This window comes from Streptomyces sp. NRRL WC-3626 (assembly GCF_000718785.1).
GTDB lineage: Bacteria > Actinomycetota > Actinomycetes > Streptomycetales > Streptomycetaceae > Streptomyces > Streptomyces edwardsiae.
Window position 1 is genome coordinate 1 of record NZ_JOCA01000003.1, and the last position, 55,484, is coordinate 55,484.

57 protein-coding genes and 1 tRNA gene (1 of these 58 running past the window's edge) are annotated in these 55,484 nt (G+C 70.6%); 14 read left to right on the forward strand and 44 right to left on the reverse strand.

Translation table 11 applies throughout. The features are described 5' to 3' along the window. Positions 1-317 precede the first annotated feature (317 nt). From IF28_RS0105560 to IF28_RS37505, 12 genes are all read right to left on the reverse strand, one after another. On the reverse strand, positions 318-1,181 hold the full coding sequence (locus IF28_RS0105560) for an alpha/beta hydrolase (RefSeq protein WP_030214780.1): 864 nt from the start codon (positions 1,179-1,181) through the stop codon (positions 318-320). A 166-nt stretch (positions 1,182-1,347) separates the two neighbouring features. Next, positions 1,348-2,541, reverse strand: coding sequence for a kynureninase (kynU, locus tag IF28_RS0105565; protein ID WP_030214782.1), 1,194 nt, complete (start codon positions 2,539-2,541; stop codon positions 1,348-1,350). Continuing rightward, positions 2,534-3,367: a tryptophan 2,3-dioxygenase family protein gene (locus tag IF28_RS0105570; RefSeq protein WP_030214786.1), complete on the reverse strand. Its 834-nt coding sequence runs from the start codon at positions 3,365-3,367 to the stop codon at positions 2,534-2,536. The genes kynU and IF28_RS0105570 overlap by 8 nt, the downstream gene beginning before the upstream one ends. 157 nt (positions 3,368-3,524) lie before the next feature. Next, positions 3,525-3,938 carry a DUF3151 domain-containing protein gene (locus IF28_RS0105575; RefSeq protein ID WP_030214789.1) on the reverse strand — a complete coding sequence of 138 codons (414 nt, stop codon included), beginning with the start codon at positions 3,936-3,938 and terminating at the stop codon, positions 3,525-3,527. A 17-nt stretch (positions 3,939-3,955) separates the two neighbouring features. Next, on the reverse strand, positions 3,956-5,425 hold the full coding sequence (locus IF28_RS0105580; RefSeq protein ID WP_030214793.1) for an MFS transporter: 1,470 nt from the start codon (positions 5,423-5,425) through the stop codon (positions 3,956-3,958). A gap of 62 nt (positions 5,426-5,487) precedes the next feature. Continuing rightward, positions 5,488-6,519 carry a class II fructose-bisphosphate aldolase gene (fbaA, locus tag IF28_RS0105585; protein WP_030214795.1) on the reverse strand — a complete coding sequence of 344 codons (1,032 nt, stop codon included), beginning with the start codon at positions 6,517-6,519 and terminating at the stop codon, positions 5,488-5,490. A 159-nt stretch (positions 6,520-6,678) separates the two neighbouring features. Then, a complete protein-coding gene (pyrE, locus tag IF28_RS0105590; RefSeq protein WP_030214798.1) occupies positions 6,679-7,227 on the reverse strand; it encodes an orotate phosphoribosyltransferase in 549 nt (182 codons plus the stop codon). Positions 7,228-7,237: 10 nt separating this feature from the next. Next, positions 7,238-8,023: an aldose epimerase gene (locus tag IF28_RS0105595; protein WP_030214804.1), complete on the reverse strand. Its 786-nt coding sequence runs from the start codon at positions 8,021-8,023 to the stop codon at positions 7,238-7,240. 193 nt (positions 8,024-8,216) lie between these two features. Further along, on the reverse strand, positions 8,217-9,002 hold the full coding sequence (locus IF28_RS0105600; RefSeq protein WP_030214807.1) for an SRPBCC domain-containing protein: 786 nt from the start codon (positions 9,000-9,002) through the stop codon (positions 8,217-8,219). An 86-nt stretch (positions 9,003-9,088) separates the two neighbouring features. Then, positions 9,089-10,768: a polyamine aminopropyltransferase gene (locus tag IF28_RS0105605; protein WP_030214811.1), complete on the reverse strand. Its 1,680-nt coding sequence runs from the start codon at positions 10,766-10,768 to the stop codon at positions 9,089-9,091. A 91-nt stretch (positions 10,769-10,859) separates the two neighbouring features. Continuing rightward, entirely contained in the window at positions 10,860-11,381 is a 522-nt protein-coding gene (locus IF28_RS0105610; RefSeq protein WP_030214815.1) for a DUF2617 family protein, read from the reverse strand. A gap of 416 nt (positions 11,382-11,797) precedes the next feature. After that, positions 11,798-12,064 (reverse strand): hypothetical protein, encoded by a 267-nt coding sequence (locus IF28_RS37505; protein ID WP_037892649.1) that lies wholly within the window; start codon positions 12,062-12,064, stop codon positions 11,798-11,800. Between the two features lie 139 nt (positions 12,065-12,203). Between IF28_RS37505 and IF28_RS0105615 the strand changes: the two genes are divergently transcribed. Beyond that, complete coding sequence (locus IF28_RS0105615; RefSeq protein ID WP_030214816.1) at positions 12,204-13,397, forward strand: pyridoxal phosphate-dependent aminotransferase; 1,194 nt, start codon at positions 12,204-12,206, stop codon at positions 13,395-13,397. A 50-nt stretch (positions 13,398-13,447) separates the two neighbouring features. On the opposite strand, the gene IF28_RS0105620 is transcribed toward IF28_RS0105615, so the two are convergent. From IF28_RS0105620 to IF28_RS0105640, 6 genes are all read right to left on the reverse strand, one after another. Then, on the reverse strand, positions 13,448-13,834 hold the full coding sequence (locus IF28_RS0105620; RefSeq protein WP_030214817.1) for a toxin PIN: 387 nt from the start codon (positions 13,832-13,834) through the stop codon (positions 13,448-13,450). After that, entirely contained in the window at positions 13,824-14,480 is a 657-nt protein-coding gene (locus tag IF28_RS0105625; protein WP_030214819.1) for a DUF433 domain-containing protein, read from the reverse strand. The genes IF28_RS0105620 and IF28_RS0105625 overlap by 11 nt, the downstream gene beginning before the upstream one ends. Positions 14,481-14,577: 97 nt before the next feature. Beyond that, positions 14,578-15,411, reverse strand: a complete 834-nt coding sequence (locus IF28_RS0105630) for a hypothetical protein (RefSeq protein ID WP_030214821.1) — start codon at positions 15,409-15,411, stop codon at positions 14,578-14,580. Positions 15,412-15,691: 280 nt separating this feature from the next. Then, positions 15,692-15,955: a DUF397 domain-containing protein gene (locus IF28_RS40255; RefSeq protein ID WP_311711161.1), complete on the reverse strand. Its 264-nt coding sequence runs from the start codon at positions 15,953-15,955 to the stop codon at positions 15,692-15,694. Next, positions 15,862-16,389: a DinB family protein gene (locus IF28_RS0105635; RefSeq protein WP_030214824.1), complete on the reverse strand. Its 528-nt coding sequence runs from the start codon at positions 16,387-16,389 to the stop codon at positions 15,862-15,864. The genes IF28_RS40255 and IF28_RS0105635 overlap by 94 nt, the downstream gene beginning before the upstream one ends. A 107-nt stretch (positions 16,390-16,496) precedes the next feature. Beyond that, positions 16,497-17,558: a heme/hemin ABC transporter substrate-binding protein gene (locus IF28_RS0105640; RefSeq protein ID WP_030214826.1), complete on the reverse strand. Its 1,062-nt coding sequence runs from the start codon at positions 17,556-17,558 to the stop codon at positions 16,497-16,499. Between the two features lie 153 nt (positions 17,559-17,711). Between IF28_RS0105640 and IF28_RS36155 the strand changes: the two genes are divergently transcribed. The 4 genes from IF28_RS36155 to IF28_RS0105660 all read left to right on the forward strand — a co-directional run bounded on the left by IF28_RS36155 (position 17,712) and on the right by IF28_RS0105660 (position 22,631). Beyond that, complete coding sequence (locus tag IF28_RS36155; protein ID WP_106981993.1) at positions 17,712-18,383, forward strand: hypothetical protein; 672 nt, start codon at positions 17,712-17,714, stop codon at positions 18,381-18,383. Positions 18,384-18,420: 37 nt separating this feature from the next. Further along, entirely contained in the window at positions 18,421-19,350 is a 930-nt protein-coding gene (locus IF28_RS0105650) for an HtaA domain-containing protein (RefSeq protein ID WP_030214832.1), read from the forward strand. Positions 19,351-19,509: 159 nt separating this feature from the next. Continuing rightward, the gene (locus IF28_RS0105655; protein WP_030214835.1) at positions 19,510-20,034 is read left to right on the forward strand and encodes a hypothetical protein; all 525 of its coding nucleotides are present in this window, start codon (positions 19,510-19,512) and stop codon (positions 20,032-20,034) included. A 65-nt stretch (positions 20,035-20,099) separates the two neighbouring features. After that, entirely contained in the window at positions 20,100-22,631 is a 2,532-nt protein-coding gene (locus tag IF28_RS0105660) for an immunoglobulin I-set domain protein (RefSeq protein WP_030214838.1), read from the forward strand. Positions 22,632-22,701: 70 nt separating this feature from the next. Here the strand turns inward: IF28_RS0105660 and IF28_RS0105665 are convergent, their stop codons facing one another. Next, a complete protein-coding gene (locus IF28_RS0105665; RefSeq protein WP_030214842.1) occupies positions 22,702-23,229 on the reverse strand; it encodes a YbjN domain-containing protein in 528 nt (175 codons plus the stop codon). A 141-nt stretch (positions 23,230-23,370) separates the two neighbouring features. Here IF28_RS0105665 and IF28_RS0105670 point away from each other — a divergent pair, with 141 nt between their 5' ends. Then, positions 23,371-23,871 carry a hypothetical protein gene (locus IF28_RS0105670; protein WP_030214845.1) on the forward strand — a complete coding sequence of 167 codons (501 nt, stop codon included), beginning with the start codon at positions 23,371-23,373 and terminating at the stop codon, positions 23,869-23,871. Positions 23,872-23,919: 48 nt separating this feature from the next. Here the strand turns inward: IF28_RS0105670 and clpB are convergent, their stop codons facing one another. After that, positions 23,920-26,517, reverse strand: a complete 2,598-nt coding sequence (gene clpB / locus IF28_RS0105675; protein ID WP_030214848.1) for an ATP-dependent chaperone ClpB — start codon at positions 26,515-26,517, stop codon at positions 23,920-23,922. A gap of 129 nt (positions 26,518-26,646) precedes the next feature. On the opposite strand from clpB, the gene IF28_RS0105680 reads away from it, so the two are divergent. Continuing rightward, positions 26,647-27,054: a pyridoxamine 5'-phosphate oxidase family protein gene (locus tag IF28_RS0105680; protein WP_030214851.1), complete on the forward strand. Its 408-nt coding sequence runs from the start codon at positions 26,647-26,649 to the stop codon at positions 27,052-27,054. A gap of 158 nt (positions 27,055-27,212) precedes the next feature. Here the strand turns inward: IF28_RS0105680 and IF28_RS0105685 are convergent, their stop codons facing one another. Both IF28_RS0105685 and IF28_RS0105690 read right to left on the reverse strand, forming a co-directional pair. Further along, entirely contained in the window at positions 27,213-27,548 is a 336-nt protein-coding gene (locus IF28_RS0105685; protein ID WP_030214854.1) for a hypothetical protein, read from the reverse strand. Between the two features lies 1 nt (position 27,549). Continuing rightward, a complete protein-coding gene (locus IF28_RS0105690; RefSeq protein WP_037892746.1) occupies positions 27,550-27,741 on the reverse strand; it encodes a hypothetical protein in 192 nt (63 codons plus the stop codon). 117 nt (positions 27,742-27,858) lie between these two features. On the opposite strand from IF28_RS0105690, the gene IF28_RS0105695 reads away from it, so the two are divergent. Both IF28_RS0105695 and IF28_RS0105700 read left to right on the forward strand, forming a co-directional pair. Then, complete coding sequence (locus IF28_RS0105695) at positions 27,859-28,878, forward strand: helix-turn-helix transcriptional regulator (RefSeq protein WP_078620884.1); 1,020 nt, start codon at positions 27,859-27,861, stop codon at positions 28,876-28,878. Continuing rightward, positions 28,875-29,855: a LuxR family transcriptional regulator gene (locus IF28_RS0105700; RefSeq protein ID WP_030214863.1), complete on the forward strand. Its 981-nt coding sequence runs from the start codon at positions 28,875-28,877 to the stop codon at positions 29,853-29,855. Before IF28_RS0105695 ends, IF28_RS0105700 begins: the two co-directional genes overlap by 4 nt. Before the next feature lie 459 nt (positions 29,856-30,314). Here the strand turns inward: IF28_RS0105700 and IF28_RS0105705 are convergent, their stop codons facing one another. The 7 genes from IF28_RS0105705 to IF28_RS0105735 all read right to left on the reverse strand — a co-directional run bounded on the left by IF28_RS0105705 (position 30,315) and on the right by IF28_RS0105735 (position 38,148). Then, the gene (locus tag IF28_RS0105705) at positions 30,315-31,340 is read right to left on the reverse strand and encodes a helix-turn-helix transcriptional regulator (RefSeq protein ID WP_030214866.1); all 1,026 of its coding nucleotides are present in this window, start codon (positions 31,338-31,340) and stop codon (positions 30,315-30,317) included. Between the two features lie 133 nt (positions 31,341-31,473). Continuing rightward, positions 31,474-32,583 (reverse strand): sugar ABC transporter substrate-binding protein, encoded by a 1,110-nt coding sequence (locus IF28_RS0105710; RefSeq protein WP_406710876.1) that lies wholly within the window; start codon positions 32,581-32,583, stop codon positions 31,474-31,476. Between the two features lie 276 nt (positions 32,584-32,859). Next, complete coding sequence (locus IF28_RS0105715) at positions 32,860-33,309, reverse strand: heat shock protein transcriptional repressor HspR (protein ID WP_030214873.1); 450 nt, start codon at positions 33,307-33,309, stop codon at positions 32,860-32,862. A 5-nt stretch (positions 33,310-33,314) separates the two neighbouring features. Next, positions 33,315-34,499: a molecular chaperone DnaJ gene (gene dnaJ / locus IF28_RS0105720; protein ID WP_030214876.1), complete on the reverse strand. Its 1,185-nt coding sequence runs from the start codon at positions 34,497-34,499 to the stop codon at positions 33,315-33,317. A 24-nt stretch (positions 34,500-34,523) separates the two neighbouring features. Then, on the reverse strand, positions 34,524-35,177 hold the full coding sequence (grpE, locus tag IF28_RS0105725) for a nucleotide exchange factor GrpE (RefSeq protein ID WP_030214879.1): 654 nt from the start codon (positions 35,175-35,177) through the stop codon (positions 34,524-34,526). Continuing rightward, positions 35,174-37,018 carry a molecular chaperone DnaK gene (gene dnaK, locus IF28_RS0105730; RefSeq protein WP_030214882.1) on the reverse strand — a complete coding sequence of 615 codons (1,845 nt, stop codon included), beginning with the start codon at positions 37,016-37,018 and terminating at the stop codon, positions 35,174-35,176. Before dnaK ends, grpE begins: the two co-directional genes overlap by 4 nt. Before the next feature lie 92 nt (positions 37,019-37,110). After that, positions 37,111-38,148 (reverse strand): MraY family glycosyltransferase, encoded by a 1,038-nt coding sequence (locus IF28_RS0105735; RefSeq protein WP_030214885.1) that lies wholly within the window; start codon positions 38,146-38,148, stop codon positions 37,111-37,113. Between the two features lie 282 nt (positions 38,149-38,430). Here IF28_RS0105735 and IF28_RS0105740 point away from each other — a divergent pair, with 282 nt between their 5' ends. From IF28_RS0105740 to IF28_RS0105750, 3 genes are all read left to right on the forward strand, one after another. Continuing rightward, a complete protein-coding gene (locus IF28_RS0105740) occupies positions 38,431-40,737 on the forward strand; it encodes a (Fe-S)-binding protein (RefSeq protein WP_030214888.1) in 2,307 nt (768 codons plus the stop codon). A gap of 238 nt (positions 40,738-40,975) precedes the next feature. Further along, on the forward strand, positions 40,976-42,451 hold the full coding sequence (locus tag IF28_RS0105745; protein WP_030214891.1) for a VCBS repeat-containing protein: 1,476 nt from the start codon (positions 40,976-40,978) through the stop codon (positions 42,449-42,451). Positions 42,452-42,539: 88 nt separating this feature from the next. Further along, on the forward strand, positions 42,540-43,565 hold the full coding sequence (locus IF28_RS0105750) for a Yip1 family protein (RefSeq protein ID WP_037892661.1): 1,026 nt from the start codon (positions 42,540-42,542) through the stop codon (positions 43,563-43,565). 62 nt (positions 43,566-43,627) lie between these two features. Here the strand turns inward: IF28_RS0105750 and IF28_RS0105755 are convergent, their stop codons facing one another. Both IF28_RS0105755 and dcd read right to left on the reverse strand, forming a co-directional pair. Then, positions 43,628-44,116: a phosphoribosyltransferase gene (locus IF28_RS0105755; RefSeq protein WP_030214897.1), complete on the reverse strand. Its 489-nt coding sequence runs from the start codon at positions 44,114-44,116 to the stop codon at positions 43,628-43,630. An 8-nt stretch (positions 44,117-44,124) separates the two neighbouring features. Further along, positions 44,125-44,700 carry a dCTP deaminase gene (dcd, locus tag IF28_RS0105760; protein WP_030214900.1) on the reverse strand — a complete coding sequence of 192 codons (576 nt, stop codon included), beginning with the start codon at positions 44,698-44,700 and terminating at the stop codon, positions 44,125-44,127. A gap of 485 nt (positions 44,701-45,185) precedes the next feature. Here dcd and IF28_RS0105770 point away from each other — a divergent pair. Then, positions 45,186-45,259: transfer RNA gene (locus IF28_RS0105770), tRNA-Gly, on the forward strand. Between the two features lie 49 nt (positions 45,260-45,308). Here the strand turns inward: IF28_RS0105770 and IF28_RS0105775 are convergent. From IF28_RS0105775 to IF28_RS0105825, 11 genes are all read right to left on the reverse strand, one after another. After that, on the reverse strand, positions 45,309-46,478 hold the full coding sequence (locus tag IF28_RS0105775; protein ID WP_030214903.1) for a tyrosine-type recombinase/integrase: 1,170 nt from the start codon (positions 46,476-46,478) through the stop codon (positions 45,309-45,311). Next, complete coding sequence (locus tag IF28_RS0105780; RefSeq protein WP_030214906.1) at positions 46,478-46,690, reverse strand: excisionase family DNA-binding protein; 213 nt, start codon at positions 46,688-46,690, stop codon at positions 46,478-46,480. Before IF28_RS0105780 ends, IF28_RS0105775 begins: the two co-directional genes overlap by 1 nt. 2 nt (positions 46,691-46,692) lie before the next feature. After that, complete coding sequence (gene repSA, locus IF28_RS0105785; protein WP_030214909.1) at positions 46,693-48,090, reverse strand: replication initiator protein RepSA; 1,398 nt, start codon at positions 48,088-48,090, stop codon at positions 46,693-46,695. A 90-nt stretch (positions 48,091-48,180) separates the two neighbouring features. Continuing rightward, positions 48,181-48,492: a hypothetical protein gene (locus tag IF28_RS0105790; protein ID WP_030214912.1), complete on the reverse strand. Its 312-nt coding sequence runs from the start codon at positions 48,490-48,492 to the stop codon at positions 48,181-48,183. A 12-nt stretch (positions 48,493-48,504) separates the two neighbouring features. Continuing rightward, positions 48,505-48,660, reverse strand: a complete 156-nt coding sequence (locus tag IF28_RS38505; RefSeq protein WP_106981995.1) for a hypothetical protein — start codon at positions 48,658-48,660, stop codon at positions 48,505-48,507. A gap of 12 nt (positions 48,661-48,672) precedes the next feature. Next, positions 48,673-48,864, reverse strand: a complete 192-nt coding sequence (locus IF28_RS0105800) for a mobile element transfer protein (RefSeq protein ID WP_030214917.1) — start codon at positions 48,862-48,864, stop codon at positions 48,673-48,675. Position 48,865: 1 nt separating this feature from the next. Further along, the gene (locus IF28_RS0105805; protein WP_030214920.1) at positions 48,866-49,060 is read right to left on the reverse strand and encodes a hypothetical protein; all 195 of its coding nucleotides are present in this window, start codon (positions 49,058-49,060) and stop codon (positions 48,866-48,868) included. An 18-nt stretch (positions 49,061-49,078) separates the two neighbouring features. After that, a complete protein-coding gene (locus IF28_RS0105810) occupies positions 49,079-49,744 on the reverse strand; it encodes a DUF2637 domain-containing protein (protein ID WP_030214923.1) in 666 nt (221 codons plus the stop codon). 80 nt (positions 49,745-49,824) lie between these two features. Further along, complete coding sequence (locus tag IF28_RS0105815) at positions 49,825-51,180, reverse strand: FtsK/SpoIIIE domain-containing protein (protein WP_030214926.1); 1,356 nt, start codon at positions 51,178-51,180, stop codon at positions 49,825-49,827. 3 nt (positions 51,181-51,183) lie between these two features. Then, positions 51,184-51,540, reverse strand: a complete 357-nt coding sequence (locus tag IF28_RS0105820; RefSeq protein ID WP_004929398.1) for a hypothetical protein — start codon at positions 51,538-51,540, stop codon at positions 51,184-51,186. 139 nt (positions 51,541-51,679) lie between these two features. Beyond that, positions 51,680-52,459 (reverse strand): GntR family transcriptional regulator, encoded by a 780-nt coding sequence (locus IF28_RS0105825; protein ID WP_030214931.1) that lies wholly within the window; start codon positions 52,457-52,459, stop codon positions 51,680-51,682. 18 nt (positions 52,460-52,477) lie between these two features. On the opposite strand from IF28_RS0105825, the gene IF28_RS0105830 reads away from it, so the two are divergent. Continuing rightward, positions 52,478-52,942 (forward strand): NUDIX hydrolase, encoded by a 465-nt coding sequence (locus tag IF28_RS0105830; protein WP_030214934.1) that lies wholly within the window; start codon positions 52,478-52,480, stop codon positions 52,940-52,942. Positions 52,943-53,738: 796 nt separating this feature from the next. Here IF28_RS0105830 and IF28_RS39125 read toward each other — a convergent pair. Further along, positions 53,739-54,632, reverse strand: coding sequence for a DUF4231 domain-containing protein (locus tag IF28_RS39125; protein WP_158713663.1), 894 nt, complete (start codon positions 54,630-54,632; stop codon positions 53,739-53,741). Positions 54,633-55,241: 609 nt separating this feature from the next. Further along, on the reverse strand, positions 55,242-55,484 hold the 3' end of the coding sequence (locus IF28_RS39130; RefSeq protein ID WP_158713664.1) for a HEPN domain-containing protein. Its footprint extends 1,410 nt past the window's final position; 243 of the gene's 1,653 nt are visible here — the last part of the coding sequence; its start codon lies beyond the right edge, outside the window — the gene reads right to left on this strand; its stop codon occupies positions 55,242-55,244.

The following is a 55,484-nucleotide window of genomic DNA, read 5'->3' on the forward strand; positions in this document are numbered from 1 at the left end:
CACCCCCACTCCCCGCTCCCCCGGGCAGCCGCACCGCCGGAGACGCGATCCCACCCCCGCTCCCCGTTCCCGCGGGCAGTCGTGCCGCTGGGGCGGCACGGGTGGGCGCGACGGCACCCCGCGAGCGCCGGGCCGCGCGGACTCCCCCCGGTACCCCAACCCCCCGGTACCCCCTCGCGCACACGCCCCGCCATCGCCGTACCTCCCCCTCCGCCCGCCCATCGGGCTTACCGGAAAGGGAAGTTACGGAGCACCGCGGGTAACCCGCGTCCCGCCGGAGAACTCACCTGAGCGGTAGCTCTCAAGTACTACGGGTATCACCAGGCAAGCTGCGCGATCTCCTCCGCGACCACCGCACACGCGTCCGCCCCCGGATCGATCAACGGAAAATGCCCGACGTCCTCCAGCAACGTCACCCCCACGACCTCCCCCGCCTTGGCCGCCGCCTCCGCATACGCCTCGGCAACCGCCTGCGGCACCACGTCATCGGCACGCCCCTGCACCAACGTGGTCGCGATCCCGGTCGGCAGCAGCGACGCCGGATCGGCGCACGCCCGCCGCGAGGCGAACCAGTCGTCCCCGCCCAGCAACTGCCGCACCGCACCCCCGCACACATCCAGCTTGTCGGCCACCTCGAAATCCGCGATCGGCGCCAGCGCCACCACCCCCCGCAGCGGCGCGGGCCGGTCCGTACGCCAGGCCGACCCCACCGGCAGCACATGCCGAGCGGCGGCCCACAACGCCAACTGCCCGCCCGCGGAGTGCCCGGTGAGCACCACCCGCCGAGGATCGGCCCCCGGCACCCGCTCCCGTATCAGCCCCGGCAGCGCGTCCATCGCCGCGGCGACGTCGTCGAAGGTGTCGGGCCACCGCCCCGCCACCGGAGCACCGCCCGGCTCCCCCGCCCCACGCCGGTACTCGACACTGGCGACGGCGAACCCCCGCCCGGCCAGAAACGCCGCGAAGGGGCTGACATGCCGCCGGTCGTACGGCGCCCGCCAGGCACCCCCGTGCAGTACGACCACCACGGGCGCGGGCCCGCCCGGCCCCCGCGGCACATGGAAGTCGATCAGCTGGTCCGGGTCGTCGCCGTAAGCGACCGTGACATCGGGGTCGACGGGCGGATGGGAGAACGCCGACTCCTCCTCGGCGGCCCGGGCGGCTGCGACATCGTCCGTCATTGCTCCAACCTTCCAGCGACACAACGCGGGTGACGGTCCGACAGGAACGCGGCCGTTGGGGCGGGACGGTATCAGCCCGCACACCCGCCCCGACATGCGGATGTCACGCTCGGTCAGCGGGGCCGGGGGTGACATCGTACGACCGTCACCCCCCGTCCCCGGGCGACTACGCCAGCACCTCCGCCAGTACCCGCGCCGCCCGCTCCACCTCCGCGAACCCGACGTACAACGGCGTGAATCCGAAGCGGAGGACGTCCGGGTGCCGGAAGTCCCCGACCACCCCCCGCTCGATCAGCCGCTTCATGACGTCCCCGGCGTCCGGGCACCGCAGGGCGACCTGGCTCCCCCGCTCCCCGTGCGCGAGGGGCGTCACGCACGAGACGCGCCCCTCGGGCACGTACGCCGCGACGCACTCCAGGAAGAAGTCCGTCAGCGCGAGGGACTTGGCCCGCACCGCGTCGACCGTCACCCCGTCCCAGACCTCCAGCGCCGCCTCCAGGGCGAGCATGGAGAGGATGTCCGGGGTGCCGACCCGCCCGCGCATCGCGCCGGCCGCCGGTTCGTACGACGGGCGCATGCCGAAGGGCTCGGCGTGCGAGTTCCACCCCGGCAGCGGGGAGTCGAAGCGTTCCTGTACGTCCGCGCGGACGTACAGGAACGCCGGTGAACCGGGCCCGCCGTTCAGATACTTGTAGGTGCAGCCGACCGCGAGGTCGACGCCGTGCTCGTCCAGGCCGACCGGCAGCGCGCCGGCGCTGTGGCACAGGTCCCAGACCGCCACCGCGCCCGCCGCGTGCACGGCGGCGGTCAGCGACGGCAGGTCGTGCAGCCGCCCGCTGCGGTAGTCGACATGGTTGAGCAGCACGGCGGCCGTACGTTCACCGAGCACGTCGGGCAGCGAGGACGGTTCGACCGGACGCACCGTGCACCCGGTCATCCGGGCCGCCGACTCGGCGATGTAGCCGTCCGTGGGGAACGTGGTCGCGTCGACCACGATCTCGTCCCGCTCCGGACCGGTCGGCCGCGCCAGCCGCACCGCGCCCACGACCGCCTTGAACACGTTGACGCTCGTCGAGTCACCGACCACGATCTGCCCGGGAGCGGCGCCGACCAGCGGCGCGATACGGTCGCCGATCCGTTCCGGCGCGGTCCACCAGCCGCCCTCCGTCCAGGACCGGATGCGCAGCTCGCCCCACTGCCGGCGCACCACGTCCTCGACCCGGCCGGGCACGGCGACGGGCAGCGCGCCCAGCGAGTTGCCGTCGAGGTAGACGACGTCGTCGAGGACGAACTCGCCCCGCTTGGAGGCGAGTTCGTCGGCGGCGTCCAGCTTCTCCGCCTTCCGCGTGAGCTCAGACATAGGACCTCGCCGTCCACAGCTCGGGGAACACGCTCTTCTGCGCCCGCTTCTCCAGCCAGGCCACCCCGGCGGAGCCGCCGGTGCCGGCCTTGGCGCCCATCGCGCGGCGGGTGGCCACGAGATGGTCGTTGCGCCAGCGCCACACCAGTTCGGCGACATCGGTCAGGGCCTCGCCGAGACGGGCCACCTCGTCGCGCCCGTCGCCGGAGTAGACGGCCGTCCAGACCGCCTCCACCTCCGCCGACGGCTCGTACTTCCGTGCCACGTCACGCCGCAGCACCTCGTCCGGGACGGCGTGCCCGCGCCGGGCGAGCAGCCGCAGGACCTCGTCGTACAGGCTCGGCTCGTGCAGGGCCTTCTCCAGCTCGGCGTGCACGCGCGGCGCGCCCCGGTGCGGGACCAGCATGGACGCGGACTTGTCGCCGAGGAGGAACTCCAGGCGCCGGTACATCGCCGACTGGAAGCCGGAGCCCTCGCCGAGGGCGCCGCGGTACGCGTTGAACTGTGCCGGGGTGAGTCCGCTCAGCGGCTTCCAGGAGGCGTTCAGCGCCTCCAGCTCCCGTACGGACCGCTTCAGCGCGTCGACCGCGACCGGGATGTCGTCCTGGCGGAGCGCCTTCGCCGCGGTCTCCCACTCGTGGACGATGACGGTGAACCACAGCTCCATGACCTGGGTGGTGACCAGGAAGACCATCTCTCCGGGATCGTCGGAGAGGGTGTGCTGCAGATGGGTGAGGACGTCGGCCTTGACGTAGTCCTCGTAGGGGGTCGTTCCCTGGAAGTCGAGATGCGGGGTCTCGGGCTGCTCGTGAGCCTCGTGGGACATCGCTGTCTCCTGTACATGTACTCCGGGTAGCGGTCCGCCCCTGCCGTTACCGGCACGGGGGCCCCGGTCCCCACGGTGCATCCTGCGTAATCGTGCCCCGAAACCGCAAGGCCCGCCCGCTCACGGGCGGGCCCCGGAGACATCACAGGTCAGCCGGTCAGCCCAGGACCTGGGCCGCCGTCGGCGAGGAGTCCTTCAGGAACTGCGAGCAGCGCTCGTACTCCTCCTGCTCGCCGATCGCCTGCGCGGCGCGGGCGAGGGCGTGCAGGGCGCGCAGGAAGCCGCGGTTGGGCTCGTGCTCCCACGGCACGGGACCGTGGCCCTTCCAGCCGCTGCGGCGCAGCGCGTCCAGTCCGCGGTGGTAGCCCGTACGGGCGTACGCGTAGGACTCCACGACGCTGCCCCGCTCGAAGGCCTCGTCGGCCAGCCGGGCCCAGGCCAGCGAGGAGGTGGGGAACGCGGCGGCGGCGTCGGCGGGCGAGCCGCCGGACGCGAGCAGCTCACGCGGGCCGGGGTCGTCGGGGAGGTGGGTCGGGGGCGGGCCCCCGAGAAGGTTCTCGTGAATGGACATGGGTCCAGTCTCGTACATCAGCGCGCCTCGCTGCCGCGCTCCCTCCCCGCTTCCAGCGGGGGCACCGCCACGCTGCCGTGGGTACGGCATTCGGGGCGGCGGCAGTCCGGTGCCGGGCGGCGTACGGTCGTGAAGGCGAGGGCCGAGCCCACCACCAGGACGCCCGCGCACAGGACCATCGCCCGCCGGAAGGCGTCGTCGAAGGCGTCCGGGAGCCGGTACGCCTCCGGGCCCATCCCGGCGAGCAGCGGCAGCGCGGCCACGGCGACCAGGCCGGCCGCGCGGGCGGCGGCGTTGTTGATACCGCTGGCCAGGCCCGCCCGCTCGGTCTCCACGGAGGCGAGGACGGTCGCGGTGAGCGGCGCCACCAGGGTGACCATGCCGAGGCCGAGCACCAGCAGCGCGGGCAGTACGTCGACGGCGTAGGAGGCGTCCGGCCCGACCCGCAGCATCAGCAGCATCCCGGCGGCGCACAGCAGCGGTCCGACGGTGAGCGGGATGCGGGGGCCGATCCGGTCGCCGAGTTCGCCGGAGCGGGCGGAGAGCAGCAGCATCAGCGCGGTCGTGGGCAGCAGGGCCGTACCGGCGGCGAGCGCGGACCAGCCGACGACGACCTGGAGCTGGAGCGCGGCGAGGAAGAAGAACCCGCCGAACGCCGCGTACACGCACAGCGTGACCATGTTGACGGCGGAGAACTGGCGGGAGGCGAAGATGTCCAGCGGCATCATCGGATGCGGGCGGCGCCTCTCGACGACGACGAAGGCGACCGCGGCGGCCAGTCCGGCGATCGCGGAGGCGGCGACCAGGAGGGTGCCCGACTCGGCCTCGATCAGGGCGTACGTCACCAGGGCGAGGGCGATCGCGCCGAGCGCGGCGCCGAGGACGTCGAACCGGCCCTCGGCCTTCACGCCCGCCGACTCCGGCACGTGCCGTACGGCGATGGGGGCGCACAGCAGGGCGAGGGGCACGTTGAGGAGGAACACCCAGCGCCAGCCGGGCCCGTCCACGAGCCAGCCGCCGACGAACGGTCCGACGGCCGCGCCGATGCCGCCGAAGCCGGACCACAGGCCGACCGCGCGGCCCCGGTCGTCGGGGTGGAAGGACGCCTGGATGAGGGCGAGCGAACCGGGGGTGAGGAGCGCGCCGCCGACACCCTGGAGGGCGCGGGCGGCGATGAGCATCCCCGCGTTCGGGGCGAGCCCGCACAGCAGGGAGGCCGCCGCGAACCACAGCACGCCGACGACGAACACCCTCCGCCGCCCGAACCGGTCGCCGAGCGCCCCGCCGAGCAGGATCAGCCCGGCCAGCGTGACCATGTAGGCGTTGACGGTCCACTGGAGTGCGCCGAGGTCGGCGTCGAGGTCGCGGCCGATGCGCGGAAGGGCCACGTTGACCACGGTGGAGTCCAGCAGGGCCATGCTGGAGCCCAGTACCGTGGTGAGCAGGATCCACTTGCCCTGCGGTGAGGACAGCCGGACGTCGGGCATACGGCGAGCATACGGAAGAGCCCGGCACCGCGTGCGGTACCGGGCTCACATTCCGGGCGGTGCTACTTGATGCGGGTGCCCGTCGAGCGCAGGTTCTGGCAGGCCTCCAGGACGCGGGCCGCCATGGACGCCTCGGCCAGCTTGCCCCAGGTGCGCGGGTCGTAGGTCTTCTTGTCGCCGACCTCGCCGTCGACCTTCAGGACGCCGTCGTAGTTCCTCAGCATGTGGTCGGCGACCGGACGCGTGAACGCGTACTGGGTGTCGGTGTCGATGTTCATCTTCACGACGCCGTTCTCCAGCGCGGTGAGGATCTCCTCCGGGGAGGAGCCCGAGCCGCCGTGGAAGACGAAGTCGAACGGCTGGGAGCCGGCCGGCTTGCCGTACTTGGCGGCGACGCCCTCGTTGAGCTCCTTCAGCAGCTCGGGACGGAGGACGACGTTGCCCGGCTTGTACACGCCGTGCACGTTGCCGAAGGACGCGGCGAGCAGGTAGCGGCCCTTGTCGCCGAGGCCGAGGGCCTCCGCGGTGCGCAGGGCGTCGTCGACCGTGGTGTAGAGGGAGTCGTTGATCTCGTGCGAGACGCCGTCCTCCTCACCGCCGGTCGGGGTGATCTCGACCTCGAGGATGATCTTCGCGGCGCGGGCGCGCTCGAGGAGTTCCTGGGCGATGGAGAGGTTGTCGGCGAGGGTCTCCGCGGAGCCGTCCCACATGTGGGACTGGAACAGCGGGTTGCGGCCGGCCTTGACGCGCTCCTCGGACACCGCGAGCAGCGGGCGTACGTACCCGTCGAGCTTGTCCTTGGGGCAGTGGTCGGTGTGCAGGGCGATGTTGACGTCGTACTTCTCGGCGACGATGTGCGCGAACTCGGCGAGCGCGACCGCGCCGGTCACCATCTCCTTCTTGTGCTGGCCGCCCAGGAACTCGGCGCCGCCCGTCGAGATCTGGACGATGCCGTCGCTCTCCGCCTCGGCGAAGCCGCGCAGTGCCGCGTGCAGGGTCTGGGACGAGGTGACGTTGATGGCCGGGTAGGCGAACTTCTCCGCCTTCGCCCGGTCCAGCATCTCGTTGTAGACCTCGGGGGTTGCGATGGGCATCTGTCCGCTCCTTAAGCATGCGGTGTGGCGTACTGCGTTACTGCGTACGGTCGGCCCTGACCTGGAACCTTGGATGCGACGTCATTGTCGGCCCCATCTTCCCAGACTTGTCCGGCCGGCCGACGGCACAGGTCAAGTCGTTATGCGACGGCGGCGGGATCAGTCGAGGCCGAGCTCGTCCTTGCCGTAGGCGAACAGGTACGGCACCCCGGCACCCTCCCGGATCTTCTCCGCGGCGCCGGTGGCCCGGTCGACGATCGTCGCGACGGCCACGACCTCGGCGCCGGCCTCGCGCACGGCCTCCACCGCGGCCAGCGGCGAGCCGCCGGTGGTGGAGGTGTCCTCGACCACCACGACCCGGCGGCCCCTGATGTCCGGGCCCTCGACGCGCCGCTGCAGCCCGTGCGCCTTGGCCGCCTTCCGTACGACGAAGGCGTCCAGGCTGCGGCCCCGCGCGGCGGCGGCGTGCAGCATGCTCGCCGCGACCGGGTCCGCGCCCATGGTCAGCCCGCCCACCGCGTCGAACTCCAGCCCGTCGGTCAGGTCCAGCAGCACCTGCCCGACCAGGGGGGCGGCCTCGCCGTCGAGGGTGACGCGGCGCAGGTCGACGTAGTAGTCGGCCTCCAGACCGGAGGAGAGGGTCACCTTGCCGTGCACCACGGCCTTGTCCTTGATCTGCTGCAGCAGCGCGCCGCGTGTGTCCGTCATGCGGCCCAGCTTAGAGGCGGGTCCAGGTCCAGGTCGTCGAGGCCTCGAGCGGCTCCAGGGGGGTGACCAGGCGCGGGTGGGTGTTCAGCCCGTCCGGCGGCCCGGTCTGCGGTTCGACGCAGACGGCCTCGCGCTGCTCGTCGTAGACGACGACCCATTCCTCACGGCTGGTGACCTTCAGTTCCAGCCGCCCCGGCCAGGTGAGGGTGACGTCGACGCCGCCGGGCATCCCGAAGCAGTCGTCCCACGGCCCCGGCTTCGGGTCGATCCGGTGCCCGGTGGGCAGATGGTCCTCGCCGCGCTCCTCCTGCCAGGCGGGCGCGAAGTCGATCGTGACGTCCTCACCTCCGAGGTTCCGGTTGAACCACGGGTGCCAGCCGATCTGCGCCGGGAACGACGACGCGTACGTCTCCACGCTCATCGTCAGCGTGAGGGCGTTCCCGGTGAGCGCGATCCGCTGCGTGACCCGGCCCGGGTACGGCCACGGCTCGACGAGATCGTAGGTGAGCACGGCCTCGTCGGCGCTCTCGCGGGCGGTGCGCCAGGCGGCGTCACGGGCGGTGCCGTGGATGGCGTTCGGCGGGGCGTTCAGCGGCATCTGCCGCACGGTGGCCCCGTCCCGGAACCGCCCGTCCCGGACCCTTCCGCACCAGGGCACCATCGGAAAACACCCGAACCGCTCCCCCTGCCGCAGCAGTTCGACGCCCCCGACCCGCACCCCTCCGACCCGCCCGCCGTTCCCCGGCAGCACGGTCACCTCCGCGTCACCCGCGGTCAGCAAGATCTCTCCACTCACACAACGACCCTACTCACCCACGGCCGCCAGCTCGCCGCCCAGCCGCCCAGCCGCGGGCAATCGTGCCGCAGGGCGGCACGGGTGGGCGCGACGGCACCCCGCAAGCGCCGGGCCGCGCGAACACCCCCCGCCCCACCCCAACGCCGGGGCACCCGCAAACGCCGGGCCGCGCGACCACCCCCCGCACAAACCCTCAGCGTCGCCGCCGCAACGCCCGAATCGCGACAACCGCCGACGCGACAGCCAGCGCAGCCGCAGGCGCGGCCCACCGCAGCGGCGTAGAAGACGCGACAGTCTGCGGCGCGGGCACCGGCGCATACCGCCCGCGCGGCGGCGCATGATCCACTTCCTCCGCACTGCGCCCGATCATCGTCCGCCGAGCATGCGCCGCCTCCGCGACGGACTCGTCGTCCTCGGGCGAGGCAGCCGGACCCTCCGCCTCCGGCTCAGGCACCGGAACATCCTCCGCATCCGGCGTCGTCTCGAAATCCGTCGTGGCCTGCGGCTCGAAATCCCCGGTGGACAGCAGCTCCGGCGACTCGGGCTCCGTGCCTTCCCCCGCCACGGCCCCCAGATTCTCCCCGAACCGGTCCAGCAGCCGCGCCACCGCGGAAGCCACCGCATCCGCCGGAAACTCGGCGACCCGCCCATCGGCCGCCGCCGTACCCCCGACGGTGAGGGCCGTACCGCCCTCCACCGCCCGCACCCGCAACCACAGCGCGAGCCGTACGGAGCCGCTCCCGCGAGCCTCCGCCGCCTCCCCCTCGACGGCCCACGAGACGTCATCCCGCGCGACCACCCGCACCGCACCCCGATACGTGACGGAATGCCCCCCGACCCGCACCTTCAGCCGCCCGGCGACAGGCTCCGCACCGGCGTCGTGCTGAAGCCCCGGCACCGCCCGCGCGACCCGCGCGGGGTCGTCCAGCACTGACCTGAGCCGCTCAACCTCAACCGGAACGAACACCTGGTGCTCCATGAGTGCGGAGCCTACCCACGCGGCACGGAACCGCACCCCCGTCGCCGGGAAGTCGCGGCGCGTCGGCGCGGAACGTAGTAGAGGGATCAGCCGCCGTACCGGGGATGCGGCAGCGTGGACGGCGGCAGCCCGTCGACACGGGTGCGTTCCGCCGCCCGGACGTCCCCCGCGAGGGACGCCTCGGTGAGCGTACGCAGCGTAGGCCCGGCAGGGTCGAGCCGCGGCACGGGCACGTCCCGGCCCCCCAGCACGAACCCCCAGTCCCGGTGCGCGTGCGCGGTCATCGCCGCCCCGCCGCCCCGGTCCGGCCCCGCGGCGTACCCGGACCGCCGCCCGCTCACCCGGTACACGGCGGTGCGGAACCCCGCCGCACGGAGCGTCGCGTCCACCGTCCAGAAGTCACGCGCCCGGGACGCCACCGCGCCCCCGTGCACCACGAGCCGGCCGCCCGGCGCCAGCACCCTCCGGGTCAGCCCGTAGAACTCCTGCGAGTAGAGCTTCGTACTCGCGGTGATCCCGGGATGCGGCAGGTCCGAGACGACGACGTCGTACGCCGCCGGGGGCGCCCCGCGCAGCCAGTCGAAGGCGTCCGCGACGCGCACCCGCACGCGCGGATCGTCGAGGGCGTGCGCGTTCAGCGCGGACAGCGCCGCGTCACCACGCGCCAGCTCCACCACACCCGCGTCGATCTCGACGACGTCGACCCGCCGCACCCCGCGGTGCCGCAGCACCTCGCGCACGGCCAGCCCGTCCCCGCCGCCGAGGACGAGCACGCGCGCGTGCGGCCCGTGCATCGCGGGGTGCACCAGCGCCTCGTGGTACCGGAGTTCGTCGCGGCCGCTGACCCGCAGCCGGCCGTCGAGGAACAGGTTCAGGGGCCGCCCGTCGCGGCCGCCGGTGAGCAGCACCTCCTGGACGTCCGTCTGCAGGGCGACGCGGACGTCGGAGCCGTACATCGCCTGCCGGGCGGCCCGTTCGAAGTCGTCGACGAGGACGGCCGCCGAGGCGAGGATCACGAGCACGCACACGTTGGCGGCCAGCAGCAGCCGGCGGGCGCGCCGCGAGAGGTCCCGCCGGAACAGTCCGAGCACCAGCGCCCCGCCCACCACCGCGTTGACGGCGCCGGTGATCAGCGCGCCGGTCAACTGGCCGAGGACCGGCAGGAGAAGGAAGGGGAAGGCGAGCCCGCCGACGAGCGCGCCGACATAGTCCGCGGCGGACAGATCGGCCAGCGCGCCGCCCGCGTCCTGCCGCCGGATCCGCTGGATCAGCTCCATCAGCAGCGGCACCTCGGCCCCGATCAGCAGACCGGTGGCCAGGGAGAACGCGACCAGCAGTGAGCGTGGGCCGCTCGCCCACACGCCGCCCCAGTCACCCGTCCAGGCGAACACGGCGTACAGCACCATCGCACTGCACCCGCCGACGAGCGCGAGCATCGCCTCCACCGCGCCGAAACCGGCCGCCGCGTGCCGCCGCAGCCGCTTCGCCGCCAGGGAGGCGATGCCCATGGCGAAGACCATCACGGACAGCACGACCGACGCCTGGGTGACCGAGTCGCCCATCAAGTACGTTGCCAGCGCCACCAGTTCGAGCTCGTACACCAGTCCGCAGGCCGCGCAGACGAACACACCCGCGAGCACCAGGAACCGCCCCGTGCCCTGCCGCACCGGCAGCCGCAGCGTGCTCTCCGCACCGCCCCCGGGGTCGCCCGACCCGCCCCGGGACTGCGCGGGGCCGGGCGGTGCGGGGGCCTGCGGTTCGATCACCCCAGCGACGTTACGTTACGCCTCCAGCACACCACGTCACCCACACGTGTGGTCTTTGTTTATCTCCGCCCGCTCCCGGTACGCGCCCCGGCTACCCCGTCATGGCCGGCACCCGCACCCCCACCTTCGTCCGCGTCGCCACCAACTGGCCGTCCTGCGGGTAGGCGTGCCAGGTCCGCCAGTGGACCTGGCCCTCGTGTCGCTGGGCGAGCAGCGCGGTGAACGCGTGCGGGCTGCCGGGGAAGACCCCGGCGAGGCCCTGCGGGTGGCCGGAGACCAGGTCGAGCAGTTCCTGTGCCCGGCCCGCGAAGGACCCGGGGGAGAGCGTCTCGACGCGGGCGGCGAACTCGTACTCCCAGTCGTCCACCCGCTTGGCCACCCCCAGCGGAAGGGGCGTACTGCTGCCCGGAATGCACGCCACCGTTTCCGAACAGCGGCCACGCTCCTCGTCCAGGAGCACCTGATGGGACGCGCCGAGCAGTCTCAACTGCACGTTCACCCCGGCCAGTTCGAGATCGAGGGTGGCCAGCGCGGGAAGCGGCTCGCGTCCCAGGGCCCAGGCGAGGTCGGCCGCGCGGGTGTCGGTGTAGGCGGTGTTCAGGGTCGTGAGCATGGATCGGCTCCGCAAGCACACAGGGAGAGCGAGAAAGAGAAAGAGGGTCCGCGCACCCCGGTCACACGTCGCACCGGGGCCCTCGGCCCGTCAGCCCGGTTCACCCGGCCGGAAACGCTCCGCGCGGAGTCCGTGGGCTGCGTAGGTGATTTATAGGCAATCATGAAGTGTGGTGCCACCACAGCGTTTTTACCCAACTTCGTGGGCTTTCCATCCCGTAGGGGGCTCCCCAGCTCAACTGTTCAACACCGGCGTACGCCCTGAGGAAACGGTTCACGCCGGGCGCATCGAGTCGCCCGGACCCCAACCGGAACCGGAGTGATCGTCACCGTTCAACGGCACAGCGGGGCCCGCCCAGGCGCGGACCCCGCTGTCGCGGATACGTCATCCCCCGATGCGGAGGCAGCTGCCCCGTGTCAGCCGCCTCCTCCACCGCATCCGCCGCCGCCCCCGCAGGACGACCCGCCTCCGCAGGACGAGCCGCCTCCGTCGGACGAACCACCACCGCAGGACGCTCCCCCGCCGCCGCCGTGCGAGCCGCCGGTCCACCAGCTGTCACGGCCGGCCCTGCCGCGACGTCCGGGCCGGCCGGCCCCCACCCGCCGCGAACCGGCGCGGGACGCGGCCACGACGACCGTCACGAGCAGGCCGAAAACCACCACCAGGACGATGCCGATACCCATGGCGCCACCCTCCTTCCATTCCCCCGTGATCCCCCGAAGCGGCCCCCCGTGGGCGCCTCGCTCACGCGTGTGACCGGGAGATGCCCCCCGCCCGCGCGGCCCAAAGCAGAGTTGAGGAACTCCAGAGCTTCGGCGCAGGATGACCGCCATGACCTCCAGCGCGCGCCCCCTCCTGAACCGCCGGCTCGCAGCGTTCGGGACGACGATCTTCGCCGAGATGTCCGCCCTGGCCCTGCGGACCGGCTCCATCAATCTGGGCCAGGGCTTCCCCGACACCGACGGCCCCGAGGCGATCAGGGAGGCCGCCGTACGCGCCCTGCGGGACGGCCGCGGCAACCAGTACCCGCCGGGCCCCGGCATTCCCGAACTCCGCACGGCCGTCGCCGCGCACCAGCAGCGCCGTTACGGCCTCTCGTACGACCCCGACACCGAGGTCCTGGTCACCGCCGGCGCCACGGAGGCCATCGCGGCCGCGCTGCTCGCGCTGGTGGAGCCCGGTGACGAGGTGATCGCCCTGGAGCCGTACTACGACTCCTACGCCGCCTGCATCGCCATGGCCGGCGGCACCCGGGTCCCGGTCACCCTCCGCCCCCGCGACGGCCGCTTCCACCTCGACCTCGACGAACTCCGCGCCGCCGTCACCCCCCGCACCCGTCTGCTCCTCCTCAACACCCCGCACAACCCGACGGGCACGGTCCTCACGCGTGAGGAGCTGACGTCGATCGCCGAACTGGCGGTGGAACGCGACCTGCTCGTGGTGACCGACGAGGTCTACGAACACCTGGTCTTCGACGACGCGGAACACATCCCCCTGGCGACCCTCCCCGGCATGCGCGACCGCACGGTGACGATCTCGAGCGCGGGGAAAACGTTCTCGTACACGGGCTGGAAGGTCGGCTGGATCACGGCGTCCCCGGCCCTGGTCACGGCGGTCCGCTCGGCCAAGCAGTACCTCACGTACGTCTCCGCGGGCCCCTTCCAGTACGCGATCGCCGAGGCCCTCGCCCTCCCGGACTCCTACTTCACCGGCTTCCGGGACGACCTCCGGTCCAAGCGGGACGTCCTGGCGGCCGGGCTGGAGGAGGCGGGCCTCACCGTCTACCGCCCCTCCGGCACCTACTTCATCACCGCCGACATCCGGCCCCTGGGCGAGACCGACGGCATCGCCTTCTGCCGCGCCCTCCCGGAACGCGCGGGCGTCGTCGCCATCCCCACGTCGGTCTTCTACGACCACCACGAGATGGGCGCCCCCTTCGTCCGCTTCGCCTTCTGCAAGAAGAAGCCGGTCCTGGAGGAGGCCGCCCACCGCCTCAAGACCGCGGGAGCCCGCTGAGCGCGCTCAGCGCGCCGAGTACGGCAACTCGGGCTTGGACGATCCCCTCTTCACGGCCAGGTGCGCTCGATGCGGTCACGCCGTACCGCATAGGCCGCGGGACCGCCCCTGGCCACCGCACGATGGATGGCCTCGCGGTGTACGTCGAACCGTCCGACCATCTCGGCACTGGGAAGTTGCTGGTTGTCGAGATAAAAGAGCACCGCTTCCCGTTCCAGCACCGGTTGAATCTCCAGGTCCCGGCTCTTGATTCGGCCGTCTTTCGAAATCGGCACCCATGACTGGTCGAGGCCGTGAGCGATCCAGTCCTCGTCGGCGATGTCCTGCGCGTCGTCGGGGAAGACGTCCCCGATGAGGTGGACAGTCCAGCCGCACGCCCTCAGCCCTTCCGCGACGCGACGTCCGAGATTGCGGTCGAGGAAGAACTCAGGCGGCAAGGCGCACCACTGCCCTGCACAGCGCGTCCACCTGCTCGGGTGTCATGTCGAAGTCGTACGCGATGTCCTCGACGCTCTCCCCGGCCTCCCAGAGGTCGGTGATGGCCTTGACGGCGACCCTGTTGGCGGCCACGACGGGCCGTCCGTGCCCGAACCTCGGGTCGATGACCACGGGGACGGAATCCGGGTACTGCCTGAGCCGCAGACTGGAGGGGAAATCGTCGTCGGGCTCCCAGTTCAGGTAGCGGAGGTAGTCGGAGACCACCTCGTGGATGGGCGCCTGGCCGTCCCGGGCCCTGCGAAGGTCCCCCAGCCCGTGCTCGACGAAGATGTCCACGCCGTCCGTCGCGATGCGCTTCGAGACAAGGCCGTAGGGGGTGTCGAAGGCGTCCCGTACGGCGGCGGCCGCTTCCTTGATCTCACTCATCCGCAGTCCGAGGGTGCGCAGGGACCGGAGAACGTGCGCCTCGGCCACCGCGATGAACGGCACCGAGGGCTGTCCTTGGCGCAGTGGTTCCACCTGGTGAACCAGCGGTGCCCCGGCGGCCCTGCCCTTCAGCCACGAGGTGAGCGTCGACTGCGGGATCTCCAGGTAGGAGGCCGTTTCCGCGGGGGTCAGGAGTCCGTCCCTGAACCGGTCCGTCATGCCCCACCTCCTCCGCCTGCCGAGTCCGCTGTCCGATTTCGCATCGTCGCACATCGAGTTTCCCGCCCGGGAGCCGATCGCACACCCGCTCGCCGGTTCAGCAGGCGGCACTGAGGTGGCTTTCCGAGCGGCAGGCCCGGCAGCGGCCGGGTTCCGGTGCGCGGAATGCCCTGTCGCAGTCGTCGCAGGTCTGGAAGGGGAGGAGGGCAAGGCGTTCGCCGGGGTGTGCCGGGGGGAGGGGTGGGGTGGGCAGGGGGGTTTCGCGCAGGCGGTAGGCGAGGATGCCGGCCGGGCGGGTCAGGAAGCGGTCGGGGAGCCCGTCGGTCAGGATCTTGACGATCTGCACTCTGCCGAGGCCCGCCGCGAGCCACTGGGAGACGGCCGGCGCCAGCCGTGCGGCTTCCCGTACGGACAGAAGCAGCCGGGGGTCGACCCGCCGCAGCGCGGTGAGTACGGCGACGGCCTCGGGGTCGGCGTCGGCGAGCGACAGCGCTGCCTCGGGCTCCGGTTCGGCCGAGGGCATGGACGTGGGCTCGGGCGGACCGTCCGGCTCCGGGTCCGGGTCGGTCCGCGGATCGGTGCCGCCCGGTACGTCGTAGAAGTACGTCCGGGTGCGGATCTGACCGCTGGGCAGCCGGACCCGGCGCCGCTCCAGGTACCCGGCGGCCTCCAACTCCCGCAGGGCCCGCGAGATCAGGATCTCGCCCTCGCTGAAGTGCCCGCACAGGGCGGCGATGCTCACGGGGGTGCCCTCGGGGAGGGAGGCGATGTAGACCGCGACACCGACAGTGACCGCGCTGCCGCGCCGCTGGGCGAGGGCGTTGGCGAGCACGCAGAAGTCGGCGGTGAGGCGGGTGCGTACGTGGATCACGCCGGACGTCGAAGGTCCGGCGTCGACGCGCAGGGGCGCGTTAGACTGCGAGTCAGCCATTGGGAAGGTTCGTCTTCCTGGTCGGTCAGGTCCTCGTTCCGGGAGTGGTAGTCCCGGGCGGGGGCCGTCTTTTTGCGTTCGTTGCGGCGAACGTAGCCGTCCGAAATCCGCAACTGCAAGCCGGTCACTCGCACGAGTGACGCGGGCCTTCCGGCCGGGAGGGTGGGCGGGCGGGAAGTTCTTTCTCCCGGTTCTTTAGGGAGGTCAGTGGCCTGCCGGACCCCCGCGGACAAGGCACCGGCGGACCCGTGCAAGGGCCTGCGACCGGTGCCCCGTCGACTCAGACCCGGTGACGGCCGGCCTTCAACTCGCCTATGAAGGCAGCCCAGGAGACGACCTCGAAACACAACGCCGGACCGTGCGGAACCTTGCTGTCACGGACGGGGGACGACGGCGCGGGAGCGCGCTGAGCGCGGTACGGACGCCGGCCCTCTTGGGCCGGCCCGCGGATCAGGCGCCGGTCACTCCGTCTATCCGCTCGCGGATGAGATCGGCATGACCGTTGTGACGTGCGTACTCCTCGATCATGTGCACCATGATCCAGCGCAGGGAGATGCCCTGGTCGCCGACATGACCCGCCTCCTGTTCGGACAGGCGGCCGGAGTCGTCCAGCGATGCGTCGGCGATCAGCTCACGGCCCCGGGCGACCTCGGTCTGCCAGGCGGCCATCGCCTCGTCGAACCCCCGGTCCGGGCGCAACGCATAGCCGTCGACGTTGTCCTCCCCGAAGACCGGCGGCACATCGCGACCCGCGAAAATCCGCTGGAACCAGTTGCGCTCCACCTCGGCCAGGTGCTGCACGAGACCGAGCAGCGTCATCGGCGAGGGTGACACGGCGGCAAGCCGCAACTGATCATCCTCGAGGCCGGAACACTTCAGGGTGAGAGTCGCGCGGTGAAAGTCCAGCCATGCCTCCAGCATGGCGCGCTCCTCGGCATGCGCGGGCGGGACAGGGCGTCCATCCGGTGTGGTGTTCATCGGCCCACCCTGGCACGACGACCGCGGCGCACGGCCGCCTTCGCCCGCGACGGACACGCCTCCCGCCCCCTCCCACGGCACGTCCGTCGAGTTCGCCGCCCGTTTCGTCAGGCCCTGTGGAGTCTGTCCACCAGGATGTCGATCACCAGCGGTGTGCGGGGGCCGAAGCTCAGGAGTACTCCGTCCTCCAGGCTGACGACCCGGCGGTTCATGCCTGCCGGGGTCTGGCGGATGCCGGGGATGTCGACCAGGCCGTCGATGCCGCCGACCGATTCGAGGCCCTTGTCCATCATGAGGATGACGTCGGGTGCGGCGGCGACCAGGGCTTCGCTGGTGAGCGGGGTGAAGGGTCTGTCCAGGCCGGTCCTGACACCCGCGTCGGTCCCGCCCGCCGCGTCGATCAGGGAGTCCGCGCCGGAACCCTTGCCGCCCATCAGGTAGACGGCCGCGCTGCCGCGCATGTAGAGGAAGGCGACCTTGGGCTCGCTGCCCTCGGGGACGGACGCCCTGGCCGCCGCGAGGTCCTCGGCCATACGGCGGTTGAGCGCCCTGCCCGCCTCGGGGACGCCCAGCGCCCCGGCGACGCGGGTCGTGCGGGTGGAGACGTCGGACAGCTCGGTCGCCGGGTCCAGGACGACGACCGGGACGCCCGCGTCGCGGATCTGGTCGATGGCCTCGCTCGGGCCGGTGTCGGTGTCGGCGAGCACGACCGTCGGGTGCAGCGACAGGACGCCCTCGGCGCTCACGTCGTGCGCCTTGGTGACCTGCGGGAGCTTCTCGGCCTCCGCGAAGGTCGCCGTGATGTCGCGGCCCACGACCCGGTCGCCGAGGCCGAGCGTGAAGACGATCTCCGCGATGCCGCCGTTGAGCGGCAGGATGCGCGACGCGTCCCGCACGTTCACCTCGCGCCCGTCGGAGGAGTCGACCGTCACCGGCAGTTCCGGGACGGGGGCGTCGCCCTCCAGCGGTACGAGGGTGTTCTCCGCGAGCCGCTTCTCCGCCGCGGCGGCCCGCGCGCCCGCGGAGGCCGGGGTGGCCCCGGAGGACGCCGCCCCGCTGCCGCTGCCGCCGCCCCCGCACGCTGCCGTCAGCAGCGCGAGCGCCAGGGCCAACGGGACGAGGGCCCGCCGCCCGGACGCCCCGGCCGACCGTCTACCGGACCTGCGCATCGCTCATCCCTCCGAATCTGCATCATCCCCGCACGGTTGCCCCGAACAAAGGTTAGGCTAACCTTACAAAATCATGGTGGGGGTGTTGTTGTGATTTCCTCAAGTCGCTTGTGTGGCCCGGGTATTGCCGGTTCCGCGGCCCTGCTGCTGGCCGTGGCCGCACCGGCCGTCGCGGCGTCCCCGGCGACCGGCCCCGAGGGGCAGAGACTCACCGTCTCGAAGAGCTCGGGACTGGATCCGGCCGGCGAGACGGTCACCGTCTCCGGCACCGGCTACAACACCGAGAAGGGCGTCTACGTCGCCTTCTGCGTGGACAACGGGGCGGGCAGGACCCCGACTCCCTGCGTCGGCGGCGTCGACATGTCCGGTGAGTCGGGGGCCTCCCAGTGGGTCTCCTCCCACCCGCCCTCCTACGGCGAGGGCCTCGCCGAGCCGTACCGGGGCAAGGGGCACGACGGCTCGTTCTCCGTGCGGATCAAGGTGCGCGCCAAGGACGCCAACACGGACTGCACCGCGTCCGGTGTGAAGTGCGCCGTCATCACCCGCAACGACCACACCCGGGGCGGGGACCAGAGCCAGACGGTGCGGATCCCGGTGACGTTCCAGGGCTCCGGACCGTCCACACCGGCGCCGGGCACGTCCGCCCCCGCGAGCAGCAACGGCAAGAGCACCGGCGACGGTTCGGACACGGCCGGCGACGGTCCCCTCGCCTCCACCGGCACCACCGCCCTCACCGCCGGCGCGACCGCGGCGGGCCTGGTCGCCGCCGGCACCGGCGCCTGGCTGTGGGCACGCAGGCGCCGTCCGGCCGCGCACGATGGCTGACCCCGATACCCCGAACTCCCCAGGAAGGCTTGAGAAAATGGCGAAGAGACCCGTCGCCGCCGCCGTGACGGGCGGCGCGCTGCTGGCCCTGCTGTGTCCGGGCGCCGCGACGGCCCAGGACGGGCCGGCCCCGCTCCCGCACGAGGTGTCCGGCGGCTACGCGGCCCTCAGGCTCGAGAACCGGGACATGACCCTGGACGTCACCGAGCCGGCCGTACAAGGGGCCGCGGACCGCTCCTGGTTCCCCGTGACCGGCGGCGGCGCGGACGACGAGACCGGCGACGCGGACCTCGAGCTGGGCGGTACGGCGATGCTGACCGCGCCCTTCGGAACCCTGCCCCTCGCCGGGCTCCGGCTGGAGCTGGACGGCGGCACCGGCAGCCTCTCCGCACGCACGGTGGTCGCCGGGCGGGCCCTCGACCGCGTCCTCGCGGAGGTGACGTCGGACTCCGGTCCCGTCGTCCGCGCGAGTGGAGTGACCTGGAACGGACTTCGGGCCTCCCTCTCCAGCGAGGGCGCGGCACTGCTGTCCGAGTGGAGCGGTACGGAGTTCACCGCCGGGGACGCCTTCGGCACCCTCGACGTGACCGTGGGGACGGGCGGCGGGGCCACCCCCGTACCGGACGCGCCCCCCGCCACGCCCCCACCCGCGAGCCGCCCCGCCGAGAAGAGCCGGGAGGAGCCCGTACGGCGGGACACCACCGCCACCGCCACCGTCGCCCGCGCCACGCTCGCCCCCGGCACCGGGCAACAGGTCACCGGCACCGGCTTCGAGCCCGGCGGGATCGTGCTCGTGTCCATCGACCAGGACACCCGCTACCAGGTGGTCGCCGATGAACAGGGCGGCGTCACCAAGGACTTCCCGATGTACGACGGCGCCTTCGAGGGCGTCCACACGGTCGAGCTGTACACCGTGTCCGGCGGTCGCCGTGCCGTCGCGGAGTTCGGCGTGCGGGCCCCGGAGTAGCCGCCCGGCACACCAGGGAGCGGGTCCGGCCGGCCCGCTCTCCGGCGTACCCAAAAGGCCTGCACAGCAACGGAATTCACCGGCCCCCTCACCCGTTGACAAGCACCCCGCTCCCATACTTAGGTTTGCCTTACCTAACCAACAGAAGGGTGTTTTCCCATGAGAGCCGAGCTCGCCCGCGCCGCCCTCGTCACCACCGCCGCCACCGCCCTCACCCTGGGCCTCGCGACCTCCGCCTCCGCCGCGACGGCGACCCGCACCGTCGTCGACGGCGGCACCACGTACAACCTGTCGGTGACCGCCCCCGGCACCGCCTCCGCCGCCGGCCAGGTCGTCCACGTCAGCGGCTCCGGCTTCAACACCGGCCAGGGCGTCTACGTCGGCCTGTGCGCGGTCGAGGGCGCCCCCGGCGCGCAGAAGCCGACGCCGTGCCTCGGCGGCCAGGACGAGTCCGGCGCGACCGGCGCCTCGCACTGGATCAACAACACCTTCGGCGGCATGTTCGCCAACAGCTCCAAGTTCGGCGCCGGCGGCACCTTCGAGGTGGACATCTACGTCAACCCGAACCTCGCCGACGGCACCGTCTGCGGCGTCGACGTCGAATGCGCCGTCGTCACCCGCGCCGACCACCTCGACACCAACGACCGCAAGTACGACGTCCACGTCCCGGTCACCTTCCAGTAGTCCGGCCCCACCACCCCGTCCATCCCATCCGGCCGGGCCCCCACCGGACGAGTGAGGAACTCTCCATGCACCTCAGACGCCCCGCGGCGCTCCTGGGAGCCGCCGCGCTCACGACCGCGTCACTCGCCCTGGGCCCGGCCGCCCGGGCCGCCGACACCCCCAGGACCGGAACGGGCGCGGACGGACAGAAACTGTCCGTCTCCGCCACCGCGGACCTGGACCCCGCCGGCGAGACCCTCCGCGTCACCGGCGAGGGCTACGACACGACCAAGGCCATCTACGTCGCGCTCTGCCGGGACAACGGCGACGGCAAGGTCCCCGGTCCCTGTATCGGCGGCGCCGACCAGAGCGGCCAGGGCGGCGCCTCGCACTGGATCGTCCCCGAGGGCGATCCGTACGCGGGCGTCCTCGCCACCACCTGGGGCGCCGGCGGCACCTTCGACGTCGAGATCAGGGCGCAGGCCGAGGACGCGAGCGTCGACTGCCTCCGCTACTCCTGCTCCGTCGTCACCCGCGTGGACCACCGCAACACCGGCGACCGCTCCCAGGACGTACGCGTGCCCGTCACCTGGGAGGGCCAGGACACCGGCGGGGGCGACGACGGCGGCGACGGCGTGGACGTACCGCCCGGCACGATCAGCTATGTCCGGTCCGCCGCGTACACGAACGTCGGACGCCCGCTGGATCTGCTGCTGCACCCCGACTCCGGGAAGCTGTACGTCGGTTCGGAGAACATCCCCGACACCGGCGACGTGGCCGAACAGGGCCTGTACGTCGTCGACCCCGGGAGCGGCAAGCTGCTCGGCCATATCGCCCAGGCCCCCGGAGCGGGCGGCGCCATGGCCGCACGGGTCGTCCGCCGGATCATCGGCCCGCTCGCCGGTGACGGCGTCTCCTTCCACTTCCCGCTGCGCGGCATCGGCACCGCCAAGGACGGCGACACGGCCGCCCAGGGCCTCTGGTACGACGGCACGTCCTTCACCGGTGTGGGCCAGGACGCCGACACCTCCTCCGTGCTGATCGCCGCGGGACCCGAACTGCGCCGCGTCGAACTCGCCACCGGCACCGTGACGGACACGGTCACCCTGGAGGGCGGTGGCCGGCTCGGCGTGGACGCCGGGCGCGGCACGGCCTGGTCCATCGGCACCGCCGGGGAGACGCGGGTGCTGCGCCGGGTGGACACCGCCACGTTCCAGGTCACCGCCACGACCCGGATCCCCGCCGACGACTCCGTCTTCTTCGTCGAGACGGACCCGAGGACCGGCAACGTCTGGATCGGCGGCACCACGTCCGTGCTCGTCTTCGACAAGGACGGCAAGCCCCTGACCACGCTCCCCGGAGTGGACCGGCCCTCCGCGGCCGCCTTCGACGAGGAGACCGGCCGGGCCTTCGTCCTGCGCGAGGACCTCTCCGACGAGACCGGGGACGACGACGGCTCCGTGGAGATCCTGGACGGCGCGACCTTCGAGCGGGTGGCGGCCCCGGTCACCCTGCCGGGCAGCGAGTCGACCTCCTACGCGGGCATCGCCGTCGCCCCCGGCGCCACCTCCGTGTACGTCACCCGGGGCATGGCGAACGAGGTCGTCGCGCTGGATCTGCGCATGTCGCCCAAGGTCGTCCGGTCCCCCACCGACCGGACCGCGGCCCCCGGCGACGAGGTCACCCTCACGGCCGCCGCCGAAGGCACCCCCGACCCCACGGTGGCCTGGAGCGTCAGCGCCGACGGCGGCCAGACCTGGTCGGCGCTCGAGGGCGCGACGGAGAACACGTACGCCTTCACCGCCGAGGCCGCCCAGGACGGCTACGCGTACCGCGCCGAGTTCACCAACCCCGCCGGTACCACCCGCACCGCGCCCGTCACCCTGACGGTGAAGGAGACCCCCGGCACCGGTCCCACCGACCCGCCCGCCGACGGCGGCGACGACGACGCCAAGCCCTCCGGTTCGCGGACCGTCACCGGCCCCGACGGCCAGAAACTGACCGTGACCCCGGTCAACCACCTCGCCACCGAGAACCAGACCCTGCGCGTCACCGGCTCCGGCTACGACGAGAAAAAGGGCGTCTACGTCGCCCTGTGCGTCGACAACGGCGACGGCGAACTGCCCACTCCGTGCATCGGCGGCGTCGACATGACCGGCGGCTCCCACTCCTCGGCCTGGATCTCCTCCAACCCGCCGGACTACGGCAAGGACCTCGCGACCCCCTACGGGAAGGGCGGATCCTTCGAGGCCGAGCTCACCGTCGACGCCAAGGACGAGTACACCGACTGCTTCAAGGCGAAGTGCGTCCTGGCCACCCGCGCCGACCACACCCTCTCCGGCGACCGCTCCCAGGACGTCAAGGTCCCGGTCGCGTTCACCGGCCAGCCCCCCGTCGCCACGGACGACGACGGCACACCGACCCCGGACGACACGGACCCGCAGGGCACCGGCGGTACGAGCGGGGGCGCGAGCGGCGGCGGCACGGTCCCCACCGGCTCCTCCGCCGGCGGCAGCCTCGCCTCCACCGGCGCGACCGTCCTGTCCGCCGCCGCCCTCGCGGCCGCCCTGACGGCCACCGGCTGGGTCGCGTACCGGCGCAGCCGCGCAACGGCCTGACCACACGCGTTCGCCCCCTCCGGCCGCTCACGCGGGGAGGGGGCGAACGCGTCGGACGGAACCGGACGGACTACTCGTCGTCCTCGGGCTTGTCCGCCTCGTTGATCTCCTGCTCCAGGCCGAGCTGCTCGACGAGCCACTTGTCGAACTCGATCGCGGCCCGCACCCAGCTGACCGTCGACGAGACGAAGTGCTCCAGGCTGACGCCCATGCCGATCAGCATCTGCGCCTCACCGATGAGACGGACCGTGCCGTCGTCATGGGTGTGGGTGTAGACCTTGGGCCACAGCGTGCGCCGGTTCCAGTCGTCGACCGACTCGAGCAGCTGCGGCTTGTCGTCGATCTGGTGCGACCGGTCGTAGAACGTCCGCACGGAGAAGATCTGCTGATCGTCCTCCCCACGGAACATGAAGTAGGTGCGGAACTGCTCCCACGGCGCCGCGAGGTCACCCTCGTCGTCGACGACGTACTTGAGCTCCATCTGGTCGAGGAGCTGCTTCACGAGGTCCTGATCCGGAACGACGGGGCCCGCCGGTCCTTGCGGCTGCGGCTCGGGCTGGCCCCCGAAATTCGGAATCGAGGACGGGTCGATGGTCACCGTGAATTTCCCTTCGTACGGATCCTGCCATCCTCCCTCATGCGGGGAGGGGGGTGGCAAGCCCCGACGGGGCCTGTCCGCCCCCGGCTGACATGATCTGGCCGGTCGGATGAACAGCGGAACGCGGCGAGTGGGGGCACGATGGCGGCAGGGTCCGGGGAGCGGGTCGCGGGGCGGACCCGGTGGGGGAGGTTCGCGCTCATCGTGATCCTTCCGGCGCTGGTCCTGATCCCCCTTCTCGTCGTCTTCGTCGGCATCGTCTTCTCCGAGTCCGACGACCGCCCGCTCGGCGGTGCGGCGCAAGAGGTGCCCTGCGCGAACGTTCTCCGCTTCGGCGGCGCGGCACTCCCTCCGGGTGCCCAGCCGGCCGGGATCTGCACCCGGGAGGGATGGCAGGACCTGCACTACCGGGCGGAATTCCGGATGCCGCGCGCGGACGTCCGGGACTGGCTGGCGCGCACCTATCCGGACGCGCCCGCCCCGAGGACGGAGTTCTGCCCGGACGAGGACGCGGACCTGTGTCTGGGGCTGGGGGAGGCGGAGGGCCTGCCGGAGAGCGTGAGCGCCGACACGGTCCAGGTGAGCGTGGTGCACGAGGACGCCGGCACCGCGCGCGTGCGGTTCGCCGCGTTCACGCTGTGAGCAAGCGTAAGGGCCCTCCCGTCACCGGAAGGGCCCTTACGCCCGTGACTACAGCGTCTTGTCCGTCGCCGGGCCCACGATCAGGTCGTCGCCGAAGCGGTCGACGCGGACCGTGTCGCCGTCCTTGATCTCGCCGGAGAGGATCTCCCGGGCCAGGCGGTCGCCGATGGCCGTCTGCACCAGGCGGCGCAGGGGCCGGGCGCCGTAGGCGGGGTCCATGCCCTCGTCGGCCAGCCAGGTCAGGGCCGTGTCGGTGACCTCCAGGGTCAGCCGGCGCTCGGCGAGCCGGCGGGCCAGCGCGTCGATCTGGAGCCGCGCGATCCGGCTCAGCTCCTCCTTCGACAGGGCCGAGAAGACCACGAGGTCGTCGAGCCGGTTGAGGAATTCGGGCTTGAAGGAGGCACGGACCACCTCGAGGACCTGTTCCTTCTTCTCCGCCTCGGTCGCCACCGGGTCGACCAGGTACTGGCTGCCCAGGTTGGAGGTCAGCACCAGGATGGTGTTGCGGAAGTCGACCGTGCGGCCCTGGCCGTCGGTGAGACGGCCGTCGTCGAGGACCTGGAGCAGGATGTCGAAGACCTCGGGGTGGGCCTTCTCGACCTCGTCGAGGAGGACCACGCTGTACGGGCGGCGGCGGACGGCCTCGGTGAGCTGGCCGCCCTCCTCGTAGCCGATGTAGCCGGGGGGCGCGCCGACGAGGCGGGCGACGGAGTGCTTCTCGCCGTACTCCGACATGTCGATGCGGATCATGGCCCGCTCGTCGTCGAAGAGGAAGTCGGCGAGGGCCTTCGCCAGCTCGGTCTTGCCGACGCCCGTGGGGCCGAGGAAGAGGAAGGAGCCGGTGGGGCGGTCGGGGTCGGCGATGCCGGCGCGGCTGCGGCGTACGGCGTCGGAGACGGCGCGTACGGCCTCGGTCTGGCCGATGAGGCGCCTGCCGAGTTCGTCCTCCATGCGCAGGAGCTTCTGGGTCTCGCCCTCCATGAGGCGCCCGGCGGGGATGCCGGTCCAGGAGGCGACGACGTCGGCGATGTCGTCGGCGCCGACCTCCTCCTTGACCATGGTGTCCCGGGCGGCCTCCTCCTCGGCCTCGGAGGCGGCCTCCAGGTCGCGTTCCACGCCCGGGATCTCGCCGTAGAGGAGCTTGGAGGCGGTGTCGAAGTCGCCGTCGCGCTGGGCGCGTTCGGCCTGGCCGCGCAGCTCGTCCAGCTTCTCCTTCAGTTCGCCGACCCGGTTGAGGGACTGCTTCTCCTTCTCCCAGCGGGCGGTGAGGCCGCGCAGTTCCTCCTCCTTGTCGGCGAGGTCGCGGCGCAGCCGCTCCAGGCGTTCGAGGGAGGCGGCGTCGGTCTCCTTGCCGAGGGCGAGTTCCTCCATGCGCAACCGGTCGACGGCGCGCTGGAGTTCGTCGATCTCGACGGGTGAGGAGTCGATCTCCATACGGAGCCGGCTGGCGGCCTCGTCGACGAGGTCGATGGCCTTGTCGGGGAGGAAGCGGGAGGTGATGTAGCGGTCGGAGAGGGTGGCGGCGGCGACGAGGGCGCTGTCGGCGATCTGGACCTTGTGGTGGGCCTCGTAGCGGCCCTTGAGCCCGCGGAGGATGGCGATGGAGTCCTCGACGGTCGGTTCGGCGACAAGGACCTGCTGGAAGCGGCGCTCCAGGGCCGGGTCCTTCTCGATGCGCTCGCGGTATTCGTCGAGGGTGGTGGCGCCGACCATGCGGAGTTCGCCGCGGGCGAGCATGGGCTTGAGCATGTTGCCGGCGTCCATGGCGGAGTCGCCGCCCGCGCCCGCGCCGACGACGGTGTGGAGTTCGTCGATGAAGGTGATGATCTGGCCGTCGGAGTTCTTGATCTCGGCGAGGACGGTCTTGAGGCGTTCCTCGAACTCGCCGCGGTACTTGGCGCCGGCGACCATGGCGCCGAGGTCGAGGGCGACGAGCCGCTTGTTCTTCAGGGACTCGGGGACGTCGCCCTTGACGATGCGCTGGGCGAGGCCTTCGACGACGGCGGTCTTGCCGACACCGGGTTCGCCGATGAGGACGGGGTTGTTCTTGGTGCGGCGGGACAGGACCTGGACGACGCGGCGGATCTCCTGGTCGCGTCCGATGACCGGGTCGAGCCTGCCCTCGCGGGCGGAGGCGGTGAGGTCGGTGCCGAACTTCTCCAGGGCCTTGTACTGGCCCTCGGGGTCGGCGGTGGTGACCCTGCGGGCTCCGCGGGCCTTCTGGAAGGCGTCCTGGAGCTTCTTCGCGGTGGCGCCCTGCTTCGTGAGGACCTCGCCGGCGGCTCCGCCCTTGGCGGCGATGCCGATGAGGAGGTGCTCGGTCGAGAGGTACTCGTCGCCGAGGTCGCGGGCGCGGGACTGGGCGTCCGCGATGACGGCGAGGAGTTCACGGTTCGGCTGGGGCGGCGCGACGGTCGACCCGGTGACGCTCGGCAGGCCGGCGAGGACGCGCTCGGCGCCGGAGCGTACGGCGGCCTGGTCCGCGTCGGCCGCGGCGAGCAGGTCGGTGATGTTCTCGTTCTCCTGCCCGGCGAGCAGGGAGAGCAGCAGGTGGGCGGGGGTGAGGTCGGGGTGTCCCTCGGTCACGGCCCGGTTGCCGGCGGCCTGGATCGCTTCCCGGCTCCGGTTGGTCAGCTCGGCGTCCACGTATCCGTTCTCCTCCTTGCGGTGACCCTTCAGCGGCCTTCGTGGCTGACTCGGTCAACGTACACAAACTTGAGTCTATGCCACTCAAGGCTGAGGGCGGGAGTATCTCCGGTACTAAGTTCCTGGGTCATGGCCTCGTATTCGGTGGATCCGGGCGATCCGGACGCGTCGTATCTCAGCTTCTGGCGCGAGAAGCACCTGTGCACCCTGACCACCCTCCGTCTGGACGGCACCCCGCACGTGGTGCCCGTCGCCGTCACATACGACCCCGGAGCCCGGCTTGCCCGGGTGGTCGCGAGCAGCACCAGCGCGAAGGTGCGCCACGTGCTGGCGTCCGAGGGCGCCGCCGTGGCGGTGTGCCAGGTGGACGGCCGGCGGTGGGCGACGCTGGAGGGGCGGGCCGTGGTCCGCGGCGAGCCGGAGCGGGTCGCGGAGGCGGAGCGGCGGTACGCGGAGCGCTACGGGCGGACGCCGCGGCCGAATCCGTCGCGGGTCGTCATCGAGATCGCGCTCACACGCGCGATGGGGCGGGGGTGAGGCGGCCCTGCCGGTGACGGCCGTTTTCGGTCATCGCCCGATCCGGCCGATACCCGGATCCTTCCCGCGAAACTGCAGCGGCGTCACCGTGTTCAGGTCACGGTGACGCCGCTGCGGGGGGAAGCACCTGCGCGATCTTTTACGACGGGGGAATCGCGTCAGGCACTGCGGGGGGTGGCAGAGATGGTCCGGGGGGCAGGGGAGTCGGACTCCACCTGCCGGTGGTCCCGCTGGTCCAGGTTCACAAAGATCATTCCGTACCGGATGGCACACCGTACGGGCTTCGGCGCCCCCCTGGGCCGCCTCAGGCACCGGTACGCCCGTACGTCCTCGTCCTCGTCGCGGGTGACGACGACCGGCTCACCGAAGACGGTCACCATCAACGAGTCGCCGCTGTGGGGGATAGCGGTGACCAGGTCGATGAAGTGCCATCCGGACCGGTAGGCGGTAGCCATCTCACGGCGGAAGGAGCGGTCGTCGGGTGGAGTAGTCATGTCAAGCCCACACGCTGTCATCCGTACGCGCCGGCCCTGCCGCCCACACACTGTCGCCCGCGGGTGCGTCCTGGGCGACGATCGGCGGCCACACGCTGTCCGCCAGGACGTCTCCCTTCGCCTCGGAGAAGCCGCTGACCACCCCGAAGGCCACACCGACGGAGAAGGCGGCGACAAGCACCGAGCGAAGCATTTTCTTACCCATAGTCGGCTTCGTCCTCACTTGAAGGTCCCCTCTGTCCCCCGTCGAGTACGACGATGGCTCATTCGGGCACGTCATGGCCACACGATCGGTGCATCATGTTCCTGCATGTTCAGGACCCTGGGGGGTGGAGATTTGGCAACGAAACAGACTAATACGGCACATCCTCATGCGGTGACTGAGCTGTGCGAGGAGGGGGTGCGACTGTACGCGAATGCTCTCCGCGCGGGACGTATCACCCGCGCGGAAGTGGAGCCCGCGCCCTGCTTGATGGATTTCGCCCTCCTTCATCCGGATCCGGACGACGCCCGGTGGCTACGTCCCGTGCTGCCCTCGATCGCGCTCGCGCAGCGGCTGAGCCCGCTGGAGCGGGAGATCACCGAGCGCCGACGGCTGTCGATAGAACTCGCCGACACTTTCGAGCCGTTCATGTCGCTGAGCGCCCAGGAGATCGCCCCCACCCACTCCATCACGGTGCTCGAGGGCAATGACCGCATCAACAGCGCGCTGGACCTGGCCACCGCCCAGTGCCGTACGGAGATGCTGACCGTCCAGCCGAGCGGCCACCGGCCCGAACGCAGCCTGCTGCAGGGCTTCGAGCGCGACCGGCTGCTCATCGAGCGCGGTGTGCGCATACGCACCCTCTATCAGCACACCGCGCGGTTCAACCCCGAGCGGCTGTCGTACGTCGAGCAGTTCGCCAACGGCCGTGCGGAGTACCGCACCATCGACGAACTGGTGGAGCGTCTCATCATCTGCGACGAGACGGTCGCCTTCATCCCCGTGCAGGACGACCGCCAGGTCGCGCTGGAGCTCCGGCACACGGGGCTCGTCCGGTATCTGATCAAGGTGTTCGAGTTCATGTGGAGCCGCGCGGTCCCGCTGACCGCCGGCACACCCTACGAGACGGCGCCCGACGGCATACCGGAGATACAGCACTCCATCGCCAAACTGCTGGTGGAGGGCCACGTCGACGAGGCCATCGCGCGCCGCCTCGGTATGAACGTACGGACCTGCCGTGCCCACATCGCGAAACTCGCCGCCACCCTCGGCAGCGGCAGCCGGGCCCAACTGGGTTATCTCATCGCGGAGTCCGGGATCCTCCACCAGGAGGGAGACACGAAGTGACCTCGCCGGCGCACGAGGGGCACGGGGCGGAGGAGCTCTGCGCCATGGGGGCCGCCCTGTACGAACGCGCCCTGCGCGACGGGGGCGTGAGCGCCCCGGAGGCCCAGCAGGCGCCCTGCATGGCCGATCTGGGCCTCTTGCAGCCCGCCGTGGACGATCCCGAGCGCTGGGAGCCCGTCACGCCCCTGGTGGCCCTCCAGCGGCTGCTGCGGCGCTCCGCGGAACGCGTCGCGGAGGACAGACGGCGCGAGGAGCGGCTGGCCGAGACCTTCGCCTCCTTCCTGCCGTACGGCACCTCGGCGGCGGCGGAGACTCCGACACTGCGGCTGATCAGCGGCAAGGACCGCATCGTCCGGGCGATCGCGGAGGAACTGGCCGGGGCCGGTGACCAGCTCCTGGCCGTCCATCCGCGCGAGGGCCACGTCGGCCCGCCCACCCCGGAGTACGAGCTCGCCCTGGCTCGGGACCAGGCGTTCCTCGACCGCGGCGGCCGTATCCGCACGCTCTACCCGCACACGCTCCGGCACGCCCCCACCGTGCTCGCCCGCTACGAACGGCTGACGGGCGATGTCGAGGCCCGCACCCTGGACGAGGTCACCGAACGCCTCATCCTCGTGGACGGCGCGGTCGCGTTCGTCCCCGCCAACAGCGACCGGAGCCTGGCCCTGGAGGTCCGCCACCCGGCCCTGATCTCCTACCTCGCCACCGCGTTCGACCGGCTGTGGCGCCTGGCCACCCCGATGCACCCCCTGGCCGCCCGCCTGCCCTCCCCGGGCACCGTCACCCCCCGCCAGCACGCCATCGCGAGCCTCCTCGTCGAGGGCCACACCGACGCGGTGATCGCCGACCGCCTGGGCATGAACATCCGCACGGCCCGCGAGCACATAGCCAAACTGGCGGCCGCCCTGGGCAGCAACAGCCGGGCCCAGCTCGGCTACCTGATCGCCCGCGCGGGCATCCTGGACCGCGCGCGATAAGGACAGCCCACCCGTACTCCCACGGCCCCCGGCAGCAGCACCGGGATCCGGGGCGGAGCCCCAAGACGGGACCGCGCCCGACAGCCGCACGCGGTCCGGGGCACAGCCCCCGCACCGGCATCCGGGGCGGAGCCCCAAGACGGGACCGCTCCCGTCGGCCGCACCCGGCCCGGGCGACGCATCCCGCGCGGGAGCCGGCGGCCACGCGGTCCGGGGCACAGCCCCCGCACCGGCATCCGCGGCCACGCGGTCCGGGGCACGGCCCCCGCACCGGCATCCGCGGCCACCGGATCCGGGCGCCGCCCCGGGCCGGGACGGGCCGCGCCACAGCCACTCCCGGCAAGGGTGCGCATCCCCGCGCGGGAGCCCGCGACCACGGGGTCCGGGGCACGGCCCCGGGGACGGGACGGGAAGGGGCGGCGGGGGCGAGAGGGTCCGGGCCCGCCCCCACCGGGCGGCTCACCGCGGACCCGGTGCCCCCCGACCCTGGGGGATCGTCGCCCGGGGCGCGTGGAGACCCGTCTGCGCGATACGGACACCCAGTTGCGTGCGGCTCGCCGCCCCCAGCGTCTCCGACAGCCGCGCGATGTGCGCCCGGCACGTACGGACACTGATCCCCAGCCGTTCCGCGATCACCGCGTCCTGGTACCCCTCCGCCAGCAGCGCCGCGATGGACTGCTCCCGGTGCGAGATGCCCTCGATCCCGGTGTCCGGCAGCGGCGCGGTCAGCGGGATCGCGAGCCGCCACAGCCGGTCGAAGACCGTGCCCAGGTACTCCACCAGCGCCGGATGCCGCAGCTCCAGCGCCATGGACCGCTCACTGTTGGCGGGAATGAACGCGACCGTACGGTCGAAGAGGATCAGCCGCTCGATCACCTCGTCGAGCGTGCGCGCCTCCACCGCGTCGCCCATCAGCTCGAGATAGCTGAGCAGCCCGTGCCCGTGCCGGGCCACATGCGTGTAGAGGTCCCGCATCCGCACCCCGCGCCCGCGCAGCGCCATCGCCCGGTGCAGCCCCTCGGACAGCTCCGCCTCACGCCGGATACCGCCCGGCTGGACGGTGAGCACCTCGGTGGTGCACGCCTGGGTCGCCTCGTCCATCGCCGCCTGGATGCGCGCCACCCCGTCCAGCACCCGGATCGCCGGCCCCTCGGCGGCCGTCGGCGCGGCGGACAGCCGGCGGCCCAGACCGGCGTACCACTCGAAGGCCGACACGGCCGAACCCACCCGGCGCTGGCTGGCGCTGATGTCCTCGTACATCCCGCGCAGCAGCCGGGTCATGACCTCCTGCGGGGAGGTCGGCACCAGCCAGTCCATGTCGTCGGGGTCCGGGTGCAGCAGGGCCAGTTCCAGCAGGCACGGCACCGGCTCGGCGTCCCGGCGCGGCAGCCGTCCGCGCCGTACGGCCCGGGAGTACACACGATCCCCGGCGTCGCACAGTCGGTCAGCACCGTGTGGATGCTCGTCCGTCCCGTGCCCGGCCATCGCCCGTCCCACCCCCGGTTCAGCCACTTTCCGCAGCGCAACTATGCGCGGCCGGAACCGGCTGTGCAACACGCACCGGTTCCGGCGGCGGTCCGGGGACCGGCGGGTGGCCGAATATCGACGGGGGCGGCGGCTACTTCAGCTTGATCTCCGCGCAGGCCGACTTGAAGTCCGCCGTGCAGATGTCCGAGACGTCGTAGATCTTGTCGGCGACGACGGTGCTCGCGATGTTCTCCTTCGTCAGCGCGACCACCGGGACGAGCTGCGCCGGGATGTCCTTGGCGGTGGGGCTGTCCACCCGGTCGCGGGTCAGCGCGTCGAACTGGATGTCCTTGCCCTGGACCTTGGCGACGGCCATCTCCGCGGCGCTCTCGGCCTCCTCCGGGTAGGACTTGTACACGCTCATGTACTGCTCGCCGGTGAGGATCCGCTGCACCGCCGCGAGTTCGGCGTCCTGGCCGGTGATCGGGGGCAGGCTGGTCACGCCGGCGGCCTCCAGCGCCTTCACGATGCCGCCCGCCATGCCGTCGTTGGCGGAGTACACCGCCTTGATGTCGCCCGCGCCGATCGCGTTGATCGCCTCGGTCATGTTGGCCTGGGCGTTCTCCGGCTTCCAGTCCTTGGTGTCGAAGGACTTGGAGATCGTCACCTTGCCCTTGAGCACGGAGAGCGCGCCGGCCTTGAACTGCTTGGCGTTGGGGTCGGTCGACGAGCCGTTCATCATCACGATCTTGTCGGTGATGCTCGCGTCCTCGCCCAGGGACTGCAGCAGGGAACGGCCCTGCACCTCGCCGACCAGCTCGTTGTCGAAGGAGATGTACGCGTCGATCGGCCCCTCGGCCAGCCGGTCGTAGGCGATGACGGGGATGCCCGCGTCCTTGGCCTTCTGCACGCCCTCCGCGATGGCGTGCGCGTCGACCGCGTCCAGCACGATGACGTCGACCTTGTCGTCGATCATGGTCTGCAGCTGGCTCGCCTGCTTGCCGGCGTCCGCCTCCGCGTTGGCGTACTCGACGGTGCCCTTCTTGTTGGTGAGCGACTCCACCTTCGTCTTGAAAATGGGGTAGTCGAACTGCTCGTACCGGGTGTTGGCCTTCTCCGGGAGCAGCAGCCCGACGGTGATGTCGTCCCCCTTGGTCGGGCTCGCGTCGTCGCTGCTCCCCGTCGCGTTGAGCACGCCGCATCCGGCGAGCATGACGGACATGGAGGTGGCGGCCACGGATATGGCGATACGACGACGCATGCGAGGGCTCACTTCAGGTGCGTTTCGGACGTGGGCACAGCTTTGCGGCCCATGTGACTGAAAAGCCAACGCTTCAGCCCCCGCCGGCGTCAAGGTCAACCACTTAACGAGATGGACACAGCACGGTGCGCTGAACTCGTGAGAGACCTGCGGATGCCCGGCAAGGATCATCTGGACACGCAGCCATACCATAGCCACACATGTGTGCGGAGATAAGCCGGGAGGCCCGGAGGTTCGGCGAACCTCCGGGCCTCCCGGCCCACTTCACACCGCGGCTCAGTCGGACTGCTGCCGCTTCGGCCGCCACACCACCAGCGCGCTCGTCTGCTGCACTTCCTGGTAGGGCACCAGGTCACGGCGGTAGGAGGCGTGCACCGCGGCCTCGCGCTGACGCATCGCCGTGGCCGCCCCGTCGAGGGCGGCCTCCATCTCGGCCACCCGGGCCTGGAGCGCGGCGACCTGGTTCTCCAGTTCGATGATGCGCTTGATCCCGGCCAGGTTGATGCCCTCGGTCTGCGACAACTGCTGCACCTGGCGGAGCAGTTCGATGTCACGGGCCGAGTAACGGCGGCCCCGGCCGGCCGTACGGTCCGGCGACACGAGACCCAGCCGGTCGTACTGGCGCAGCGTCTGCGGGTGCAGACCGGAAAGCTGGGCCGCCACCGAAATGACGTAGACCGGGGTGTCCTGGGTCAGTTCATACGGATTGCGTCGACGGCCGTCCATTCAGATCATGCTCCCTTCGCGGCCTGGAACAGCTCCGCCCGCGGATCCTCCTCCGCGGTCGCCTCGCGATACGCCTCCAGCGCGTCACGAGCCTTCCCCGACAGGTCCGTGGGAACACTCACCTCCACGGTGACCAGCAGATCACCGCGGCTGCCGTCCTTGCGGACCGCGCCCTTGCCCCGGGCGCGCATCGTGCGGCCGTTGGGCGTGCCCGCCGGCAGCTTCAGCGTGACCGGGGGGCCGCCGAGGGTCGGGACCCGGACCTCGCCGCCGAGGGCGGCCTCGGTGAACGTCACCGGCACCGTGACGGTGAGGTTGTCCTCCTTGCGGCCGAACACCGGGTGACTGCCGACGTGCACGACGACGTACAGATCACCGGCGGGGCCGCCGCGCTCGCCCGGCGCGCCCTTGCCGCGCAGCCGGATCCGCTGCCCGTCGCTGACGCCCGCGGGGATGCGCACCTGCATGGTCTTCGAGGACTTGGCCCGGCCGCTGCCCTTGCAGATCTCGCAGGCCTCCTCCGCGATCAGACCGCGGCCCTTGCAGTCGGGGCAGGGGTCCGTGAGGGAGAACCCGCCGCCGGAGCCCCGCGCCACCTGCCCGGTGCCGACGCAGGTCGGGCACACGCGCGGTGTGCCGTTCTTGTCGCCGGTGCCCGAACAGGCCTTGCAGGGCGCCTGCGACGACATCCGCAGCGGGACGGTCGCGCCCTCGATCGCCTCGGTGAAGCTGAGCGTCACCTCGGACTCGATGTCCTGGCCGCGGCGCGGCTGGGTACGCGTACCCGCGCCCGCGCCGCCGCGGTTGAACAGGCCCCCGAAGACGTCACCGATGCCGCCGCCGAAGCCGCCGCCCGCCTGCTGGCCGCCGGCCTGACCCCCGAAGAGGTCACCCAGGTCGAAGTTGAAGGAGCCACCGCCGCCCCCGCCCGGCCCCGGCCTGAATCCGCCGTTGCCGAAGAGGGCGCGCGCCTCGTCGTACTCCTTGCGCTTCTTGGGGTCCCCGAGGATGTCGTTCGCCTCGGAGATCTCCTTGAACCGCTCCTCCGCCTTGGCGTTGCCCTTGTTGGCGTCCGGGTGGAACTCGCGGGCGAGCTTCCGGTACGCCTTCTTGATCTCGGCCTCGGTGGCGTCCTTGGGGACGCCGAGGACCTTGTAGTAGTCCTTCTCGATGAAGTCCTTGGTGCTCATCCCCGACGTCCCTCCTTCCTCTGGTCAGCCCTCTTCAGGGCCGTTGTCCTTCTCCTCGCCGGCCTCGGTGGCGTCCTCGGCCTGCGCCGGCTGCGCGCCGGGCTGCGGTTCGGCGACGGCCACCCGCGCGGGGCGGATGGTGCGCTCGCCGATGCGATACCCGGGCTGCAGGATCGCCACGCACGTCGTCTCGGTGACGTCCGGCGCGTAGCTGTGCATCAGGGCCTCGTGGATCGTCGGGTCGAAGGGCTCGCCCTCCTTGCCGAACTGCTGGAGACCCATCTTGGCGATGATCGTCTCCAGCGACTCCGCGACGGACTTGAAGCCGCCGACCAGCTCGCCGTGTTCACGGGCGCGGCCGACGTCGTCGAGGACGGGGAGCAGCTCGGTCAGGAGGTTCGCGACGGCGACCTCCTTGACCGCGACGCGGTCCCGCTCGACCCGGCGGCGGTAGTTCTGGAACTCGGCCTGGAGGCGCTGGAGGTCCGCCGTGCGCTCACCGAGCGCCGAGCGGGCCTGGTCCAGCTGGGCCACCAGTGCCGCTTCCTGGCCGGAGTCGCCGGCCGGGGCCGCCCCCTCCTCCGGGGAGGGCGTGGCGGCGGCCTTCGGCTCGGTCTCGTCGGAGGGGACGTCGGGCTGCTGCGACTGCTCGTCGAAGCCCGGGGTCTCCTCGGTCACGCCGCACCGTCCTTCCGGTCCTCGTCGACGATCTCGGCGTCGACGACGTCGTCGTCGGCCCTGGCCTCCCCGGCACCGGCGGACGGGCCACCGGCCGCCTGGGCGCCCTGGGCGTCGGCGTACATGGCCTGGCCCAGCTTCTGGGAGACGGCCGCGACCTTCTCCGTGGCGGTGCGGATCTCGGCGGAGTCCTCGCCCTTGAGCTTCTCCTTCAGCTCGGCGATGGCGGCCTCGACCTCGGTCTTGACGTCACCGGGGACCTTGTCCTCGTTGTCGCCGAGGAACTTCTCGGTCTGGTAGACGAGCTGCTCGCCCTGGTTGCGGGACTCGGCGGCCTCGCGGCGGGCGTGGTCCTCCTCCGCGTACTTCTCGGCCTCCTGGCGCATCCGGTCGACCTCGTCCTTCGGCAGCGAGGAGCCACCGGTGACGGTCATCTTCTGCTCCTTGCCCGTGCCGAGGTCCTTCGCGGTCACGTGCATGATGCCGTTGGCGTCGATGTCGAAGGAGACCTCGATCTGCGGGACGCCGCGCGGCGCCGGGGGCAGACCGGTCAGCTCGAACATCCCGAGCTTCTTGTTGTACGCGGCGATCTCGCGCTCGCCCTGGTAGACCTGGATCTGCACGGACGGCTGGTTGTCCTCGGCCGTGGTGAAGATCTCGGAGCGCTTCGTCGGGATCGTGGTGTTGCGCTCGATCAGCTTGGTCATGATGCCGCCCTTGGTCTCGATACCGAGGGACAGCGGGGTGACGTCGAGCAGCAGGACGTCCTTGACCTCGCCCTTGAGCACGCCGGCCTGGAGCGCGGCACCGATCGAGACGACCTCGTCCGGGTTCACACCCTTGTTGGCCTCCTTGCCGCCGGTCAGCTCCTTGACGAGCTCGGCGACGGCGGGCATACGGGTGGAGCCGCCGACGAGGACGACGTGGTCGATCTCGGACAGCTGGATGCCGGCGTCCTTGACGACGTTGTGGAACGGCGTCTTGCAGCGCTCGAGCAGGTCCGCGGTCAGCTGCTGGAACTGGGCGCGGGTCAGCTTCTCGTCGAGGTGCAGGGGGCCCTCGGCGGAGGCGGTGATGTAGGGGAGGTTGATCGTGGTCTCGGTGGACGAGGACAGCTCGATCTTCGCCTTCTCGGCGGCCTCGCGCAGGCGCTGCAGCGCCATCTTGTCCTTGCCCAGGTCCACGCCGTGGCCCGACTGGAACTGCTTGACCAGGTAGTCGACGACGCGCTGGTCCCAGTCGTCACCACCGAGGTTGTTGTCACCGTTGGTGGCCTTGACCTCGACGACACCGTCGCCGATCTCGAGCAGCGAGACGTCGAACGTACCGCCACCGAGGTCGAAGACCAGGATGACCTGCTCGTCCTTGTCGAGCCCGTACGCCAGGGCGGCGGCCGTGGGCTCGTTGACGATCCGCAGCACGTTCAGACCGGCGATCTCGCCGGCCTCCTTGGTCGCCTGGCGCTCGGCGTCGTTGAAGTACGCCGGGACGGTGATGACCGCGTCCGTGACCTTCTCGCCCAGGTACGCCTCGGCGTCGCGCTTCAGCTTCTGCAGCACGAAGGCGCTCATCTGCTGCGGGTTGAAGGGCTTCCCGTCGAGCTCGATCTTCCAGTCGGTGCCCATGTGGCGCTTGACCGACCGGATGGTCCTGTCGACGTTCGTGACCGCCTGGCGCTTGGCCACCTCGCCGACCAGCACCTCACCGTTCTTGGCGAAGGCGACGACGGACGGCGTGGTCCTGGCACCCTCGGCGTTGGTGATGACGGTGGGCTCGCCGCCCTCCAGAACGCTGACGACGGAGTTAGTCGTGCCCAGGTCGATGCCGACCGCACGTGCCATTTTGATCCTCCAGCTGACTTGAGTGGAACAGGCTCAAGCATGCATGACACCCGGCGCGGGGTCAACAGAGCTGAGTCTGCCCGACTCAACTCTTATCCGTTCCTTACACGCAACCGCCCTGTGACCTGCACAGACGCCTCGGCCGAGCGCTGACGGGGACGGAAAACCGGGGTGACGGGCACGCGTGCGAGAGCGAGGACGATCACGGCGGCGACCGCCGCCACCCAGAGCGCCGCGCTCCCGGACACCCGTCCGGTGTGCACGGCCACCCCCACCAGTACGCCGCCCAGCGCCCCGGCGCCGATGAGGACCGTCACCGCGCGGGGCGCGAGTCCGAGCCGCCGCAGCCGGTGCCCGAGGTGGTCGGGCCGGCCGCGCGTCACGGGCCACCGCGACAGCCGCCGCGCGAGGACCACCAGAACGGCGTCGGCGCACACCACGGCCGTCAGTGCGTACAACACCCCCACACCGGTCCCGATTCCCTGCCCGGCCCGCACGAACACCGCCGCCGAGGCCACCAGGAACCCCGCAAACAGCGAGCCGCCGGCGCCGAGACCGGCCCGCGCGGGATGCCAGTTGTGCAGCAGGAACCCGGCGAGCGCGGCGGCCGTCACGCCCATCAGCACCGCGAGGCCCTCCATCAGCTCCGCCGCCGCGCAGGCCGCCACCCCGAACGCGGTCACCACCCCGACGGTGCCGGCCAGCCCGTCACCGTGGTCGAGCCCCCGGAAGGCGGCGGCGACCGCCGCGATCCACGCCACGGCGAGCACACCCCCGGCCGTCCCGGTCTCCGCGTACGGCACGACGAACCCCGCCGCCACGGCCGTACCGCCGAGCGGGATCCACCACCGCAGCCGCCATACGTCGGCGGCCAGCCCCAGTACGCCGACCCAGGCCCCGGCCGCCAGCAGCCGGCCGATCCCGGTGCCGAGCGGGGCGAACCCCGCGCGGTCGCCGAGGCCCGCGACCAGTCCGGTGGCGAGCACGACGGCCGTTCCCCCGGACAGCGGCAGCGCCCAGCGGCGCCGGCGGTCCAGGATTCCCAGGCGCAGGGCGGGGGCCCGCAGCAGCTCCGCGAGAAGGGCGGAGAGCAGCAGGGCGGTGGCGGTGGCGGCGATCCCGTAGAGCACGGATATAAGTTAGGGGCGTATGGACCGATTTAGCGTGAATAACACGATCCGATGGCCGGCACCACCCGAGAGGACTTCTCAGGCAACCCTCAGCGACTCAGATCACCCCGTGCCCGGCTACAGTGCGGCCGGGGATGCGGGTAGTCTCGAACGGACTGCATAAGTTACCGCTTAGTAATCTGGGGAAGCCGTGGTGGGAGCCATCGCAGCGTCCCCGTACGAAGATCCCTTCCGTTACATCCGAGACCCCTCCGAAACCCCTCGCAGGCCCGAGGAGCCCCCATGCAACTCGCCGCGATCATCGTGTCGCTGGTCCTGACCGTGGTCGGCGTCGCGCTGCTCGCACGCGCGATCGGCCAGTTCGTCCGGTACTTCAAGCTGGGCCAGCCGGTCCCGGCCGGCACCCGGACCGACAATCCCTACCAGCGCAGTGTGACCCTGGTCCGGGAGTTCCTCGGCCACACCCGCATGAACCGGTGGGGCATCGTCGGCTTCGCCCACTGGTTCGTCGCGGTCGGCTTCCTGACACTGCCGCCGACCCTCGCCCAGGCGTTCGGCCAGCTCTTCCAGGCCGACTGGGTGCTGCCGGTGATCGGCGGCTTCCTGCCGTTCGAGATGTACACCGAGTTCATCGGTGTGATGACCGTGCTCGGCATCGCCGTACTCATCGTCATCCGGCTGCTGAGCCTGCCCTCGCGCCCGGGCCGCAAGTCCCGCTTCGCCGGCTCGAAGGCCGGCCAGGCGTACTTCGTCGAGTACGTCATCCTCACCATCGGCCTCGCCATCTACGTGCTGCGCGGCCTGGAGGGCGCGCTGCACCACGTGGACGGCTACGAGGCGGCGTACTTCGCCTCGTACCCGCTGGTCCTCGCGTTCAAGGGCCTGTCGGTCGGCGCGCTGCAGAACCTGGTCTACCTGGTCGCGATGATCAAGATCTCGACGTCCTTCATCTGGATGATCGTGGTCTCGCTCAACACGAACATGGGTGTGGCCTGGCACCGCTTCCTCGCCTTCCCGAACATCTGGTTCAAGCGCGAGGCCACCGGCGGCACCGCCCTCGGCGCCCTGCAGCCCATGACGTCCGGCGGCGAGCCGATCGACTTCACCGACCCCGGTGACGACGACGTCTTCGGCGTCTCCCAGGTCGAGCAGTTCTCCTGGAAGGGCCTGCTGGACTTCTCCACCTGCACCGAGTGCGGCCGCTGCCAGTCGCAGTGCCCCGCCTGGAACACCGGCAAGCCCCTCTCCCCCAAGCTCCTCATCATGTCCCTGCGCGACCACGCGCACGCCAAGGCGCCCTACCTGCTGGCGGGCGGCGGCAAGACGATGGAGGGCGAGGAGAAGGCGTCCGAGGAGCAGCTCGCGGGCGTGCCCGCGGCGGCCCTCGCGGAGGCCGAGCGGCCGCTGATCGGCACGGCGGAAGAGAACGGCGTCATCGACCCGGACGTCCTGTGGTCCTGCACCACCTGCGGCGCCTGCGTCGAGCAGTGCCCGGTGGACATCGAGCACGTCGACCACATCGTCGACATGCGCCGCTACCAGGTGATGATCGAGTCCGCGTTCCCGTCCGAGGCGGGCACGATGCTCAAGAACCTGGAGAAGAAGGGCAACCCCTGGGGCCTGGCGAAGAAGCAGCGCCTGGAGTGGACCAAGGAGGTCGACTTCGAGGTCCCGGTCGTCGGCAAGGACATCGAGGACCTGTCCGAGGTCGAGTACCTGTACTGGGTCGGCTGCGCCGGCGCCCTGGAGGACCGCGCCAAGAAGACCACGAAGGCCTTCGCGGAGCTCCTCCACATCGCGGGCGTCAAGTTCGCCATCATGGGCGGCGACGAGAAGTGCACCGGTGACTCGGCGCGGCGCCTCGGCAACGAGCCGCTGTTCCAGGAACTCGGCATGGAGAACGTCATGTCCCTCAACGCCGCCTTCGGCGAGGAGACGGACGACGACGGCAAGGTGACGCCCGAGTCCGCGAAGCCCAAGTCGGCGAAGAAGATCGTCGCCACCTGCCCGCACTGCCTCAACACCCTCGGCAACGAGTACCCGCAGCTCGGCGGCGACTACGAGGTCATCCACCACACCCAGCTGCTCCAGCACCTGGTGGACGAGGGCAGGCTGATCCCGGTCACCCCGGTCGAGGGCCTCATCACCTACCACGACCCGTGCTACCTGGGCCGCCACAACAAGATCTACACGCCCCCGCGCGAGATCATCGGCAAGGTCCCGGGCCTGCGCAACGAGGAGATGCACCGCCACAAGGAGCGCGGCTTCTGCTGCGGCGCCGGCGGCGCCCGGATGTGGATGGAGGAGCGGATCGGCAAGCGCATCAACAACGAGCGCGTCGACGAGGCCCTCTCCCTCAACCCGGACATCGTCTCCACGGCCTGCCCCTTCTGCCTGGTCATGCTGACCGACTCGGTCAACGGCAAGAAGGCTGCGGCTGAAGGTGGCTCCGCCACGGGCGGCACGGCCAAGGAGTCCATCCAGGTCGTCGACGTCGCCCAGCTGCTGCTGGAGTCCGTCAAGACCCCGGCCGACCCGGCGGACGACGAGGCCAACGAGAACGCCCCGGAACCGGAGCCGGTGAAGTAACCGACCGCACGTCGTAGCAGGGGCCGCCCGAACAGGGCGGCCCCTGCGGCGTGTTCGTAGGCGCCCGCGCCGAAAAAACACGGGCCGCCCGTACAACCCTCACACCCCGCCGCCGGTCTCATGATCGCCGAACCGTCGGTGAACCCCGGGACAACCCCCGGCGAACCCGGACGGCCCCGGCACCTCATCGACTCCGGATGCCCGCCAGGCATCCCTCGCATGCCGCAGGAGACCCCGCATGCACCGACACATGAGACACGCCCTCGCCTCGGCCACCGCCGTCGCGCTCACCGGCGGTCTGCTCACCTTCGCCGCCTCGCCCGCGACGGCCGCCGACTCCACACACGTCGCCATGGCCGACTTCAACGGCGACGGCCGCGGCGACGTGGCCACCTCGGTCACCGGCGCCTACGTCGCCGGAAAGGCCCAGGCCGGCCAGTTCGCCGTCCTCTACGGCACGGCCACCGGCGTATCGTCCGCCAAGCGCCACACCATCAGCCAGGACACCAGCGGCGTCCCCGGCGGCGCCGAGACCGGCGACAACTTCGGCTACGACCACGCCTACGCCGACTTCAACGGCGACGGCTACGACGACGTCGCCGTCTCCGCCCCGTACGAGGACCTCGGCAGCGACAAGGACGGCGGCCTCCTCACCATCCTGTGGGGCTCGGCCTCGGGCATCACCGGCAAGAGCATCACCGTCAACGACCCGGCCCCCTCCTCCCACGACCTGTGGGGCAAGAACCTCGCCGCCGGCGACTTCGACGGCGACGGCAAGGCCGACCTGGCCGTCGGCACCGACCACGCCGCCATCCACGTCTTCAAGGGCGGCTTCACCACCGCGGGCAAGTCCGGCGGCCGCTACACCGTCACGCCGCCCATCATGGGCGCCGAGGTGGACGGCCCGCTGAACCTGACCGCCGGTGACGTCGACGGCGGCGCCACCGACCTGGTCGTCGACGGCTTCGAGACCACCTCCGAGTACGGCTGGAACCGCAACTACTTCATCCCCGGGTCCGCCACCGGACTGAAGGCCTCCGCGGCCAAGTCCCTGAAGCCCGGCGTCATCACCGCGATCGGCGACATCGACAACGACGGCTTCGGCGACATCGTCAGCGGCGCCTACTGGAACTCCACCACCGAGGACGGCACGCCGATCCCCGACTCCGCCAACGGCGGCAAGGTCTGGGTCACCTCCGGCTCGGCCGGCGGCCCGCTCACCGCCTCCGCCACCGGCATCACCCAGGACACCGGCAACGTGCCCGGCGGCTCCGAGGGCAACGACTACTTCGGCTACGAGCTCGACCTCGGCGACATCAACGGCGACGGCTTCCTCGACCTCGCCATCGGAGTCGCCGGCGAGAACATCGGCGCCGCGGCCGACACCGGCATGGTCGTCCTCCTCTACGGCACCGCGAACGGCCTGAACACCAGCTCCGGCGGCCAGTCCTTCCACCAGGACAACACGGGCGTCCCGGGCGGCAACGAAACCAACGACGGCTTCGGCCTCGACGTCAAGCTCGACGACGTCACCGGCGACGGGAAGGACGACCTGATCGTCGGCTCCGCCGAGGACAAGGGCGACGGCGCGATCGTCTACATGCCGTCCAACGGCACGAAGATCACCACCACCGGCTCCCGCTTCATCGGCGCGTCCACCTCGGGCATCTCCAAGACGGGCACCCCGTACTTCGGCTCCAACTTCGCCGACTGACCGGGCCACGTCCCTCCGTCCTCCGTAGGACCACGCGACGACGCGGTCCTACGGAGGACGGACGACCCGCCTGACGACCCCTTAGGGGATGTCACAGCTCGGCCGCAAAGCCGGGCTCCGGAGCCGGGGTCCGGCACGCGGCAGGCCGGGACCGGGTACGTTCGAGGACGTGGCTGGATTCAGGATCGGACGCGGCCGGAACAACGGCGCTCCTCACGCGCGACCGCAACACCCCCCGCACGGGCAGCAGACGCCGCAGGGGCCGTCGTACGGCTACCCGCAGGCGCCGCCGCAGCCGTCGTACCCGCAGCAGCCGTCGTACGGCGGTGGCGGTGGCGGCTGGCCGCAGGCGCACCGCCCCAGCGGGCCCGGTGGCCCCGGCGGCCCCGGCCGTCACGGGGAGCCGGAGTACTTCGGTGACGGCGGATACCCGCACGGCACCCAGGGCGCTCCGCACGACCCGTACGCGGCCAACAACCCGGGTCACACCCAGGCCTTCTCGATCAACGAGGACCCCTACACCCAGGGCGACCCCCACCACGCCGGCTCCGCCCCGCCGCCCGGCCCGGTCGGCCCCCGGCTGCGCTGGCAGGAACTGCTCAAAGGCATCGTCCTGTCCCCCGCGCAGACGTTCCTGCGGATGCGCGACTACTCGATGTGGGCGCCCGCGCTCATCGTCTCCTTCCTCTACGGCCTGCTCGCCGTCTTCGGCTTCGACACCGCGCGCGAGGACGCGATCAACGCCACGCTGTCGAACGCCGTCCCGATCGTCCTGACGACCTCCGTCGCGATGGTGCTCAGCGCGTTCATCCTCGGCGTGGTCACCCACACCCTGGCCCGCCAGCTCGGCGGCAACGGCGCCTGGCAGCCCACGGTCGGCCTCTCCATGCTGATCATGTCCATCACGGACGCGCCCCGCCTGGTCGTCGCCATGTTCGCGGGCGGCGACGCCTCCTTCGTCCAGCTCCTCGGCTGGGCCACCTGGGTCGCGGCCGGCGCCCTCCTCACCATCATGGTCAGCCGCTCCCACGACCTCCCCTGGCCGAAGGCGCTCGGCGCTTCGGCCATCCAGCTGGTCGCACTGCTGTCGATCGTGAAGCTCGGCACGTTCTGACACGCAGGCACGAAGGAGGGGGCTCCCGGTACCGGGAGCCCCCTCCTTCCTGTCCCCACACCTCAGGCGTCGAGAACCTGCCCGGCCCGCCCGACGACGGGCGGCTGAACGCTCCACGGGAAGTTGATCCACGCATCGGTGCGCTTCCACACGTACTCGCACTTCACCAGCGACTGCGTCTTCTCGTAGACCACGGCGCTGCGCACCTCGGCGACGGCGTCGAGGCAGAAGTCGCGGACGAGCTTGAGCGTCTTGCCGGTGTCGGCGACGTCGTCGGCGATCAGCACCTTCTTGTCGGTGAAGTCGATGACGTTGGGCACGGGCGCGAGCATGACCGGCATCTCGAGCGTGGTCCCGACGCCGGTGTAGAACTCGACGTTCACCAGATGCAGGTTCTTGCAGTCGAGGGCGTACGCGAGCCCGCCCGCGACGAAGACCCCGCCGCGCGCGATGCTGAGCACGATGTCGGGCTCGTACCCGTCGTCGGCGATGCTCTGGGCGAGCTCCCGGACGGCCACGCCGAACTGCTCGTAGCCGAGGTTCTCGCGCATGCCGCCGCTCACACCCGGGTCCGGTGGAAGTTGAGGAAGGACCGCGAGGCCGTGGGCCCGCGCTGCCCCTGGTAGCGGGAGCCGTACCGCTCGCTGCCGTACGGGTGCTCGGCCGGCGAACTCAGCCGGAACATACACAGCTGGCCGATCTTCATACCGGGCCAGAGCTTGATGGGGAGCGTCGCGAGGTTGCTGAGCTCCAGGGTCACGTGCCCGGAGAACCCGGGGTCGATGAACCCGGCGGTGGAGTGCGTGACCAGCCCGAGCCGCCCGAGCGAGCTCTTCCCCTCGAGCCGCGAGGCGAGGTCGTCGGGCAGCGAGATCACCTCGTACGTACTGGCCAGCACGAACTCACCGGGGTGCAGGATGAACGGCTCGTTTCCCTCCGGCTCCACCAGCCGGGTCAGGTCCACCTGCTCGACGGACGGGTCGATGTGGGGGTACCGGTGGTTCTCGAACACCCGGAAGTAGCGGTCGAGGCGTACGTCGATGCTGGACGGCTGCACCATGGCGTCGTCGAAGGGATCGATACGCACCCGTCCGGCGTCGATCTCGGCCCGGATGTCCTTGTCAGAGAGAAGCACGCCCCGAGAATACGCAAGACGCGCGGAACGGCCACAACCGGCCGTCCCACGCGCCCTCGCTCTCCCGCCCGCTACTGTTTCTGAAAACTCACCGGCACGACACTGCGAAGCCGCGCACAGCGCGGACACCGCAGAAGCCGGCCGGGCCCGAGTCGCTCGGCCTGCTGCATCGGAAACGAGGCGGCGGTGAACACGTGCCCATCGGCACAACGGACGACGGTGCGCTCCATCAAGTCCAAGAGTCCCTTCCCCAAGAGGCTGCGTCCGGCCAACTGCCCTGACGACAAAAGCCACATTACGGGATCAAGGGAAGCGGTCTCCAGGCGGCACCCCGCACCCTCACCGTACGCCCGAACGTCCGCCCGCCGCAGCCACATCCACCCCCTGAAACACCCTCAGGCCCCCGGGTCCGAACACCGGGGGCCTGCCATGGGGTAGAGTGACGGAGCATCCAGGCGCCGCCGAACCGCGGGGCCGGGACCAACGCGGGTGTAGTTTAATGGTAGAACATCAGCTTCCCAAGCTGAGAGCGCGAGTTCGATTCTCGTCACCCGCTCCACGAAGAAGGCCCAGGTCAGAGACCCGGGCCTTTTTGCTGTGCTCTGCGATCACTCGCCGCGTGCCAGATTCGTGCCAGAAGGCCTGTCGGGCTGCTTCTCCCTGGCAGCGGCCCGCGCCTTCCGCACGGTGGCGTCCAGCCCGGCGGCGACCTCCGCTTGCCGCTCGTCGTCGGAGTGCTGATAGATCAGCGCCGCCTTCTCCGAGGACTGTCCGGCACGGACCATGGTGTCCTTGAGCGTGGCCCCGGAGCGCGTGGACAGGGTGTGCCCCGTGTGCCGGAGATCGTAGAAGCGGAAGCCCTCCGGCATGCCGACGGTCTCACGCGCCTTCCGCCACTTCCGCCCGAAGGTACTGCGCCGGAAGGGAGCGCCCTTCTCCCCGACGAAGATCAGACCGTCCGGGCCCGGCTCGGCGTAGCTCTCCAGGTGCCAGCGGAGCTCCCGGTGGAGGAACGCGGGAAGAATCACAGTCCGGGTGCCCGCCTCGGACTTGGTGTCGCCCTGGACGCGTCGCCCGTTCATCCGCTCCGGCTCGGCGAGACGGACACGGACGCGGAGGTTGTCGAGGTCGACGTCTCGGCGGCGGAGGCCGGCCAGCTCCTCCGGCCGCATCGGACCGTACGCACCGAGGTAGACCATGAGTCGCCACCGCATGCCTACGGCTTCGGCGAGGGCATCGACCTGGGCAACGGTCGCGATGCGCCGCTCAGCCGCCTTCTCCTTGCCGGCACCCTTGATCCGGCAGGGATTGCGCGTGATCAGCTCATCATCCACGGCCGTTTCCATGATGGCCTTGAGGAGTCGGTACGCCTTGGCCGTCATGGTCTTGGCGTTCGAGGTCCGCAGCCGATCGGCCCGCCACTCGCGGACGCGCGGCGCGGTGATCTCGTCCAAGTCCGACTCGGCGAAGGCGAACAGGTGCTTGTCGAGGAGGTAGCGGTACAGGTCTCGGGTGAGCGGTGCGAGTTCCCGTTCGTCGACCCACTTATCGGCGTAGGCCTGGAAGCTCACCGCGCCTGCCTCGGGGTCACGCCACTCGCCCCGGCGGATCTCTGTCTGCCGCTCGGCAAGCCAGTCGTCGGCATCCGCTTTCGTCTCGAAGGTGACGGGAGCCGGACGCATCACGCCGTCAGGGCCCGGATACCGCGCCTGGTAACGGCCGGACGGAAGCCGTCTGATCGCGCCGAAACGGCGGCGCCGGCCCTTGCTGTTGGCCATCAGGCAGCAACCCTCCCGAAGCGAGACCGAGGCCGCCTCAGCGGCTCCACAGTGCGGGAGGCGATGTAGTCACGGAGGGCGCTCTCCGGGATGCGGACGTGTCGTCCGACCTTGACGTACCGGATGCGCCGCTCCTCGATGAGCCGCCGGGGGAAGCGGACGGTCGTGCCCAGCAGCTCAGCCACCTGGTCCACGGTGAGGAGTCCGTCCATGGTCACCACTCCCCCTCGGGTGCGGCTTGGTCGCGCAGGGCATCACGGGCGGTCTCGCGGTTGAGCCGGATGTTCCGGGCGATGGTGGCGGCGAGGACGGATTCACCGGGGGTGTGGCCGTGGCCGGCGTACTGCCAGTCCGCCAGGACGAGGACGGTCTCCGGCTCGCGGTCGTCCAGGCCGAGGGCCCCAACGTCCTGTGCGGCGCGGTAGTCGGCGCGTGCCTGGCGGAGGGCGCCAAGGGTGGTGGAGTAGTGGCGGGACTTCGAGGAGAAGTGGCCGCGGAAGCCGAGCATGTGCGCCCAGGCCCAGAGGCGTCGGTCCGGGTACAGGCTGTCCAGGTCGCGGCAGGCGGTGATGAGTCGGCGGGTGTGGTCCGGGACCCGGTGACGGTCGAGTTCGGAGAGCTCCCCGATGCGGCGGTCGAGGGTGCCGGTGTTCTCCGCTGCCTTGGTGGAGTACTTGGCGACGTACGAGGCGACGGCCTGTTCGGTGATGTCGGAGCCGTCCCCGAACGCCTTCACCGGCCGGACGTCGAGCTGTGTGCCCCAGCGGAAGGACCGGGCCGGCTGGTCCTCGGCGGCCGGGACCGAGACCGACGTGTAGGAGTGTGCCGCAGCCGCGCCGATTGCGTCGGCGAGGACGCCGACCGTGGCCCACGCGGGCGGCGGTGTTCCAGGACCCTCCGGTCCGTCGAGCCGGATCACCGCATGGAAGTGCAGAGCACCCCGCTTCTGGAACTCGGCGACCTTGCCGTACGAGAGGCGGACGTGATCGGCGAGTTCCCGGCGCGGAAGGCCAGCGCGGGCGGCTAGTTCGCGGCGGAGCCGGGTGGTGAAGCGCTGCCAGAGTTGCCCGGCGTGGTTGTTGAAGAGGACGGCGCCCGCGTAGTCGTACGTCGCCGGGTCGAGGGCGGTGCCCAGTTCCGGAGCGTCGGGAGCGTGGCGGGTGCCGCAGCGGCAGACGCCGTGATCGGGCCGGTTGTGGACCGGGCCGAACGAGGGCGCGGTGAGGGTGGCGAAGACGCGCGGGTGATCGCGGACGGTGGTGGGGATGTCGCGGCGGTCGTCACCGGCGAGGCCCGCGCGGATGAGGTGGTACGTGTCGCCCGCGTAGGTCCAGGCGCACGACGGGCAACGGGATGCGCGGCGGTTGCCGCAGGCGAGGCGGAGGCGGCCGCCGGGTTCATCGGCGGTGGTGTAGTGGTGCAGGGTTTCGCCGGTGGTCTTGTCCTTGTGGAGGGTCCAGCCGGTGAGGTGGATGGGCTCGGAGCAGCCGCCGGTACGGCGGATCTGGTCCTCCCAACGGGTGTAGTCGGAGGCCGAGGCCACCCTCAGCAGGTCGCCGAGGATGACCGGGTCGAGCAGAGGTTCAGGCGCGGACAGGGCGCGATGCGCCATGCTAGGTGCTTCCTTCCGGTTGAGAGATCGGAGAGGGGACGGCTCCCGGGCGGCGGATGCTTGGCGGTATCGAGGCCGCCCGGGGGCCAGTCAGCGACGCTTGGCGTCGGCGTTGACGAGCGAGCGGATCACCAGGGCGCAGACGGCGACCGAGGCGCCGGTGATGGCGACGGCCAGGAGCAGGGAGACCAGGACGGCGCCGACGACCAGGACGACGGCGGTGCCGCCGCCGACGAGGGCGAGCGCGGTGCCGGGGGTGAGCTGCACCGTGGGCCGGGTCGAGGCCGGGACGGTGGCCGGCGGGGTGGAGGCGCCGGAGCTGATCGTGGTCGGCTCGACGACGGCGGGCGGGGTGACCGTGCCGGTGGGCTGGGGCATGGTCGGGAGCTTGGGCCAGAGCATCAGCGGATCTCCTTACTTGATGGCGGTGTCGATGACCGGGGCAAGCACGCTGTCGGCGAGGAGGAAGCCGCCGAGGACAAGCACGGCGATCAGCCACCAGGGCGGGCGGACGAGCTTGACGCCGAGCCAACCGACGACGATCAGGGCGAGCCAGAGCGGGACGTCCATGACGGTGGCCTCCTAGCGGACGCGACAGCGGTGGGTACGGGCGGCGAGCTGAGCGGCGGAGCGGGTGGAGTAGTCGGCGGACCAGCCACAGTTGTCGTTGCTGCACACGGCGGCGTGCTTGGTGGTGCCGTTGCGGTCGCGATGGGTGCCGATCTGCACCGGGCCGATCCGCATCACGGAGTGGAAGAAGTCGCGGGCGGGCATGTCAGTCGGTCTCCGTTCGGGTCAGGTTCGGGTCGGGGAAGGCGGCGCGGATCACGGCGGCGGTGGCCGGGTCGGCGGTGAGACGGGCGGCCTCCTCGGCGAGCAGGTGGGCGAGGAAGGGTCGGTTGGCGGCGGCCATCTCGCGGGCGGCGTCGAGGTGGTCGGCTGCGGTCAGGTCGGCCGGGTTGACGAGCACGAGGTGTCTCCCTTCGGGTCAGGTGAGTTGGGCGGCGATGGCGTCGGCCAGGTGCGGCGGGACGCCGAGGCGGGCGCGCAGGGTGTCGGAGTCGATCCGGGCACCGGTCCGTTCTTCGTGGTCGGCGGCGACCTTGCGGGCGTGGTCGACCAGCGCGGCCGGGACGGCAACGGTCGACGGCGCACGAGCGGGGTGGGCCGGCGGGAGGGACGGAGCACCGTCGGCGGAGTCGACCGGAGCCGGTTCCGGCTCGACGGCAGGGGCCGGTTCGGGCTCCACCTCGGCCACGGGGTCCGGGGCCGGCGAAGCCGAGGTGTGCCCCGCGGACGAGTGGGCGAGGAGAGTGCCGCCCATGAAGGCGAGGGCAGGCCAGGCGGCGACGAGGATGCGCAGCCAGGCGGGGACGTCGTCCAGGTCGAGGAGCCCGGCGGTGGCGACGTTCGCGCCGAGCGAGGCGACCAGGGCGATCAGGAACCAGCACCAGGCCAGCCGGGACGGCCCGTCCGTACGCAGTCGACGCCAGGCGGCGACGAGGAGCAGGTCTACGGAGACCGGATAGGCCCAGGCTTTCCAGCCGGTCTGTCCGGCAGCGGCGGCGAGGTCGTGGAGGTGGGCGAAGGACAGTGCCCCGGCGATGACGGCCTGAACGAGCACGGCGTCTACGCGGAGGGCGGAGCGGGTCATGACGGCTCCTCCTGTGATCGGGCATGGCAGGGGTAGGGACCCGGCGCGAAGGACGGTCGCGCCACCGTGGGCGGGGAGGGTCAGGCGGTGGCGGGAGCTGTCTTGGACAGCGGCACACGGGCCGAGGGCAACGCGGCGACCGAGGGCCGGAACGCGGCCAGGGCCGGGAGTTCCGGAGTCCGGTCGGCGTGCTTGTTGCAGATGTTCACGGCGTGCCGGAGCGAGGTGTGCGGGGCGCGGATGCGGTGCCACCCGCCGGTGGAGTCTCCGGCGATGGCGAGCCCGCGCGTCTCGGCGGGGATCTGGATCGCTGCGAGGACCGCATCCGGGGCGATGTCGCCGAAGGCCATGTTCGCCGAGGTTTCGTCGTTGACGCGGTGTGCGGTGCGACCGGTGAGCTGGGCGCGGAGCATGGTGATGCCCTTGCCGAGTTCGGAGCCGAAGCGCTGTCCGCAGATCTCCAGGTAGATGCCGGCCGCGCGGCCGAGCTGGGCGAGCCGGATCAGGGCGGTGATGATCCGGTCCCGCCCCTTCTCCTCTTCCTTGTTCGCGAAGAGGGCAAGTTCGGCGACCTCGTCGACCAGGACCACGACCGGCACCGGCCGCAGGTCTTCGGGCAGGTCCCAGATGTCGGCGGCGATCTCCGCATCCGGCACCGCGACGCTCACCCGCTGCTCGGCCCGGATGAGCTGATACACGTCCCCCATGTGGGAGACCAGCGCCTCCAACAGCTCCAGCGCGGTGTCAGGATTGTCGGCGAGCGCGGAGAACCGGTTTGCCAGCGGGAAGAGTTCGACTCCTTGCTTGCAGTCGATGCCGACCAGAGCGACAGGTTGCGGGGCGAGCCCGGCGACGAGGTTGCGCTGATAGACCGACTTGCCGGACTCCGTCGCCCCGAGGGTCAGACCGTGCGGGACCGCGCGGTAGTCGCGGTAGTGGACCGAGCCGTCCTCCCTCAGCGCGACCGGGACCCGCATCGGGCGGACGTCGGTCTTGGCAGGCATCTGCACCCGCTTGAGCACGTCGTAGCCGGTCATCCGGATCTCCACGACGCCCGAGCGCAGCTCACGGGAGGTGACGCCGTACATCCCGAAGGAGTGGCGCAACCGGTCCGAGGCGGCGGCGACGTCGAAGGCGTCCTGTCCGGGCCGGAGCTTGAGCCGCAGGACCAGTCCGGTACGGGTGGGCCGCACCCGCAGGATGCGCGGCGCGCGGGACTCCGGCGCCGGGCGGTTGGTCATCCGGGCCAGCGCCAGACGCCAGCGCGAGGGCGGAACCGTCAGGCCGCAGGCGTCCATGACCGAGCCGTACCGGACCAGGACCCGCAGGACAGCGAGGGTGACCCCGAAGGTCAGCCAGTACCAGGCGGGGCGCCGCCACCGCAGGAGACCCGCAGCGGCGACGACCACCAGCAGTAAGACCGTGGGCCACGTCATGGCTCAGGCCGCCTTCGAGGCCGAGTCGACGTCGACCAGCGACGTGACGGCGACCGCGCGGAAGGCGATCCCGTGCCGCTTCTGGCCGTTGAACTCGTTCTCCCACGGCCGCGCGACCAGGCCGGTGAGCGCGACCGGGGTACCCATGGCCAGCTCACCGGAGAAACCGGTCTCCGGAACGGTGATGGAAAGGATCTCCACCTCGTCGTTCGCCGCGAACATCACGTCGACCGTCATCAGCTTGACGCCGGTCTCCATGTCGGTGGCGATCTCACCGGTACGGCGGTCACGGACCTTGGGCTGCGGGGCCTTGGCGACCATCACGGTGGCACCGGACGTCTCGACGGGAATCTGACGCACAGCAGATCACTCCTCTACAGATGCTGAACTCCGCCACTCATGTACATGAGTGATGGGAAGAAGAGTGCCTGACTCCTGTACATGAGTCAACCCGCCGCGGCTACGAAGTCACGACGGGTTGCGGGTAGTTGAGCGGGCGTCAGTCAGCGGCGGGAATCCGGTACTCGAAAACGAACTGGTCAGCGGCCATGAGCGTGTCGCAGACCTCGACCACGAGGCCGGCCGTCGTACGAGCCTCACGGATCAGGTGAACCACCGGCGCACCGGGGCTGAGCGCCAGCTCGGACGCCTCCGCCTTCGAGGCCGGCCGCGCTTGCAGCGTCTCGACGAACTCGGCGAACTCATGCCCGTGGTCCTCGAGTCGGGCATAGATGCCACCGCCGCCGGGGTTCTCGGCGAACAGTTCCGGGATCTCCTTGACGACGTCCCACGGGAGGTACGAGGAGGCGGTCTCGACCGGGGTGCCGTCGCGGAAGTAGAGACGTCGGCGCGCGAGCACCTGAGTACCGGCGGGAACGCCGAGCCGCCGGGCAACGTCCTCGGGAGCCTCCATGGGCCCGATGTAGAGGACGCTCACCTTCGCAGTGGCACCGGACTGCGCCGACTCCGCGAGATATGCAGCCTTGCCCCCTTGCCGAAGGGACCGCCGGAACCGATCCGACGACCGATGCCGCACCGGCGGCCGGTCCTTCACGATCGAACCCTTGCCGTGCCGAGTCTCGACGAGCCCGCTCGCCCGCACTTCAACCATGGCCTTACGGATCGTGCCGCCGGACACGCCATAGCGCTCCACTAGTTCCGATTCACTCGGCACCATGTCACCGGGCTTGAGCACACCGGCCCGGATCTGCCGCACGATCTCATCGGCGATCTGCACGTACCGAGGCCCCGACCTGCCCCCCTCTACCGCAGTTCCCATAGCTGCTCTCCGCCTCCTATGCTCCTGTACATGAGTCAATCACAGGAAGCAACGCCCTCACCCCTGCACTCCGTATCCGTCGCCGGAGTCGTGGTGCGCGAGGACGGCCGCCTCCTGGCCATCCGCCGAGCCGACAACGGCACCTGGGAGCTCCCCGGCGGAGTGCTCGAACTAGACGAGACCCCGGAGGCCGGCGTAGCCCGCGAGGTCTGGGAGGAGACCGGCATTCACGTCGAGGTGGACGAACTCACCGGCGTCTACAAGAACACGACCCGCGGCATCGTGGCCCTGGTCTTCCGCTGCAAGCCCTCCGGCGGCACCGAACGCACCTCTGACGAGTCGACAGCCGTCTCCTGGCTCACACCCGACGAAGTCAGCGAGCGCATGACCGAAGTCTTCGCCATCAGACTCCTGGACGCCTTGGACGGCAACGGCCCCCACGTACGAAGCCACGACGGCAAACAGCTCATCCCAGCGGGATAAGACTTTCCCTACTCCATCAAGGCCCGCGCACGGCGCGGGCGCGCGCCGCCTCTGCGGCGCGGCCTGCCTCCTGTCTGCGCCCCGGCTGGCCGCGCCCGGCGGCGCGCGCGGCGGCTGCGGGCATGAAGTGGGAGACACCCTCTGTGGCTGGGGCGGCCGGCTCCACGGCTTTAGGCAGCCACTTTGGGGCGAGCCTCTAAGATCATGGCCCCAACGTCGTGCTTAACGGGCAGGTCCACAGACTGCCCGACGCGCCGAAAGCTTACGGGGCCATGATCACTCGCCCCAAAGCAGCTCCAGCCCAAAGCCGCTCCACCGACCTCGTACCAGTTCGAGGGCAAATTCGCCTGGTCACTCAGATCAGCGCCCTCGCTGCTGCACCACGATAGAGGCGGCCTGAAAACCCGGGGGCAAAGACCACTCAACAACGAGCAGCTCCCCCAACTCAATCACCTCTTCCGTGATTCCTAATTTATGTAAGGGCGTCTCAGAGTGACGCTTCAACCACTTGACGCGTTTACTTTGCTCGGACCGGCTCAGTTGAACCCAGACATCTACGAGCACACCCGCCCGCCTAGGTTCATTTCGATCCTGACGCGATAAGCGGCGCACATAGGGCAACGATGCCGGATCACGCGCCAGCAGCACTAAGCACCAAGCCGTTTCATAGTTCAGCGAGGGGCCATGATGTGCCACTAAACGATGCGCTCTCCACTGACTTACCGGCGCCAGGAACCACCGCCACATTGCAGTCACGAACTTCCCCGTTAGTTCGATAGCAGCCTCAGGACGGGCTTCAACTGGCCCTTTCCTCGCGAGCCGAACTAGACTGCTCTAGTTGCAGCTCACGCTTTCGCTGCTCTTCCTTAAGTCGCTCGACGTACCTAGCAAACAGGCGCAAGCGATCAGCCTCAGGCAGAGCAACGCCGTCCTGATTGGCGTAGTCATCAAGCATAAATTGAGAAGCATTGTAGTGCTTTTCAATCTCATCAGCGGTGGATTGAAGGTTGTAACCACGCTCCCGGAACTTAAAGTAACCGGTGACACCTGCCGAGATACCGACCAAAGCACTCAGCGCCGAGGTGCTGATAGCCAGAGCTTTGTTACTCCCTTGATTCATGGCCGTGAGAGTGGAAGTGACTATAGAGCCACTGATGATCACCAGCTGGAACACGTTATGCACTCTTCTGTTCTTACTGGCCCCGTTACGGTACTGAGCGATTAGATCCAGGGATGCCTCGCGATAGATTCGGAGGGCGGACGGCGAATCCAGGGGCAAGTGCGCAGCAGCCGTCTGCCGATCCTGCAAGGCATTGCGAAGCAAGCCTGTGTGAGCAACGATCTTTTTGCGATTCTTCCAAATCACCCAAGTCAGAGCGACCCATAACCCTAAAACAATGATCAGTCCGGCCCAGCGCGTGAAATCAGGCTTAGATTCCCAGAGCCCAACTATTACGGTGTACCCCAACAGGAACGCTAGGGCGATGGAACCGAACAGGCACAGAATGAAAATCCGCTGGAAAGTCCTAGACGCGCGCAGATCGTCTTCGATCTCGTCATACGCTTTTACGCGCTGACGATACTCTTCTTGTAAGCGCCGCTCTTGCTCTTCTGTGAGTGTGGGAACGGTGTTCCCCCCTTGCCCAACAGAGCCTCCACGTCCCCCTGCGCCGCCCTGCCCGCTGGTCACAGCACCCCCGCATTCCCCCTCGCTAATACAACGAGATGGGAGAGTACGGATGGTTCTTGTTGCCCACAATGCCGCATTGTCACTCAAGAGGAAATAGTGACCTCTAGTTACCACTGTTTCCTGAGTTACAAGATGAATCTAAAATTTCCAGCCACGTCAAGTAACTATTTCACCAAACCCAAGAGACACTCGTTGCACCGACCGCGTCCCTGGGGCACTGCGCCTGAGGTCGACACAGCAGGTCGAGGATCCAATCCTGCAAGCCACGAGAGCCATGCCCCCAACGCACAAGCACCCTCCCGAGCCGTCCTCGGGCCGTGGAAGGGCGCTCAGCAATTACCAACATCGACAACTGCCGACAGCTCAGCAGCAGGTCACAGCGTTGATCCAATACGCAGCCGCAGGTCACGGCCGCCAATAATCAGTTGTGGCTGTACAGCAGCGAAGTACAGCCACCGCATAGACCGCAGTCGGCCGGCAGCACTCCCAGGACCACGACTGACCGGCCGAGTAGACCTCAGCGCCCGCCCTTCGCATTGAGGGCCTGCCAGCCTCGGTAGTTAAGACTCCACCAGGCTCGTTGCCAAGCCGCAGCAAATTTCCAACTGCCTAACGGACCTCGACCAAACCCAGAAGCACATCTCTGCCACGTGCACTAGCGCTCTGAGATCGCAGCAGATCCGGATTGACATACAAGCGGCGCATTGCCTCAACAGCTACTGCAAGCGCCCTGTCTCCATGCTTTCTTACTACCTCATCTGTCGGCTCCTTAGCGTTTCCGTGAACGATTGCGCTGCGCGTCGCGTATATATCGTTCAGCTCTTTGAGGAGCCCTCTTCTCTTCTCTCGATT

What these genes read in the sequence shown, in the direction of transcription:
- IF28_RS0105560 (WP_030214780.1), bottom strand. Translation starts at nt 1,181, where the DNA reads ATGACGGACGATGTCGCAGCCGCCCGGGCCGCCGAGGAGGAGTCGGCG.
- kynU (WP_030214782.1), bottom strand. Translation starts at nt 2,541, where the DNA reads ATGTCTGAGCTCACGCGGAAGGCGGAGAAGCTGGACGCCGCCGACGAA.
- IF28_RS0105570 (WP_030214786.1), bottom strand. Translation starts at nt 3,367, where the DNA reads ATGTCCCACGAGGCTCACGAGCAGCCCGAGACCCCGCATCTCGACTTC.
- IF28_RS0105575 (WP_030214789.1), bottom strand. Translation starts at nt 3,938, where the DNA reads ATGTCCATTCACGAGAACCTTCTCGGGGGCCCGCCCCCGACCCACCTC.
- IF28_RS0105580 (WP_030214793.1), bottom strand. Translation starts at nt 5,425, where the DNA reads ATGCCCGACGTCCGGCTGTCCTCACCGCAGGGCAAGTGGATCCTGCTC.
- fbaA (WP_030214795.1), bottom strand. Translation starts at nt 6,519, where the DNA reads ATGCCCATCGCAACCCCCGAGGTCTACAACGAGATGCTGGACCGGGCG.
- pyrE (WP_030214798.1), bottom strand. Translation starts at nt 7,227, where the DNA reads ATGACGGACACACGCGGCGCGCTGCTGCAGCAGATCAAGGACAAGGCC.
- IF28_RS0105600 (WP_030214807.1), bottom strand. Translation starts at nt 9,002, where the DNA reads ATGGAGCACCAGGTGTTCGTTCCGGTTGAGGTTGAGCGGCTCAGGTCA.
- IF28_RS0105610 (WP_030214815.1), bottom strand. Translation starts at nt 11,381, where the DNA reads ATGCTCACGACCCTGAACACCGCCTACACCGACACCCGCGCGGCCGAC.
- IF28_RS37505 (WP_037892649.1), bottom strand. Translation starts at nt 12,064, where the DNA reads ATGGGTATCGGCATCGTCCTGGTGGTGGTTTTCGGCCTGCTCGTGACG.
- IF28_RS0105615 (WP_030214816.1), top strand. Translation starts at nt 12,204, where the DNA reads ATGACCGCCATGACCTCCAGCGCGCGCCCCCTCCTGAACCGCCGGCTC.
- IF28_RS0105625 (WP_030214819.1), bottom strand. Translation starts at nt 14,480, where the DNA reads ATGACGGACCGGTTCAGGGACGGACTCCTGACCCCCGCGGAAACGGCC.
- IF28_RS0105630 (WP_030214821.1), bottom strand. Translation starts at nt 15,411, where the DNA reads ATGGCTGACTCGCAGTCTAACGCGCCCCTGCGCGTCGACGCCGGACCT.
- IF28_RS0105635 (WP_030214824.1), bottom strand. Translation starts at nt 16,389, where the DNA reads ATGAACACCACACCGGATGGACGCCCTGTCCCGCCCGCGCATGCCGAG.
- IF28_RS0105640 (WP_030214826.1), bottom strand. Translation starts at nt 17,558, where the DNA reads ATGCGCAGGTCCGGTAGACGGTCGGCCGGGGCGTCCGGGCGGCGGGCC.
- IF28_RS0105650 (WP_030214832.1), top strand. Translation starts at nt 18,421, where the DNA reads ATGGCGAAGAGACCCGTCGCCGCCGCCGTGACGGGCGGCGCGCTGCTG.
- IF28_RS0105655 (WP_030214835.1), top strand. Translation starts at nt 19,510, where the DNA reads ATGAGAGCCGAGCTCGCCCGCGCCGCCCTCGTCACCACCGCCGCCACC.
- IF28_RS0105660 (WP_030214838.1), top strand. Translation starts at nt 20,100, where the DNA reads ATGCACCTCAGACGCCCCGCGGCGCTCCTGGGAGCCGCCGCGCTCACG.
- IF28_RS0105670 (WP_030214845.1), top strand. Translation starts at nt 23,371, where the DNA reads ATGGCGGCAGGGTCCGGGGAGCGGGTCGCGGGGCGGACCCGGTGGGGG.
- IF28_RS0105680 (WP_030214851.1), top strand. Translation starts at nt 26,647, where the DNA reads ATGGCCTCGTATTCGGTGGATCCGGGCGATCCGGACGCGTCGTATCTC.
- IF28_RS0105685 (WP_030214854.1), bottom strand. Translation starts at nt 27,548, where the DNA reads ATGACTACTCCACCCGACGACCGCTCCTTCCGCCGTGAGATGGCTACC.
- IF28_RS0105690 (WP_037892746.1), bottom strand. Translation starts at nt 27,741, where the DNA reads ATGCTTCGCTCGGTGCTTGTCGCCGCCTTCTCCGTCGGTGTGGCCTTC.
- IF28_RS0105695 (WP_078620884.1), top strand. Translation starts at nt 27,859, where the DNA reads ATGTTCAGGACCCTGGGGGGTGGAGATTTGGCAACGAAACAGACTAAT.
- IF28_RS0105705 (WP_030214866.1), bottom strand. Translation starts at nt 31,340, where the DNA reads ATGGCCGGGCACGGGACGGACGAGCATCCACACGGTGCTGACCGACTG.
- IF28_RS0105710 (WP_406710876.1), bottom strand. Translation starts at nt 32,583, where the DNA reads ATGCGTCGTCGTATCGCCATATCCGTGGCCGCCACCTCCATGTCCGTC.
- IF28_RS0105715 (WP_030214873.1), bottom strand. Translation starts at nt 33,309, where the DNA reads ATGGACGGCCGTCGACGCAATCCGTATGAACTGACCCAGGACACCCCG.
- dnaJ (WP_030214876.1), bottom strand. Translation starts at nt 34,499, where the DNA reads ATGAGCACCAAGGACTTCATCGAGAAGGACTACTACAAGGTCCTCGGC.
- dnaK (WP_030214882.1), bottom strand. Translation starts at nt 37,018, where the DNA reads ATGGCACGTGCGGTCGGCATCGACCTGGGCACGACTAACTCCGTCGTC.
- IF28_RS0105740 (WP_030214888.1), top strand. Translation starts at nt 38,431, where the DNA reads ATGCAACTCGCCGCGATCATCGTGTCGCTGGTCCTGACCGTGGTCGGC.
- IF28_RS0105745 (WP_030214891.1), top strand. Translation starts at nt 40,976, where the DNA reads ATGCACCGACACATGAGACACGCCCTCGCCTCGGCCACCGCCGTCGCG.
- IF28_RS0105750 (WP_037892661.1), top strand. Translation starts at nt 42,540, where the DNA reads ATGTCACAGCTCGGCCGCAAAGCCGGGCTCCGGAGCCGGGGTCCGGCA.
- IF28_RS0105755 (WP_030214897.1), bottom strand. Translation starts at nt 44,116, where the DNA reads ATGCGCGAGAACCTCGGCTACGAGCAGTTCGGCGTGGCCGTCCGGGAG.
- IF28_RS0105775 (WP_030214903.1), bottom strand. Translation starts at nt 46,478, where the DNA reads ATGGCCAACAGCAAGGGCCGGCGCCGCCGTTTCGGCGCGATCAGACGG.
- IF28_RS0105780 (WP_030214906.1), bottom strand. Translation starts at nt 46,690, where the DNA reads ATGGACGGACTCCTCACCGTGGACCAGGTGGCTGAGCTGCTGGGCACG.
- repSA (WP_030214909.1), bottom strand. Translation starts at nt 48,090, where the DNA reads ATGGCGCATCGCGCCCTGTCCGCGCCTGAACCTCTGCTCGACCCGGTC.
- IF28_RS0105790 (WP_030214912.1), bottom strand. Translation starts at nt 48,492, where the DNA reads ATGCTCTGGCCCAAGCTCCCGACCATGCCCCAGCCCACCGGCACGGTC.
- IF28_RS38505 (WP_106981995.1), bottom strand. Translation starts at nt 48,660, where the DNA reads ATGGACGTCCCGCTCTGGCTCGCCCTGATCGTCGTCGGTTGGCTCGGC.
- IF28_RS0105800 (WP_030214917.1), bottom strand. Translation starts at nt 48,864, where the DNA reads ATGCCCGCCCGCGACTTCTTCCACTCCGTGATGCGGATCGGCCCGGTG.
- IF28_RS0105810 (WP_030214923.1), bottom strand. Translation starts at nt 49,744, where the DNA reads ATGACCCGCTCCGCCCTCCGCGTAGACGCCGTGCTCGTTCAGGCCGTC.
- IF28_RS0105815 (WP_030214926.1), bottom strand. Translation starts at nt 51,180, where the DNA reads ATGACGTGGCCCACGGTCTTACTGCTGGTGGTCGTCGCCGCTGCGGGT.
- IF28_RS0105825 (WP_030214931.1), bottom strand. Translation starts at nt 52,459, where the DNA reads ATGGGAACTGCGGTAGAGGGGGGCAGGTCGGGGCCTCGGTACGTGCAG.
- IF28_RS0105830 (WP_030214934.1), top strand. Translation starts at nt 52,478, where the DNA reads ATGCTCCTGTACATGAGTCAATCACAGGAAGCAACGCCCTCACCCCTG.